The sequence below is a fragment of the Providencia stuartii genome, assembly GCF_029277985.1.
GTDB lineage: Bacteria > Pseudomonadota > Gammaproteobacteria > Enterobacterales > Enterobacteriaceae > Providencia > Providencia zhejiangensis.
Map to the genome: position 1 here is coordinate 2,537,547 of NZ_CP119546.1, position 57,671 is coordinate 2,595,217.

The following is a 57,671-nucleotide window of genomic DNA, read 5'->3' on the forward strand; positions in this document are numbered from 1 at the left end:
AAAATCATCTGAGAAAAAGATAAATGGTTCATCGACAACCTCTGCAAATTTTACCGAGCTGTGCAGCGCTAATGGATGCTGTTCACTCACCAGTAACATTAGTCGGTCTGACGAAAAAACATGTAAATCAAATTGTTCATTTTCGAATGGGAGCATGACTGCGGCGGTTTCGACTTCGCCCTTCAGCATCGCCTCCATCATTTTACGAGAGCCAAGCTCAATAATTTTTAATTCTATCTGCGGATAACGTTGACTGAACACCATGATAATGTCAGCAAAATACGTCGATGCAATCACAGGGGGAAGTCCGACATTTAAAACGCCAGATAACGGCCCTGCTCTTTCTTTGAGTGCTTTATTCATACTATGGAATTGCATCAATATTTGTTTTGCATGACTGAATAAAATCTCGCCTTCATCTGTCAGTCTGACCCCATCAAATTCTCTGACTAATAATGTATAACCAAGCTCTTGCTCCAGTTTTTTTATACTACGACTAATGGCGGGCTGGGTGACAAATAAGTGTTCTGCCGCTCGGCTAAACCCATTCAGTTGTACGACCTCAACAAAATAGCGTAATGAACGTATATCCATTGCTCCCCCTATGACTTTTAGTTATAGATAGAATAATTATAAATAATTTCCGTTAAAGAAAAATCCACGCTAAAACTAATAAAAAGCAGAATTATCGACCATATTAAGTATTAGGAGATAATATAATGAATAAAACCGTCATCGAATATGTTTTAGCTCGTCTAAATGAGATCGGCATCAATGATATTTTTGGTGTTGCAGGTGATTATGCCTTTCCAATAGAGGATGCCGTCTGTGAAAGCACGAATATGCGCTGGATAGGTAACTGCAATGAACTGAATGCAGCATATGCAGCAGATGGCTATGCGCGTATTAAAGGCGTTGCCGCCCTTTCTACAACATTTGGCGTCGGTGAATTAAGTGCATTAAACGGTATTGCTGGATCTTATGCCGAACATCTTCCTATTTTTCATTTAGTTGGTATGCCTACCAGTGGTGTACAAAAAAACCATCGCTTAGTCCACCATACACTTGGTAATGGTGATTTCGACGTGTTCTATCAGATGAGCCAACATTTAAGTTGTGCTCATGCGATTTTGACACCTGAAAACTGCATTGCCGAAACAGAACGTTTGATAGCGACGGCTCTTCATGAGCGTCGACCTGTTTACATAGGATTACCATCAGACTATGCAGTAATGCCCGTTATAGCAGATAAAAACACTGAAGAAACCATTATTCATAAAAGTAATAGTGAGTCATTATCATCCGCCGTTACTGCTATTTTGGAAAAACTCAACTCAAGCCAAAAAGCCTGTATTATTCCTGGTATCTTAAGTGCTCGTTTAGGCTATGCCGATGATGTTCAAGCAATTATTGATAAAACAGGATTACCTTATGCCACGATGTTTATGGATAAAAGTATTGTCAGCGAGTCCAATCCATCTTATATGGGCATTTACAATGGTAAATTGATGAACACACAAGTTGGCAACTTTGTTGAAAGTTGTGATTGTGTGATGGGAATTGGCGCTGTGTTGACAGATTTTAACTCCGGAAGCTTTACCGCGACCATCCGCCCAGAAAACCGCATTAATATTCTTGCGGATCATGTTAAGGTTGGCTCAGCCATTTATCCGCAAGTCTATATGCATGACGTGCTCGCTCAACTTAAGCAACTGGCTCCAGCATTAAATCACTCAGGTATCAAAGCTCAAGATCTTGGGGCGCCTATCCAAGGTGAAAATGGGCAAATTACGGCGGGTTATTTGTACCCTCGCCTCGAAAAAATGTTTAAAAAAGATGATATTATTATCGCGGAAACAGGAACTGCCTCAATGGGATTAGGGTTTGCCTTGCTTCCTGAAAATGCACAGTTCCACAATCAAACCTTATGGGGTTCGATCGGTTGGGCGACACCTGCTGCTTTTGGAGCTGCAATCGCCGAACCACACCGCCGAGTAATTTTAGTCACCGGTGAAGGCTCCCATCAACTTACAGCGCAAGAAGTCAGTCAATTCGCTCGCTTTGGCCTAAAACCCATTATTTTTGTACTTAATAATGATGGTTATCTTATTGAACGTTTACTCTGTAAAGATCCTGAAGCGTATTACAACGACCTGCCACAGTGGAATTATGCTCAATTACCTGCCGCGCTTGGCTGCAATGATTGGTATTGTCAAAAAGTCACCACCTGTGATGAATTAGATAAGGCAATTCAACATGCAGAATCTCAAGACAGTGCGGCTTATATCGAGATTGTGATGGATAGATATGCATCCTCAGAACTTGCCGAAAAACTGGGGCAATCCATTGCGTCTTTATATTCGTTCTAAATGATTTTGATTGATGTTATTGCTGGCAGCTTTGACGATGGATATCAAGGTTGCCAGCGATGCCCTGAGTCACTGATACAGTCAGGAAAAAGAAATATCCACATCATTTCTTGATTTATGGAGTATTTTTGAAACCGTCAGCGCTAATTCGAGCAGTTCATAACATAGCGTCAACTTTTGCGATGCGATTTGATCTCGAAAGAAAGCGAATTCAAATATCATATGATTAGTTGATGCTTCATGCGCAACTGAGGTCACCTGACCTTCAATACAAGCTTCCACAGATTGGCAAAGACTCGGTGCACCTTCGACCCGGATGTATCCTTTAGTCCCTTGAATAATAAAGTAACCTGGACTAGCAGAATCTTTTGCACCTGAGCACACGGCAATGGCTGAACCAAATTGTAGTGTTAATATCCCTGAGGTATCGATGCCGTTATAACCTTTATTACACACATAATGGCTATTATCAGGAGCGCCCATTAGTGCAGATAACACATAAATATTATAAAGGTTAATATCGTATAGAGCACCGCCGGCTTGCTGTGGATCAAATGCTGCATGCACGCTACCACGTAAATAGTCATCATATCGGCTTGAGTATTGTGAATAGTTGCCTTGTATAACCTTTATTTCCCCTATTTTATTGATATTTTGTTGGATGAAATGAAAGCCCGGGGTGTGTATTGCCGTAATCGCCTCAAATAAATACAGTCTCTTTTTTTTCGCTAACAGCACAAGCTCCTGTAACTGCTGCCATTCTGGCGTAAATGGCTTCTCGCATATGACATGCTTGTCTGCCATTAATGCCTGAAACGTATAGCTATAATGCAAATGATTTGGCAAACCAATATAAACAACGTCAATTTCTGTATCTTGTAATAGCGCCTCGTAATCTGTGTAAAGTTTATTGATAGCAAATTGCTGACAGATCGCTTCACCCTTTGCAATACTTGATGCTCGAACACATAAAGCCATCACCTCAATGCCCGAAACCTCTGTTAAAGCATCTAAAGCTGACATGATTATTTTTCCAGAACCAATAAGTGCTATCTTCATATGTTATCGACCCATCTAATAGGCTTATACAAAAACGGCGAGCATATTGCCCGCCGTTATAATTTATTTTAGCAATTTCACTTTCACTGATTTGCCTTTAATTTTACCTTGTTGCAATTGTTTCCATGCTTGATGAGCAATAGAGCGTTTTATCGCAACGTAAGCGTGTGTCGGATGAAGAGTGATTTTACCAATATCCGCGCCCTCAAAGCCCAGATCACCAGTCAAAGCACCTAAAATATCCCCCGGACGCATTTTCGCTTTTTTACCACCATCAATACACAAGGTTGCCATTGTCGCTTCAAGCGGTGTGATACTTAACCCTGTTGGCAGTTGTTTCCAGTTAAGCTTCATCTGCAACATCTCTTCTAGCACGTTTGCACGTTGAGCTTCTTCGGGAGCACACAGGCTGATCGCTAGCCCCGTTTCCCCAGCTCGCGCGGTACGACCGATACGATGAACATGCACTTCAGGATCCCATGACAGCTCATAGTTAATCACCATTTCGAGTGATTTTATATCAAGGCCACGTGCTGCTACATCCGTTGCCACTAATACACGGCTACTACCGTTAGCAAAGCGAACCAATGTTTGATCTCGTTCACGCTGTTCCATATCACCATGAAGAACTAATACACTTTGACGACTTTCATTCAAGGCATCATAGACTGCTTGGCAATCTTTTTTGGTATTACAAAAGACAACGCAAGAAGCGGGTTGTTGTTGACTCAGTAACTTCTGTAATAAATCCATTTTTTCATGGCGAGCAACTTCATAAAATTGCTGTTCAATCGCGGGTAATTCATCGACAGTATTTATTTCAATCGTTACTGGGTTACGCTGAATACGTTGACTCATCGCAGGAAGAGTTTCCGGCCATGTTGCTGAGAACAATAGTGTTTGGCGATCGACAGGGGCATAACTCATCACCTCATCAATATCATCAGCAAATCCCATATCTAACATGCGGTCAGCTTCATCCAATACTAAAGTTTGCAGCGCATCCAGTTTGACTGTTTCTTTACTTAAGTGATCAAGGAGTCGACCTGGCGTCGCCACAATAATATGCGCGGCATGAATCAAAGAATCACGTTGCACACTAAATGGCACCCCACCACACAGGGTTAAAATTTTAATATTGGCCATATAACGTGCTAAACGACGTAGTTCACTCGCGACTTGATCTGCCAATTCACGGGTTGGACATAGAACGAGAGATTGCGTATTAAACTGTTTCGCATCAATATGTTGTAAAATACCTAATCCAAAAGCGGCTGTTTTACCGCTCCCTGTTTTTGCCTGTGCACGAACATCTTTGCCCGCCAGGATAGCGGGTAACGCCGCTTCCTGAATGGGCGTCATCGTTAAGTAACCTAGTTCAGTGAGGTTGGTAAGTTGTTCTTCAGGGAGCGTGTTAAGTTCAGCAAATGAGGTCACAATAAAAATTCCGAGTATAATAAAAAGCTAATGGATAGCCATGATACTATCCCTTTCCTAGCATGTCGTGAGGAATTTACATAAATGGCACCTCAGCAAGTCGCTTTATCGCTTTTTTCAATGTTCATACCCGTATTTACCTATATAGAGCCTATTAGCAATTTTTATTATTGCTATTAATGACTCAATTTCATGCTTTAAATACGGCAAACTCCACAACATATCGAATATATAAATTTCGTAAAATAAAAGGTTAGAGACTATTTTATCTCAACATCTCATCACTGATTATTGCGCTGCTTTTGCGATTTTCCTGTATCCCTATCCTTTATCTCTTAGTCTCACTGTAGAACCGCTATCCAGCAAATAAAAAATGTTCGGTTTAGTCACTCTTTCTTGATAGATTAACTTAAATAAAACTCAATCTTTTATGTTTTATTTATCTATTACGCCACTCTTGACCATCAGAAACTAATAAGATCGATTCGTTTTTTTTCAAAAAACGCGGATTATCACTAAAATTCAAATACACTTCGGAGGTATATTGAGAATTATTGTTGATATAAATTCTTTTCGTTTTATTAAGTAAAGATGCTGTTGGAATAAAAATGGATTCACTCCATTCACTATCGCTAAGATTGATGATAACGACTTCATGTTCTTGCAGGTATCCTTTAATATCATTCGCATAAATATCCTCATCATTTTTAATATCAAAATAAATGATGACCCTTTTGAGTTTTTCTATGGCATTTCTAATATTTGGCAACGCACCGATATGACCACGAACTTCATTCCCTTGAGCAAGCCCCGTTTCAATCAGCAAATTTCGCATTTCCAACGGATATAAAACATGGTTTGTTGCTCTTTTATACCAAGATTGAATCGCTACAACCGCAGAAGTCACTATAGCGCCAGCAGATGAGGTACCCGCAAAAGTATGCGTATAATCATTATCACCGGCCGGCACACCATCGTATAGATCGCCAATCCCCGTTGTTACAACAGTCCAGTCACCCCATCCTTGTACATGAACCCTTGTTCCATAATTAGAAAAACTGCATTTATTACGGCCTATTTTGGTTCCCGCCCCCACCATAATCACGCCATTGTCTCCCCAACTTCGATACTCGGCAAACTGCTCGCTATCTAAATCCCAATTACCATTACCTGCTGTCGCGACCACGATAATACCGGCATCGGTCGCCGCTTTAATCATATCCCAAATAGCTTTATTGTAATCTGCGGGCTCTCCATAATATTCCTGCATTTCGAATAAAAAAACATCGCCAGCCCTTAATTGTTCTAATCCAATCGCAATATTGGTCGGCCGGGTGCTGTAACCCTCTGTAAATTCAGTAACACCGTACACAACATCGGCATCATAGACCATGCCTGTAATTCCAGACTCATTGTTTTTTGCATATAATACGCCGACTACATTCGTGCCATGGTAATCAAACTCATGCTTTGATAATGGAATTAACTCAACAAAACGCGCGCTTTTTAAATCAATATGGTTAAAGTTAAAACCCCAATCGATAACAGCGATCCTAACACCTTGGCCCGCAATACCAAGAGACCACGCATACATCATATCGATACCATAATAATGCCCCCTATTCCCATATTTATAATCTTGGTAATGCGTAAAATTAGGAGAATCACAAAAAGTATTATTTATTGAAACTGCTGGAGGCAACGGGGACGTTTCCGGTATCTTTTGGATATAGTCAAAATAAGGTAACATTGACAACGCGTTTATTGTGGCATTGAGTTGCTCTTCATTCATTTCTTTTTTAATGCAAGCATAGTAAATACCGACTAAACTTTTTGTATTAACTTTATTATTTTTATTATTATTTCTAATAAAAGAATCTGGCATAGCAGGAATAAAATATAAATTCTTTAATGGATTATCTTCTCTAATACAATCCTTAATATTAATGCTCAATCCATCATTGATTAATAAATAGCGAGATTTCACCTTAACAATTAATCTTTGTAGCTTTTTCACAACTGACTTCCTTTTTTGCAAAATTGAAAACCATTAATGATTTTCAAACCTTCAATTAAAGACAAATGCTTTTATTTTCGTATTTTGATGTTCCAGCGTAAGGCAGTCATAACTCCACTATATGGAGACCTATCCTATCAATAACTACATTTACACTTCATAACATAATGCAGTATAAAAATATCAGAATATCTCCTTAATTTAACACCCGAATCACCTCATAAGATGAGCGTTGAAAATAGAGTTTAATATATAACATTATCAAATATTGACATACTCATTAGTCAATAAATAAGTTAAAGAATACCAACTCAATACCCTCCGTGTTGGTAAGTATTGAGATAGGTATTCATCACAATTAAATGCTTAATAGTATTTATTAAAATAGAAAGCGATAATAAATTATCTTTTTTTACATGAATTATTATCTGACATTCCACTCTTCACCATCAGAAACCAACGAAATAGATTCATTCGTTTCTAAAACAACAGGAGTTGAACTAAAGTTAAAATAGACTTCTGCATCAAGTGTCGCATAATTATTAATATAGATTCGTTTACCCATATTAAATCCCGATACCGCAGGAATATAAGTTGTATTACTCCAATTGCCATTGCCAAAATTAATAATAACTACTTGATAATTATTAAGATAAGAATTAATTTCATTTGCGTAAATATTTTCATTATTGATAACGTTAAAATAAGTAATAGATTTTTCTAGCTTTTCAATTGCATTCCTAATATTAGGCAAAGGCCCGATATGACCATGGACTTCATTACCTTGGGCAAGACCCGTTTCAATCAGTAAATTTCGCATTTCCTCTGGATATAAAACATTGTTTGTTTCTCTTTTATACCAAGATTGAATCGCTACAACTGCGGAAGTCACGATTGGCCCAGCGGCAGATGTACCAGAAAAAGTATTTGTATAATCATTATCGCCATCAGGGAGGCCATTATATAAGTTCCCGCCCCCTGTTGTGACAACAGACCAATCGCCCCATCCTTGTACATGAACCATTGTTCCATAATTAGAAAAATTGCATCTATTACGGCCTATTGCGGTTCCCGCACCGACCATAATCACGCCATTGTCACCCCAACTTCGATACTCGGCAAACTGCTCGCTATCTAAATCCCAGTTACCATTACCTGCTGTCGCGACAATAATGATACCCGCATCGGTCGCCACTTTAATCATATCCCAAACGGCTTTATTATAATCCGCAGGTTCTCCATGATATTCCTGCATTTCGAATAAAAAAACATCCCCCGCCCTTAATTGTTCTAATCCAATCGCGATGCAGGTTGGGCGAGCGCCATCACCATTAATGTATTCAGTAACACCATATAGAACATCGGCATCATGGACCATACCTGTAACACCAAAACCATTATCTTTTGCATACAATACTCCCGCAACACCCGTTCCATGATAATCATGCTCATGTCTTGTCAGTGGGATTAATTGAATAAAACTCTCTCTTTTTAAATCAATATGGTCAAAATTAAAACCCCACTCTATATCTGCAATTCTAATACCTTGACCTGCAATACCGAGAGACCATGCATATTCCATATCGATACCGCTATAATTACCCATAAATCCATTTTTGTAAGTTTGGCGATAGGTAAAATCAGGCGTATCATATGAAGAGGTTTGTAATGATACTGTTGGAGGCGGTACTTCTGATATTTTCTGAACATATTCAAAATAAGGAAGCAATGATAGCTTTTTGATTATTTTATTCAATTGTTCATCAGTAACCTCTTTTTTTAAGTCAACATAATAGATACCTAAAAGATTTTCTGTATTCAATTTGTTATTATTATTACTAAGCTTCATAACAAACGAATCTGGCATAGCTGGGATGAAATGATAATTCTTTAGCTGATAATCGTTTATCATATCCTCTTTAACTCTAAATCTTAAGACATTATCAATTAAAATATGTTTCAATTTTATTTTAACAATCAACCTAACTGTTTTTTTCATAATTTTATCCTTTTTTGGTTTTATCAATCAATTTAATATTAGAATGCTTTTTCTTATTTTCATTGCTTACCAACAAATAAAAATAAAAAATCGAATAGAAGTGCTATTTTCTTATATTAAATTACACCTTTTCATTTTCAGATATCATTTACAGTATGTAAAACCAAGAATAGCATCATCACACGAATATCTTTATAGTCACGTTATAATATATATAGTTTATAGTAATACACATTAATATAAAAAATCTTCATATAATGAATCAAGAGATCACCTGAATAATAAAATAGCCTTAAAACATTAATTAAAGATATCCTTTATAAGATTGATTTATAGTTAATACAATTATTATGAATAATTTTTTATTTTAATTCGATTCATCCTTTTATAATGGTTTTATATCATTCTTATAAAACATCCTTAAATTGGCAGGATAACAACTATTTCTAGAATAATGGTAATCGAGCAATTCATCCTCGTTAAGACGTTTAAAAAAATGTTAGTCAGCCCTAAAAAGACAAATGAAACACAACTATCAACTTAGCATCATTAAAAAATAGTCAATTACTTGTCATGTTGTATAGTTTTTATTTAAAACTATGCAGTTTTATTAAACATTGCCTTATTCGCAAAACTTCGCATCCATATCGCCATATGGATAACTATAAGCATGATATGCTGTATCCATACCATTTCATTTTTATAAAAATCAAACAGCATGACATCGTTAATAACAACAAAAAAAGTTCAACACAAGATAACGAAATTGAAAAATCATCTTTATTTTCATTAATATACCAAAAACAAAACCAACTAATAACAAAATAACCGTCATTTTTTCAAATAAATATCCAACTTGTAAATACTTTGATCCAAATTATCAAAAAAAACAATTATTTAGTTTAATACACCAAAATCACTTTACATAACAATACAAAAATCCACTATTGATCACATTATCAACATAAAATATCAAATAATATGACCACCGTTAAATAGGAAGTGGTATGAGCATAAACCACTTATCCGTTTATTTAACATTCAAACATTAATTTATTTAAAAGTAAGGGGTATTAAAATGAGTACAACATTTATTGAAAATAACAGCATTGCATTTGCAAGTAATAATAATGGCGAGTCTTGGCAAATCTCACAAAAGAAAGGTATGCTGACGGGGATTACTGGTGCGGTATCAGGCCTAGGTGCAACAGTTAAACTTAAAGGTGATATGACTTTTGATATTATAAGTCTAGAGTCTTCGTCAACCTACAATAAATTACTCAATGAGTATAAGTTTGGTGGAGGCGTTTCAGGCTTCTTTACATGGATTGGGCTTAGCGTTAATGCTGAAGTTCATAAGGAAGAAATTCATGAGGTGCTCGAACAATTACAGAACTCTCAGAAAGTGACTGGTCGAGTGACTATTGATATGAACGTGACAGGTTTATATCCTAATGTCGAAGTCACTGCTATGGCTTATGTTAATGTTCTCCAAATTGAAAACTCAACAGGTAATACATTTAGAATTGCGAGTGCAGGTAACCCTATTGATGATACGGGTGCGACAGATGAGAATGGTAATGACCTACCAACAAAAGACAATAACTCAGTAATTTATTTATAATGTACAGGTTAATTTTTATTTATGCTTTAATAAATAACTAATATGACCTCATACATATTTAATTATGAGTTTATTATATTAATCTATCTACTGTCATATTGCTCAATGAGCAATTACCATTTGCTCATTGAGCTTTATATTTCATTGATTTTCGCGCCAACACAGATTTATTTTATAGATAAAATTCGTCATCAAAAACAGAAGGAGAAATAAAACGAACATATGATTAACTTTAAAAATCGAATGTACTTTATTCAATGGCAGCGAGCTAATTGAACCCAAAAGTCAAATAAAACACTACATAAGACTCGTGTGTTTCGACATTTAAGCGGCCTCTATTATTAAGACAATATCTTTTTAAATATTGTCAATCATTACTTTAATGAAAATTTAATTCTAAATCTAACTGTATTAATTTTTTCGCAATTTGGAGTAAGTTAAAAATGAAAAAAATGTCTCGAGGTGTACGAAATAATAACCCTGGTAATATCAATTACAATGAGGCTCATTATTGGAAAGGACAGCTACCACATGATAGTTCTATTGAAGATAAATTTTGTCGTTTTGAATCTCCGGAATATGGTGTTCGGGCATTATTCGCCTTACTTCGTACCTATCAACGTAGATACTCACTACAAACCGTATCGCAATTAATCACACGATTGGCACCACCCGATGAAAATAATACAGATGATTATGTTCATTATGTTGCTCAAAGTTTAAATGTGTCCCCTGATACGTTTATTAACCTTGAAAACAAAACCATTTTAATCAATCTTTCGACGTCAATCATTAAGTATGAAAACAACTCACAACCTTATGATGAATTAATTTTTGAAAAGGCATGGGGTTTACTGTAATGAATGTCTTAAATCATCTAACGATGTGTATTTTAAACTGATGATTTAGTATTCCAAGTGGAGAGCTTTCAGCTGTTTTTGAGTTTAAGTGATTTTTAGAAAATTTATTTATGACATTTTAAACTATTGGCAGTTTTACTTATCTGAACCTGTTGATATATATCTCAGTTTACAGAATATAATGGAGAGAGTGGATAAATTAATTAATAGACAATCGATTGATTATCTGTAATTGTTTTTCCACTGCTCAACAAGTTAAAAAACGAATATCGCCATCAATCAGGGTTCGGAACATAATAACACAAACCGTATAGTGATTTTTGAAAAAACATGATTAACCTAAAATTATAACTACTTATTCATTTTTCAAAAAACCATTAATTTGTTTTTTATTTAAAACAATATTGCTATTTATATTGCTACTTGAATCAAGACCAATATAAGTAATGATATTTTACTATTTTAAAATAGTAAAAAACCATAGAGAGGCGCTGACCTCATCGTTCTTAATCACTTTTAAAATATTTTTTGATAAATATATAATATAAGGGCACTTCTGATGAAAAAGACATTTATCACTCTATCGGTGTTATCTATCTCAACAACCACATTAGCTTATGATACGACCTCCCGCCACGGTTATATTGATAATCCACCCAGCCGAGCATATCTCTGTTCATCAATGGGGAATAATCTCAATAAAATGTGTGGCGCCGTCCAGTATGAACCTCAGTCGGTTGAAGGAGCAAAAGGGTTTCCAGATAGTGGCCCTAGAGATGGGGAAATCGCCAGTGGTGGCAATGCGAATTTTTCTACATTAAATGAACAAACTGCTCAGCGTTGGCATAAAGTCGATATCCGTAGTGGAAGAAATATATTTTCTTGGTCATTAACCGCGCCACACAGAACCACGTCATGGCAATTTTTTATCACTAAGCCAGATTGGCAACAAAATAAACCTTTAACGCGTGCTGATTTTGATCTAAAACCATTTTGTGAACAATATGATAATGGGAATATCCCAATAAATAGAGTGAAAATAGACTGTAATATTCCAGAACGCACGGGGTATCAGGTTATTCTCGGTGTTTGGACTATTGCTGATACCTCTAATGCATTCTATCAGGTTATCGATGCCAATATGTCAGCTAAATAATGCGTATTTATAGAGTATTATTTAAATAACGCGTTGTTTAAATAATCCGCTAAACAATGCGTTATTTGAAAACTAACTTAAGAGCATAAAAACGTTTTAATATGATGAGAAAACCATTATTGGAAAGTAGATATTTTCCCCTCTACTTATAGCTTATTAACCGAATATGCGGTGATATCAAGCCATATTAATTTGCTACCCGCCTCGCTGGGAGTCAGATGCCCTTCACCAATATCGGGCAACCACCACCCTCCTTGGTTTACTTTCATGCTATTACAATTCGCACCAAACACATCCCATTCACCCGCTAATACATATACCATGCCAGCCTGTCCTATTGGTAAACGATGTTCCTGAGTAATAATTTGACTCGTCACCGACCAGCGTTCAGGATTAAATAAAAGATTGAGTAAGCGAACAGATGAACCTTGTAATTCAAGCTTGGCAAGCTGCTGGGCAGGAGCATAAAAAGTATCGCCAATTTTGGCCATTGAATGCCTCTGTTGTTGACAATCAACAATCGACAAATTGCCGTTATCAAGAGAAACACAAAGACGTTTCCCTTTTGTGTATTGCTTTAAATAATTCGAATCGCTAACCTGCGAAAGACTTGCTCGTAGTGAGAAGTCAGATGCGACAGGCCAACAAAAAATTTCGGCATTAGTACCATAACTCTCTTGCCATTCTTCGATCGGTAACTCAGTCGCATCAAAACATTTAATTTTCATACATTCCCCCGAGCAATCGCTGTCCATTAACTTTCGTTTCTCGTATTAAGAGTGGCAAAGTTAACCGCCCAAGGCAATGTTCCTACATGTAAAGTGTGACTAGCCGCGTTTCTCAGCAATCAACGAATGGCATAAACGACCCAGAGTTTTCATTGCCTGTTCCAACTGCTCATTCCAAGTGAATGACGCATTTAATCTAAATGCATGATTGAACTGATCACTGGTTGAGAACATGCTGCCTGGAGCAATACTGATTCCCTCTTTAAGTGCGAGCTGATAAAGGTGTATCGCATTAAATGGAGGTTCAAATTCTAACCATAAGAAATAGCCACCTTTTGGTGTATTCACTTTGACTGAGGATGGCATATATTGCGCTATAGCGCCTAACATTTGATGTTGGCGTTGCTCCATCGTTTGCCGTAGCTTACGTAAATGATTGTCATATCCACCTTGAGTAAGGTATTCCGCAATGGCAAGCTGGGTTGGCACACTGGCAGATACTGTACTCATCATTTGTAAATGTTGAATCTTGCTCGCATGCTTACCGGCAGCCACCCAACCGACACGGTAGCCTGGTGCTAAACATTTTGAAAATGACGAACAATGAAAAAAATTGCCTTTCACATCGAGGGCTTTAGCGGGTATTGGTTGTTGATTACCAAAATAAAGCTCGCCATACACATCATCTTCAATGAGAACAATTTGATTCTTGTTGAGGATCTCCACCAGCCTTTTTTTATTGGCAGGTGGCATTGTGCCTCCTAACGGGTTCTGATAATGAGTCATGAGCCAACACGCTTTGATTGGATATTTTGCCGCAATATCTTCCAGCGCATCCAAATCAATACCAAACAAAGGATCTGTTTTAATTGCGATTGCTTTTAATTTGAGGCGCTCAATCGCTTGCAATGAACCATAAAAGGCCGGTGATTCAATAACAACCCAATCACCAGGTTGGGTCACTGACTGTAAACTCAGCACTAACGATTCCATCGCTCCTGCGGTGATCACTATCTCATCGGGAGCCACGTGGATCCCTTGGCTAGCGTATCGCTGAGCAATATTTCGTCGTAATTGTTCATTACCCGGCGGTAAATTGGCTGTTGTATTAAATCTTGCTAAACGACGAGCTACTGAGGCTAGTGTTTTTCCTAGTTTAGGCTCATCAAGTAGTGCGGGTTCAGGGAAAGCCGAACCAAATGGAACAATATCAGGATCCTTACAAGCTTGTAGGACACCAAAAATCGACGCATTGATTTCTACATTTTCATTAAGATGTAGTCCTTTACCGCCTTTTGCCGCAGCGAAATTGGTATTTCTGCGGGCAACATAATATCCCGATTGTGGCCGTGCGGCTATCCAACCTTGGCTTTCAAGTAATTGATAAGCTTGCACTACTGTCATCAAGCTCAATCCAGACTGTTTTACACTTTCCCTAAGTGACGGTAACCTATCACCAACTTGCCAGATATTATCTTCAATCTGTTGGCGTATTTGTGCAGCCAGTTGTTCGTATCGCGTCATACCCGCCTCAACTGTTATAGTTAATAACTAAAAAATTGTTACTATTATAGTTTATCGTCTCATGTTCTACTTATCCATACATTTACCTGACTTTTTTCACTATAAGCACAATGCATTTTTCGATAGGTTTGCGATTTGTCACAAACCAACAGTTTTAATCGGTAATTTTGCTATGGATAGCACCGTTATTGTTGGCTGAATATCAAACATGCAGCGTGCGCATTATCAATTCCAATCAGGGGTCAATATGTTTGGACTAACTGCGCTGGAACTGGCTCGTATTCAATTTGCGTTTACAGTCTCGTTCCATATTATTTTCCCAGCGATCACCATTGGGCTCGCGAGTTTCCTTGCGGTACTCGAAGGCTTATGGCTGAAAACTCGGGATAAGGACTATATAAAATTATTTCATTTCTGGTCGAAAGTTTTTGCGGTCAATTTCGGTATGGGAGTGGTGTCTGGTTTGGTAATGGCATACCAATTCGGCACTAACTGGAGCTTTTTTTCCGATTTTGCCGGTAGTGTGACTGGACCTTTATTAACATACGAAGTACTTACTGCCTTTTTTCTTGAGGCAGGATTTCTCGGTGTCATGTTATTCGGCATGAACCGTGTTGGGGAAAAATTACATTTCTTTGCGACCTGTATGGTTGCTCTCGGGACGATTATCTCAACTTTTTGGATCCTTGCATCCAACAGCTTTATGCAAACGCCACAAGGATTTGAAATTGTTGATAACCGTATCGTCCCCGTTGATTGGTTAGCCGTTATTTTCAATCCCTCTTTCCCTTATCGCTTATTGCATATGACAACGGCGGCCTTCCTCGCGGCGGCATTTTTCATAGGGGCGTCAGCGGCATGGCACCTGCTTAAAGGCAATCGCTCTTCCGCCATGAAGAAAATGTTTTCCATGTCACTATGGTTAATCTTAATTTTAGCACCTCTTCAAGCGCTTATTGGTGATGCTCATGGATTAAATACATTGAAACATCAACCCGTTAAAGTCGCCGCGATGGAAGGACATTGGGAGAATAAACCCGGTGAAGCTACCCCATTGATCCTGTTCGGTATTCCTAATATGGAAAAAGAGAAAACTGAATATGCGCTCGAAATTCCCTATCTTGCGAGCATCATTTTGACACACAGCTTGGATAAGCAAGTTCCCGCGTTAAAAGATTATCCCCCCGAAGATAGACCGAATGTGTTTATGGTGTTCTGGTCATTTCGTGTCATGGTTGGGCTGGGTTTATTGATGATCGCCGCTGGCGTTTGGGGATTATGGTTGCGCTACCGTAAAAATCTTTATGAATCAAAAACCTTCTTACGTTTTATGTTTATCATGGCACCCTCTGGTTTGATCGCTATTTTAGCCGGTTGGTTTACCACAGAGATAGGACGTCAGCCTTGGGTCGTCTATGGATTACAAAGGACATCCGATGCCGTCAGTGCTCATGGCGAAATGCATATGAGTATCAGTCTATTAGCATTCTTTATTGTTTACGGTAGTGTTTTTGGTATTGGCTATATGTACATGATGAAATTAATTCGCAAAGGGATCCAGGAGGATACAACTCATGGGCATTGATTTACCACTTATTTGGTTTGTCATCATTGTATTCAGTATTTTGATGTACATTGTTATGGATGGTTTCGATTTAGGGATTGGTATCTTATACCCAGCCCTGAAAGATAGCCAAGATCGCGACTTGATGATGAACAGTGTCGCGCCTGTGTGGGATGGCAATGAAACATGGCTAGTATTAGGTGGTGCGGGTTTATTTGGTGCCTTCCCCCTCGCCTATGCCATTGTACTGGATGCGCTATCGATTCCTCTCACCTTTATGCTATTGGCCTTGATTTTCCGAGGGGTTGCTTTTGAGTTTCGTTTCCGAGCCGATGAATCACACCGCAAGCATTGGGATCATGCCTTTATCTGGGGTTCTATCTTTGCCACTTTTGTACAAGGTGTTGTTGTTGGTGCCTTTATTCAAGGTTTCCATGTCGAAAACCGTGTTTACATGGGAGGCTATTTTGATTGGTTCTCACCATTCCCATTATTCTGTGGTTTCGGCTTAGTTATTGCTTATGCCCTACTCGCTTGTGGCTGGCTGATTATGAAAACCGAAGGACACTTACGACAAACAATGTACCGTTTATTACGCCCATTAACGTTATTAATGCTTGCCGTGATCGCGGTCATTAGTGCATGGACGCCTGTCCTTAATGAGGCTATTTATCAGCGCTGGTTTAGCCTTCCAAACCTATTCTTCTTCCTACCAGTACCGTTATTAGTCCTTGGTTGTGTCTATATCATGTTAATCAGTGCCAAACGCAAACGGTCAGACAGCGTGCCTTTTTTAGCGGCCTTAACATTGATTTTCCTTGGCTTTACTGGTTTAGGCATCAGTATCTGGCCAAACCTGATCCCACCTGCGATTAGCTTCCGTGATGCCGCAGGACCAATGGAAAGTTTAGGCTTCATGCTGGTTGGCGCACTGTTTATTATCCCTATTATTTTGGTTTACACCTATTGGAGTTACTATGTCTTCAGAGGAAAAATTACCCCAGACCAAGGCTACCACTAATCACACTGTTTCATCGCCATGGTGGAAAAAAATAGGTTGGATGGCAATAATTTGGTTTGGGAGTGTCCTAGCGTTATTTGCCTTCTCATCCCTATTTAGGCTGTTAATGACCGCCGCGGGAATGAAAGTGAAATAAATTTCGTTGTTTGGAATGCCGTATTGTGTCAAATACGGCATTTTTTTACTCTAAAAATGTTTGGTTTTCGGTGATTTATATTCAAGAAAAGCATGATATGATAATGATAACAATTCCCAAATAATAATTTTATCATTATCATTAATAAAAGGAGACCGCCTGTGGCAAATGACAAACCAGTCGAAAAAAATATTTACCGCCCGGCGCCACCACAGCTGATTCAGGTCAAATCTGTTACCGATATTAGCCCTTCAATTCGTAGTATCACTTTCACTGGCGAACGGCTTGGTGACTATCCAACCCAATGTGAAGGTGGCCATATTAAAATTTTCCTTGCCCCCGATTTAAAAAGCCAGCCTGCATTACCTATCCTCAGTGAACATGGCCGTAGTTGGCCTACCGATAAGCCGCGTCCGTTTGTTCGTACCTACACGGTGCGTGCGATCCGTCCGGAAGTGAAAGAAATAGATATTGAGTTCGCCATGCATGACGGTAATGAAGGTCCTGCTTACTTGTTCGCTCGTGATGCTGTAGAAGGTAACTGGATGGGAATAACCAACCCAGGTGGCCCAGACCCATTATTACCGCATAGCCAGCATTATTTTATGGCTGGAGACTCTAGCTCCTTGCCCGCCATTGCAGCCTTACTGGAAAAAATGCATGCAAAAGCAACCGGTAAAGTGGTTTTACGTTTAGACCACCCAGACGATATGCGTGAATTAATCAAACCAGCAGGGATTGAGGTGATATGGGTTTGTGGCGGCATCAACAAAACTGAAGAATTAATCAATACCTTCAAATCTTGGGATATTCCCTCTGAAGATGCTTCATTTTGGATCGCTGGCGAAGACCAAATAATTCGCGATTTGCGCCGTTTTGTACGTCGTGATAAAGGCTTTGGTCGTGAAAGCATTTATGCTATTCCTTATTGGCGTTATGGCTATGATGAGGAAGGTTATCATCAAGAAAGACATCACGTCATGGATAACCCTGACGATTAAGAAGTAACAATAGCGAATAACATGAAAGTGATGGTTATTACCATCACTTTTTCTATAGCGCAATGCGTGTCAATATGTGCTTTATTCTGTCACTCACTTTTCAATAATTATCATGTGATCTATTGTATTTGCTTAACTTTAAGAAGGAGTTCTTATGCGTATAGGATTATTAACCGCTTTGATAGTCGTCCTTTCAGGATGCTCAACCCCCTCCCCTGATGATAAAAAAGAGGTTCAAGTAAAGAGCGACCCATATGAAGATAGCGTGCTAAATACGATCAAAAAAAATCAGGACATTTATAAAAAACAACAAGAAAGCAAACCTAGATAATCAATGACTCATTTATCAATTATCAAAGGAAAAGATTTATTGCACTCTTTTCCTTTTATTTCAAATGATTAGACATATTCCCATAAATTCTATTTATTCAAATTTAAAAATAAATTTTTGCACCTAACTAATGTTATGTTATAACATAATGGAATTCATTTATGACTATGGGAACATTTCAATGATTAACAAACCCTTTATTGCTATTGCTCTGAGTTTCAGCTCACTATTGATGAGTGTTAATGCTCTAGCCCACAGCCATGCACATCCTCAGTCAGAAAAAGCCAAACAAGCCAGCAAAGGCTTTTTTGATGATGCAGATGTCAAAGATAGAAAACTCAGTGATTGGGATGGGATATGGGAATCTATTAACCCACTGTTATTGTCAGGGAAATTAGATCCTGTTTTAGAACATAAAGCAAAAACCAATAAAGATAAAACGATTGAAGAATATCGCGATTATTATAAAAAAGGTTATAAAACAGACGTCGATAATATTAGTATTGAAAACAATATCATTGAATTTAGCCAAAATGGTCATGTCAGCCGCTGCGAATATCATTATTCAGGATTTAAGATCTTACAGTATGCATCAGGTAAGAAAGGCGTTCGCTATTTATTTGAATGCCAAGATGCGGCATCGAAAGCCCCTAAATATATTCAATTTAGTGACCATATTATAGAACCGCAACCTTCAGGTCATTTCCATCTTTATATGGGGAATGAATCCCATGAAAAATTATTACAACAAATGGATAACTGGCCGACTTATTACCCATATTCGCTAAATGATGAACAAATTGTTCATGAAATGCTACACCACTAATTGGCATTAATACTTTAAATAGCCCCAGCGAGCTAATTCGCCGCTGGGGCTTAACAAGCTATTAATGGCTATAAGCTAATAATGCACGATGACACAGTGTCGAACGAACACAATCATCAACTGAAAAATTCACCATCGAGACCATTTCATCGCTGCTAAAACGTTGCAATGCATCGGCCAACCCCGATATGACACCTTCAGGTAAATCACACTGAGTCACATCACCATTCACAATTACGGTGACATTTTCCCCCAGCCGCGTCAAAAACATCTTCATTTGGCTAACGGTGACATTTTGCGCTTCATCTAAAATCACAATGGCATTTTCAAACGTACGACCACGCATGTAAGCAAATGGCGCAATTTCAACTTTCGCAATTTCAGGCCGCAAACAGTATTGTAAAAAGGAGCTGCCAAGCCTTTTCACTAATACGTCATAGACAGGACGGAAATATGGCGCAAATTTGTCAGCCATATCTCCGGGCAGAAAGCCTAGGTCTTCCTCTGCTTGTAAAACAGGTCGTGTGACAATAATTTTATTGATATCTTTATTAATTAACGCGTCAGCCGCCAATGCGGTACTAATATAAGTTTTACCGCAGCCAGCTTCACCATTAGCGAAAATTAACTGTTTATGTTTAATGGAATTAATATAGAGCTTTTGAGCATCATTACGTGGGGTAATTGGCGACATATCACGTCGTTCTTTTGCCATGCCGATTGGCTCAATCCCAGTAAAATCAGCAAAAGAGGATACACTTGCCATTTCGTAACGACCAGCGCGTTCTTTACGTAATGAACGTTTCATTTCACGGCGCGTCTTTGTTGCAGCTTTCTGTCTACTCATAGTATTAACCCTTCCAGGTATCGTTAAAGTCAATTCAAATGACGGACTATTCAGAACAGAGAGGAGCTCCCTTCAAGCTCATGTTGGTTGAACATGCAATAAAAAAACCGGTTACTTATCTCACCATGACAACAACATGATGGAGTAGTAACCGGTCTTGTACGCATACAAACAAAGACTTAGTTCCCATTAGTTCCTCCCTGCTAGGTTATACCCGTAAACTAATGAATTTCTATGACACTATTATGACAAAATCGATAAAACTTAAATGCTTTGGCTATTATTGAGTTACGCTTATTCCTATTACCAGACTATAACTCTGCCTTCACGTTGTATGCAACAATAAATTAACATTTTTCTCACTGCGTATTTAATTTGTGTTTTAGTCTAGCTTAAGAAAATTCTGACTGATATCTGGCTTATTATGACTATAGTTTATTGATACTTATTGGAAAAAACATTATTTATCACTACTTAAGTAAAATTTCATACCTCTATCAATAGGGATATTATGCTAAAGCTAAATCTATTAAAACCAACATTATCCTTTTCATTCGCTTTGCTTATTTCGGGTTGTCAGCTACTCACACCAACCTCCTCTCAATCAGATTTGAATGCTCTCAATGAGCTTAAAGGCTACGAATTCCCTTCAACTCAAGTACCTAAAGGTACACCGAATGGCCCTTATGAGTTCCACTATGATAATGGTCAATTAGAGTCAAAAAGCTGGGTGAAGAATGGTTGTTTAGATCGTTATCTTGAATACTTCTATGAAAATGGTAAAACGAAAATGTACACGCCAATTCAAAATTGTCAGGTCAATGGACTGGTGAAAATATATCATGAAGATGGGCGTAAAGATCTCGAAATGACCGCAAGCAATGGGAAATTAACGGGTCCATTTAAAGTTTATCATGATACCAAAAGCAACAAACTTCAGGCTTCTGGTGTATTTAAAAATGGTGAACCTCAAGGTACTATTTCAGAATTTGATGAGAATGGCCAGTTAATCCAAAAATTTAATGTCATCAATGGCAAGATAGTGACTGCACAATAAACGTAAAAATCCCCCAACCAATATAATTGGGGGATCCTTTACTGAGAAGATAAAACTAAAATGCCCTTTACCTGATGACGTTAAGGTTTGCAGTTACCTGCTAATTCATATCCCGCAGCTTGTGCCGCAGATTCATCAACAAACATTACCGCATTTTTATCTGCCGTGGTTTTAAAACCAGAACAATGTGACAAATGGTATTTATGCGAATTACGATTTCCTTTTACCTGCGTCGTGGCTTTAGGCGTTTCCGCTTTTAATGCCTTTGTCATTGGTTGTGATGACGCCTTTTCGGGTGTCTTTATCCCTTGCCCGCTATTTTTATGCCCTAATTCCCATTTCATTTCTCCTGTCACGAATGGATTATGGTGTCCCATCACTGCGGCAATACGTTGGTCACGTTGTTTTTCCCATTGGCTCGGTGGATATTGTTTATCCCAAGCCATCAATAATTGCTGCTGCTGACGAGACATGGAAAGATTATAGCGATCGTGCATATAAAAATAGACACGTGCAACTTGCCCTTTGACTTCATTACGAGGTTCAAAAACGCGCTGTTGAAAATCCACCCGACTACGACACTGTCCATAAACATACGCGGCATTTGCGGGTAGCTGAGCATAACTATAATTACTACGGTCACCATTAACTTCACCTATTGATGGTGCTAAGTTATGCATATCCGCTTCCATTTTGCGAAAAATAGCATCTGTTGACACACAATTTTTACGCCCACCATTTTGCCAACATTGTCTTTGATGACCAAAAACCCATGCTGGAACAATATGCTCCCATTCGATACGTTGCGCTCGATTTTGTTGTTTGCGCACTTGATAACCACATGAGGCTAAATCGACTACCCCCCCACTTTTTCCTGCCCAGTTCCATTCACATCCACAATATAGCGTTCCCTCTCCTTGATGGTTTTGATCCATATACACTTTGGTTTTACTTAAGACTTTTGCTTCATCAAATGTAGCTGGAGCTGCGATAAGTGGGAATGTAAATAACAATAATAAAAATGATAGCACCCATTTTGGGCACCAAAAAACATCTGTTCTACTCAAAATAACACCACTGATGGTTTAAGATTAAACGATTAACATAGATGCTTTACTGCATCCCGTAATATACTGCATATTTTCTGAACGCAGCTTCAGTTAGCTAAATATAAGCTTTTTTGTCGTGAATGAATATTAGAGGCACACTATTTTACAATTAAAAAATACTCCCAATAGGGCATCATATACTGATATTAAAGCAATTTGATAATCGCAATTATCTTAATCGTCGGTAGTGTCTGTCTATTAATTAATCGAATATTTAATAATAAAAGCTAATTAAATAGCTTTAACATCTATTTTATCAATTGCAATATTTTTATAAAAACGAAGATAATAGAATCCTTCAGCAATATTATATTTGCCAAAGGTTTCTATTCAATGTTATACACTCGGGCGCTTACGATATAACCATAAACCAGGAAGGGATAATCCGATTGATAGAGCGCCAACAATAAATGAAGCTCTTAAAAAGTTAGTGACTAATGTTTCAAATAATTCGGGGGTGTAGCCTAAATGAGAAATCTTTACAACAGAGATCATGGCTGTATAAGCACTAATGCCAGGAAACATGGGAATAACTGCTGCCACAGTAAATACTTTAGGGTGTGCAAGCCACGTTCTTGACCATTGGATCCCAATCGCCCCAACAAGAATAGCAGCAATAAAACTTGCCCATTCAATATTGAGACCTAACGTCATCATAGTCATACGGGAACCATGGCCAATAGCTCCGAGCAAGGCACAATATTTTAATGCCTTAACCGGCACATTAAATACCATTGCAAAGCCAACCGCTGGAATTGCCGCAAGCAACATATCTTCTAAAAGTGCGAATAAAAAACTCATGCCCATTCCCTTAAATTCCACACAGCCATTGCAATAACAACACCTATACAGGTCGCAAGCGTCAATAAACTGGCCATCGTCCATCGAGCGAGTCCGGTATTAACATGTCCTTTAAACATATCTGCTACCGCATTAATTAATGGAAAACCAGGTACTAATAACAATACGCTTGCTGCCATAGAAATACTTGCCGTCGGTGCAAAATAAGACATTTTAAGTAATAAGCCTGACACAGAAGTGGCGATAAAAGCAGTAATACAAAAATTAATTAATGGATTCATTTGTCGAGAAGTGAGTACCTGCCGAATATACATGGCGCAGCCACTCGCAATAAAGGTCACTAGTGAACCATCCCATCCCCCACCGTTTAATTTACTAAAACAGGCGCAAGATAGTGCTACCATTAAAACCATTATCCAACGTGGATAGCGTAGCGGTTTTATAGAAGATAACTTTTTCTGTAGATGTTTACGATCGAGTAAATGATGCTCAACTAATATCACGGCATGCTGTACTTCCGTGACGACATGCATATTAATTCCACGGTCAATAATACGTCGAGTAGAAGTTAAACAATGGTCGTTAATGATGGTTGTCAAAACCAATGAATTTGAAGAAATAGCACTATCAACTTGATCTGCGCCTAGAGCGATACCTAAACGAGTTGTTAACTGTTCGACCAACATGCTTTCGGCACCATGCTGAAGCAATAGCAGGCCACACTGCATACACAATCGTGTAATTTCTCTTTGCATCTCAGATACGGCATGATCCCCCTGCCACTCATCACTTGCATATCCTTTCATTCCCCTTCCCCTCGAATACAGTGCCATTATTCAGATAATTATTTAAACATGATAATCTTTGACAATATCATAAAGAGAAATAATAGCCTGAATCATGATCTCTTTCAGGTTAAAGCATGATTAGTCAGCACTAGCTGCGTCTTTCGTGTTAAGAATAGTTAAAATTAATCGTAAAAAATCATAATTCTAGGATAAACATTGCATGAATAGCCCATTTCCTGCCAAAACCCCTAAAGGACAGCGCCGTAATAAAGCATTAATCAGTGCAGCCTCTGATATTTTTATTCAATATGGGTTTGAAGGAACAACGCTTGATATGATAATTGAGCGTGCGGGAGGTTCTCGGTCGACTTTATATAAAAACTTCGGGGATAAAGAAGGATTATTTGCTGCCGTTATTGAGTCTATGATTGATGATATTTTCACCGATGATGATGACAGCACACCGACAAAACAGACTATTGAATCCATTTTATCTTTTTATGGCGCTCGCTTTTTATTAAATGTGATCAAGCCACAATCTATTGGTTTATATCGGTTAATCCTCGGAGAATATAATCGTTTCCCTGAAATTAGCCATGCTTTTTTCGAACAGGGCCCTGTTCGTAGCTATCGGCTATTAACTGAAAAGCTGCTCAGCCTACCTGAAGTCAAAGTCGATGAACAAACATTATTAAGCATCTCATCTCGATTTTTAGAAATGTTAAAAGCCGATGTTTTTATTAAAACTTTCTGTGTCTCTAACTTTAAACCTAGCGATGAATTTATCTCCAAGCAAATTACGCTTTCCGTAGATATCATCGCCAGTTATATTCGAAAAATTAGCCAATAACCTGTCATGATGCGACCAATGCCGTAGCACGTCGTTTTGCTGCGGCGGTGTCATTTTCAATCAATACCTCAGGTCCATATAAAGCAGAAAGTAACGGCGCCATTTGTTCCATATCTTCTTTATCACTTGCATCAGGTTGTAATGTCACAATCATGGCTCGGCAATGTTCTAACATGGGTTCTCTCGCATGCTTTAACCAACGGCGGACATATTTCATCGCGGCGATATGCTCATCTGAAGCTTTCCCTTTTTTCTGTTTAACGGGTGGATAAACTAACGCAAATTGCATTCTTTTTGCTAATAAGAGGTCCATCTCCTCTAGCCATAAACGAGTCTCATCCACTGTTTCAGGGAATGATTTTATGACACAAACAGGCCATTCCGTCGTATCAACCACTATTTTATTCTGCATACCTTATTTCCTTCATGACTAAAAGTGTACTTAACTGTACACTTTTGAAGTCCAATGAGTCAAGAATGATTCTCATTAATATTTATGCAATTTATGCTATCTTGATAATGCCAATATTACAGATTATTCCTAATATGCTTAAAAAACACCTTCTGCTGAAAATATTGATTGATGGAGGAGGTGTCTTTTTGAATATGGGATGCTATTCTCGGCTTATTGTTACATCAAAAAAGCGAATAAATTATGAAAAAATTACTTCCAGTTGTTTTCGGGATATTGACGGCATTAACTGCATTTAGCGCGAATGCAGGAAAAAATTGTGATACTTATTTTCAAGAAATGAATACGCTTGTTAAACAGGCGGAAGAGCAGTACAAAAGTGATCCTAATGTGAAAGAAAGAATTTCTGAAATGAAACAGCAATTAGAAGATGCCAAAAAAGCACTTGCTGATTACCCTGAAGAAGCTCAAGAACAAGCTTGTCAACAAGGTATTGAAGCAATCAAAAAAGCGAAAGAAGCCGTAGAAGGTAAATAATCGTTTTATTTTTATACCCATAGCACTTCACTTATATGGGGATAAATGCCCTTCGAGTTAACGTAACAATATATTATCTCTCAATATGCCATTACATTAACTTAACTTGGGTAAGACCAGTATCATACTGGTCTTACCCTTAATAATATTATCTCACGACTAACACAGAGATTGTCGCATAAGAAACAATACCTGAAGCATTTGAGCCTAATAAATGTGTTGAAATACTAGGGTTACGTGAGCCAATAACAATTAAGTCAGCGCCAATTTCTTCCGCTTCCGCGAGTACTTTATCGCGCGGCGATCCAAAAGCCACTTTATAAGAGATATCTTCATGCGGATAATCGATCTTAGCGATAATTTCTTTTAACTGCTCTTCTGAGCGTTCAACCGCTTTTTTGGCGAATGAAGATAAAAGATCATAATGATAGCTATAGCTCATCGAAAATCTTGATACATCGGGAACTGAGTGAAAAAGATGTATTTTTGCTCCTGACACTTTTGCCAAATAAATTGCATGTTTTAATGCCTTATCTGTCAGAATATCCTCAGAAATATCTACAGGAACCAAAATTTTACTATACATGCGATACCCCCATTAATTATTTATATTTTTGTTATCAGTCACTTAAACCATTTATGACTAAGTTCTGATAACAAGGAGACACTGTTGGATGCTTATCATTTTTGTTCACTAAAAGTATAGTATTAATAAAATCAAACTGCCGTGAGCTACCAGACTATTTGTAAAATCGAGTTCACAATTTTATCAAGACACTAGTTATCTTCTAAATGCCATTTATGCAAAATACGGTGTAAAAAAGGCGTGACAATTAAACCAATACTGATAATGAACACACTCTGTAAAAATAAGCCATAAATAGCAATAAAAAATCGTCCACCTTGAGTTATTGGCGCTGGTTCTATTGATTGACCACTTAACATCGATAATGCGTTAAGCATCGACTCCATTAACGAATGTCCTTCAATAACATAAAAACCAAGAATACCCGGTAATAGCCCAAGGAAAAAAACCAGTAATGATATAAAATAGAATCGTAATACCCTTAATACGAAATGCTCAATTCTCAGCACTTCTTGAGAAAACTTTTCCATAAATACGTTTACCATCCCGATAGAAATAACAATAATCAGGTTGAACTATAACATTCAATGCATTAGGTGAATAACAGTAAAATACGAATCTAATCGTAAATCATCATTTAACGATGAATAAAATAAAAAGAAAGCCTAGTGAACAATTCCATGAGCCTAAGCATTAGCATAGGCTCACGGTCAATATTAACGGACAACCAATACAGAAGTTTCTGCGTAACGAACAATTCCTGCGGCTGTTGAACCTAAGAGGTGAGTGGATATATTAGGACGGCGCGAACCGATGACAATAATATCTGCATTAATATCTTTCGCTGTATTAATGACTTCATCACGAGGTGAGCCAAACGTAATGGTATAGCTGACATCGGCAATAGGTAAATCAATGGAGTCCATTAACATTTTCATATCTTCTTCTGCTTTAACCGTTGCTCGGTCTTTTATTTCCATATAACCCAGCGCGTATGCATTAATAATCGCAGAAGAAATTGGCAATACATGAATCAAGTGAATTTTTGCACCTGATTGTTTGGCTAAATTAACCGCATGACGAACAGCTTTACTTGTTAGTTCATCTTCGGTGAGATCTATAGGAACCAGAATCGTTTTATACATATACCCCTCCTGATAGAAAATAAAATTTAAGTTAACGGTAAAATTATAATCGAATACTCAAGAATGTCTCTAAAACAACAAGATAAATGAGATCTACCGCTACAAATGATTAACGATTATTCTTTTAGCCATCGTGTGATTGTTAATCCAACGAATGTATTTTTAGGATCCAAGAATTGAGTAATAACGTCCTTCTCCAACATCATGCGCTGAAAAACCTAAACGGAATAATTTTTATAGCGCAATTATCATATAACTGTTTGCGGTTAATCCCTTCCGCTTATCTCAAACGCGACTCAGCCATAGACCACATTTTTTCAATCATTTGTTGCGCATATATGGCTTGCTCTCCACTAATATCCGGTGGCGTATTATGGCTTACTGCCTCAATAAAGTGACGGATCGCGCCATCAAAGCCACGCTGTACTAATATCGAGTCCCAATTAGAAGGCTGTTTTTGTATCACACCTTGTTGATTTTCGCTGACCCAATGATTCATATTTGTCACTTGATAAACACTACCATCACAGATGGCCGAGACTTGCTCTTGTTGACTTCCTGCACGACGATGCATTGATGTCGTTATCCAGCATTGATTAGCATTAAGATGATGCTCAGCGTAAAATAACTCTCGATTCGCTGTCGTACTAATACTACCGCTTACTAACGACGCATGGCCTCCCGCCAGCCAAATAGCGGTGTCCACTACATGCAAATAATCATCAAGCAAAGTAAAACACACATCGTTAGGGCCAACACTATCACTACGGTGCTTTTCCATCCGTATCGAAGAGACCTGATTAATTTGTTGTTTTAGCTGCTGATAAAAAGGTGAAAAACGTCGATTGAAGCCAACCATCAGCGAGCGTTTTTGTTTATATGCTAAATGAATAAGCTGTTCTGATTGAGTCAGGGTTTCGGCGAGTGGTTTATCGACATAAACATGCACACCCGCCGATAGCAAACTGTGGATCACACTAAAATGACTTGAGGTACTACTATGAACAAAAACCGCATCACAGTCTGCTGCTAGTGATTTTATGCCTGAATACAACGGAATACGATAACTGTCACAAACGATTTTCGCTTTCGCTTGGTTAGGCGAAAAAGCCCCCATAAGTTGCCAATTCTCAGTTTTACTGAGCACAGGTAAATAGGCTTTCTGTGCAATAGCCCCCAAACCAACAATGCCGACACGTAGTTTTCTCATTAAACCATAACCTGTATATGAGGTTTCACAAATGCATTCCGCTGAGTATAACGAATAATTTCTTTATAAACCCATTGTTTTCTTAGAATTTAAAACCTATCGCATAAAAACGTCAAAAGGTAACAACTTGAAATTTCAGTTTTTTTTAAGACTGATTAATGCGTAAGAAAATAAAATCATGTTAACACATAAAAAAGGGGTTGATTTATTAAATGAGAATGGTTATCTTTTACCTAACGAATACCTGAGTAATTTACTCAAGCTTTCGTAAACGACATTGCTCACATTGCTTCCAGTTTTAGCAGGCCAACTTCTCTGAGTTGGCCTTTTTTTTCAATAAATATCGCCAATACTCCGTTTGGCGTCCTGCATTATTTCCGACTAATTGCGCTGGAAAAGCTCCATGATTTTAAATGTCCAACGTAACTTAAGCGCTGAGTTGGCACAAAGGTTGGAACATCTCCTGTTCGCATATGCAGAATATCTGCTGGCGTTATCCATGCAGAATTACCTTCAAACAAAGGCAGCCCCGCATATTTATATGCGTCTAGGACAAACTGCGAACAAAAGAAACCATTCGCTTGATCAACATCATCACCTAGTTGTACTGTCGCAAGCGTTTTTAAACAAAAATTACGTATTGTTTGGCCAATAAAGGGAAGTTCACAAACACGTTTAGTGAGCATCCAAGGGGCGATCATCACAATACCTTTATAGTTATACTTGCTACCATCATTTTGCATTGAGAATTCGCGAAGTTTATCCGCATGAATAGAGGTTAAACCTGCTTGCCGTAAAACGACCATATTATTTGAATCCGCAATTGCTTGGTCGAGAGAGATAATCCTCACCCCACTCCCTACTGATTCAGCGACTTCACCAGCGCCTAAATAGATTGATGCATGGCTAACACCGCTAATACTGAATAGTCGGATCCCCCATGAATTCAGTCCTGTTGCTGAAGATAATAAAATATCACCAGGTAACATATCAGAGACGGCCAGCACTTCTACCGACTCTTTAATCGGTATGGTGTTCGGCTGCTGAATGCTAAACTTTAGCCGATTACTTTCTTCATCTTTTTTAAATCCGGTTGAACAGCCTGTCACAATAATAAGACAAAAATAGCAGAATAAATATTTGAAGTTTATCAATAGAGATACCTAGTTAATTTTTATATTTATGAGCTAATTTAATGTAACCAAGTTCTGCTATTTTTTCATCGGAAATATCTTAATATTCGATGTTATTCGTGATGTAGAAACGCTTACCACATCACATGTTGACTCGTTAAATCACGTTAAAACTGAATATTTATCTCACAATCAATATGTTGGGGGAAATAAGACAGGTATGCTATTAGTAAATCAGCATATCAAAATGATTATTTTTTTGTTCTTTAACCCCCTAGCAATGCCAGAGGGTTAACATCCATTCAATTAACTAATAACATATTCTGGATAGAATACTGTCGTTGAATGATATGTTTTTTTCTCTGTCGCTTTATTATTTAATGCAGCAACTACTGATTTATTTTGTAACTCAGTAGGCAGTTGTTGAGTTGCATTTTCTTTTGCAATGATGGAAACACGCATATTTTTTTTAGAACGACTCAATTTATAAGGCATTCCTAATAAGCGACGTGCTGTATTATTACTTACCATTATCGACTCCTTAACTACAACATTTAAATTCAGCGATATGCTGAATATCAAAAACATAGTCAGTGTTGACCACATGGTGTTATTTTTTTCTTTCCATAGGGAAGCTAAAATAACGATAGTATTATAGCAGCAATAAAACATAAGTGAATGAAATTAAACTAATTAGTTTCATGGCGTAATTATGTGAGAGAGAAAAAATATATACTTAAAACCTCACTAAGTGCTAATCATAAAATAAAATATAACGACATCCACAAATTAAAAATAAACTAATTTATAAGGTTAACTTTATTTTATGATAAAAAAACACCTTTTTATTCATTTAAAAAGGTGTTTGTACTATCATCATTGGTTAATTATTTAACTCGCCCCTCGGCGATTTTTCGCATAAGTATCAAAAGCAACAGCTAAAATAATAATTAAACCTGTAATGATCTGCTGGTAATACGCTGAGACATTCATTAAAACTAGACCATTAATTAATATTCCCATGATGATTGAGCCAATTATTGTCCCGCCTATACGCCCATATCCTCCCATTAATGATGTCCCTCCAATCACGACCGAGGCGATCACACGCAGCTCAAACGTCATACCTGCCACAGCTTCAGCACTCCCTAAACGAGCACTTAATACAAAACCCGCCAGACCAGCTAAACAACCAATGACCACGTAAACACTCACGAGAACGCGTTTTACATTCACTCCAGCCAATCGTGCGGCTTCTTGGTTGCTACCCACGGCATAAACAAAACGTCCCCAACGACTTTTATGCAGAGCCAAATAACCGATTAATGCCACTAACGCAAAAATCCAAATAGGCACCGATATCCCTAATAATTCTCCTCTTCCCCACCAACGATAGCCGGCATCAAAACCTGATATTGGTGCGCCATCATTAATCACTAACGTTAAACCACGCCAAATTGTCATTCCGCCTAATGTCACGATAAAAGGGGGGATATTTAATCGAGTGATACCGAGACCGTGTAAAAAACCAATGCCCGTTCCTACTGCTAGGCAGATAGCTAATCCCACCAACCAACTCATTCCCCCCCATGCATTCGGATCTAAACCAACTAAATTGTCACCTTTAATCACGAATGCCGCTGTCATTGCACAAACAGCCAATATCGATCCCACCGATAAATCAATACCTGCTGTCAGAATGACGAGTGTCATACCAACAGCCATAATTCCATAAATAGAGACTTCAGTGAGTATGTTAGTAATATTACGTTCAGTGAGAAAATTACTGTTTTGTGTTTGAAAAAAGAGCACCAGCAGTACCATGAAAATCAATACGCCAAAACGTTCGAAAAATGCAATAAAATCTATTTTTTTACGGCTAACTGCCGTAGAAGATTGTTGTTGCAACATATTAACCTCTCTTATACGGCAGCTTCTGCTGATAAATTTTGATGACAAATCGCCATCATCGTCATTAATTTTTCTTCTGTCGCATCATCACCCGTCATTTCTCCAGTTAATCGCCCTTCACTTAATGTGATGATCCTATCTGAAATAGCCATAACTTCAGGTAAATCAGACGAAATAACGATAACTGCAACCCCCTTTTTAGCCATTTCAAAAATGACCTGATGCACTTCTGATTTGGTACCAACATCGATTCCCCGGGTTGGCTCATCCACAATTAATACTTTTGGATCCATTGCCATACAACGTGCAAGAATCACTTTTTGTTGATTTCCGCCCGATAATTTACGCACTTCTTGCTCTTTACTGGCCATTTTTATTTGTAGTGCTTGCTGATAACTGTCTATCAAGGCGTTTTCTTTATTGGTATCCACTATCCATCCCATTTTTAATAGATGGGATAAGGCGGAAAGCGAAAGGTTATAGCGAATCGACAGCCCCAATGCCGCACCTTCTTTTTTGCGGTCTTCAGGAACCAGGGCAATTCCCTTGTCTAACGCATTCATTGGCGTTGTTGGGTGATATGGTTCTCCATCGAGAAAAAACGTCCCAGTGGTGTATTTATCCGCCCCAAACAAACAACGTGCAATCTCAGTTCTGCCAGCTCCCATTAATCCTGCAATGCCAAGAATCTCACCTTCATGCACATCAAAACTAATATCATGAAGCGCAATACCGTGCGGGTCGAGTGGAGGCTTAGCTTTAGATAAGTGCCTTATCGATAGACGAATAGGCTTATCACGATGATAGGTTTCACTCGCTGGTCGACGTTCAAAAATAACGTTACGGCCTACCATCATACGGATAATTTCTTGGACGGTTGTTTCTGCCACATTACCTGAACCCGTATAGCGACCATCTTGAAACACGGTAAATTTATCGCAGATTTGAAACACCTCATGTAGGCGGTGTGTAACATAGATGACACTTACGCCTCGATTCTTCAATTCTCTGACAACACGATGTAAACTTTCGACTTCTGTATCACTTAATGCAGCAGACGGCTCATCCATCACGATAAGCTTAGCGTTAAGGGTTAACGCTCGAGCAATTTCAATCATCTGCTGTTGAGCCACACTTAACCGTGCGACTTGAGTCGTTGGCGAAATCGCTAATTGAAGGTAATCAAGAATCGCTTTAGCTTCTTGATTCAACACCTTTTCATTCACCATCCAATGCATTTTAAGCGCTTCACGTCCGAGAAACATGTTTTCAGCTACTGTCATATTGGGAAGGAGATTAAACTCCTGATAAATCGTGATAATGCCCTTTTGTTGACGATCTATTGGAGAGTCTACGGCTGACAACATTTCACCATTAAACCAAATATCGCCACTGGTTTGCGGTTGAGCCCCTGCTAATGCTTTGAGGAAGGTCGATTTACCTGCGCCATTTTCACCCAATAAAGCATGTACCTCTCCTGGCATCACAGTCATCTGTGCTTGGCTTAATGCCCAGATCCCTGAAAAGCTTTTGGCAAGATTAGTAATTTTAAGTAATGGCTCTGACATAAAAACTCCTTTTCAGGAAAACAGGGCTCGTAGAGCCCCGAATAATGCTAAGTAACTATTTCAATTCACCAATACGTTCAGCTTGTTCAAGGTTATCTTTGCTAATAATAGTCGGTTGGTAATCCGCCCCCGTGATTTCTTGCTTATCGCGAATATTATTCACCAATTGTTCCATCGCCATTTTCACTGCATACCCTGCCCGCTGATCGGCCGTTACTGCCATCCAACCCTCTTTGATACGGCTAAGCGCTTCTGGACTTGCATCAAAACCTGTCACTAGCACTTCACCCGGTTTAAATCCTTGTGCACTTAATGCTTCAATCGCGCCGAGTGCCATATCATCATTAGCAGAGAGAATGACATCCGGTTTTTTGGGTAAGGATGGTAATAAGCTCTCTGTGATCCTCATACCTTCTGCTCTCATCCAATTACCATTTTGATCTGCAACTAAATGGTATTTACTCCCCCCTGCCTTTAAGCTGTCGCGGATACCTTTTGTCCGTTCAATGTTAGAAGAGGAGCCTGGTTGGCCTGTAATTAAGATTAAATCAGCACCATTAGGAAACTGCTGCTTAACATACTCTGCGATGGCATAACCGCCTTTATAATTATTGGCACCAAAATGCGGTACAGGTTTTTCAGCATTAATATTTCGGTCCAGAGTCACAACGGGTAGGCCTGCATTTTGAATTTCAACGACGGCATCAGCGATAGCATTAACATCATTGGGTGAAACAATGAAACCTTGTGCGCCACGCGTGATGGCGTTTTCGATGTCCGCAACTTGTTTAGGTGAGCTACCTTGTCCATCCAAGACTTGAATATTCACATCCAGTTCCTTGGCCACTTTCACCGCCGATTTTTGCATATGCACTTCAAATGGGCTTGCCAGTGTTGGTGGACTAAATACGATTTGTTCATTTTTTGCCATCGCATGCGATGACAAGCCAAGTACAGCAACCAGCGCGGTTAATTTCATGATATTTTTCATTTTGCCCTTCCACTGATTATGAATAGAGATGTGTTTAAATTTCACCAATTATTAACATGGTGATAACATAGGTATACATCAATGAAATATACATTCCAATTTTTATTATATGAAAATTTTATTTTTGTAGCGTTGATAACGAAATTAAGCCAAAAGTCATAAAATAGTGTTAAGAGGATCACAGATTATTCCCGCTATGGCAGCAATAGTTGACAGTATATCGCTGAATTTTTCATGACATTTCACCTATATTTCCTTACAATAAAAATGAAATGTTTGTTTCATTTGATGTGTTTGTTGATTATTTTTAATCTAATCAATAGGTAAGCAGTCACTGATAATCCCTATTTTATTGCTACTTATTTAATGAATAATTAAGTAGCAGTTTAAGATTAACTATAAAATTATTCTCTTATCATTTTTATTTTTTTATATATGATTAACGTTAGTTAATAGGATGGACTCATTAGTAAAGTATTAATCACTTAAAAGGAACTTATATGTTAATTTGCACGATATGCGTATGTCAGAACCAGCAAAACAATATTATTCCGGTCACAAATTCATTTAATGAAAATATAAATAATTCAACTATCACTGGAGCCTCTGATCCATTACACAGTAACACCCTATCACTCTATGATATATGGCAATTCCTGAATGAAAACACCTCAATTTCTCATCACTTAGAGGTGGCCTTGCATAATAGAAAATTAGCCCTTGAAAATAAAAATGAAGATAGACGCTATAATGCATTACTATCTGATTATAGAGAAAAATTAGGTAAGGTTTTTTATTTTAATCAAAATAATTACCCGAGTGATACCGTCGGCGACCTTAAAGGGAACGTATTTTATGCTCAAAATAGTATTATTCCCGCTGTTAACCGGATAGACGGTGATATACACCCTCACCTTGTTCCTGATCGTAAAACGCTTATTATTTTCAAACCTCATGAAACCATTAAGCAGAATGAAAATATTGAAGTAAAAGTCTACAATGATAAAAAAGAAGAAATATATTCAACTCATTTATTATCACCGTCTCAACTCCCCAGTATTGCAGGGAAAAAATACAGCTTTACCCATTTAACACCTAGTGATTTTAACATACCCGAGGCAAGTGATTTATACATTAATTCATCCGACATGCTTGAAAAAGTCATGACAGATAAAAGTTACTTTAATCAAATTATAAGTGAAAACAATATCATACAACTAGATATTGGCAATTCAACATCAAACATTAATTTGAATGCATTAAAAAATCATGTTAATAAAAAAATTATATTTAAATTAGATGATAATGCTAAACTTAATATAAAATACAAAAATAAATCAATTTCACGAGAACACCAACAATCCTTTGTTATGGTAAGTGATGCTTCTGGGAATTGGTATAGCCGCGATGAGGCTAGACTCAATCAACATTTAAAACAAGCGTTACATCAACATAAAAATCAAATCCCAGACTCTTTTGACACTGAGTTTAGTACTAATGCCGATATTAACAAAATATCCAATGATACAAAGCTATTTCATCAAATTATCAGTGAAAATGATGCTATCAAAATAGCGACCAAAAATTGCCATTGGGCAAAAGACTTTATTATTCCTAATGGTCGTCAATATGCCAATAAAAAAATACTGTTCACGTCTAAGGCACATTATAATAGTGATGTTGTTTACGGGGATAAGAAAGTCAGCATCGTCACTAATGATAGTCTCCTTTTTGTCAGTGATCAAAATGGTATTTGGTCCATCGCAAAGACTCAATCTAATACCCAAGAAAACAGCTATTATGATATTCCCAATTCATTTACTTTAAAGATTAACACCAATAAAGAATTACTAACCCTATCCAGAGATATTGATTATTTTAATAAAATCATCGAAAATAATGATACAATTCATATCGCAACACGCAATGCAAATTGGGCAAGACATTTTACATTAGAAAACAACGTTAAATTTAAAAATAAAAAAATCTATTTCTCTTCTGAGGCGGATTATAGTAGTCATGTTTTTTATGGCGATAAAAAATTAACCATAAAAACGAATGAAAATCAGTTGTTTGTTTGTGATGAAAACGGCTTTTGGCGCACTTCTAAAGATGAGCCACTGATCAATGAGTTAACTGAAGAGATAAAATATATCGAAAATGGTTGGTCTATTTCTCTCCCTAAACACATTATTAAACCCGGCATTGAGCTTGAATTTAATTACAAAAACCAGAAAGGTACTTTATCGGATATTAAAGTTGGAGCTGCTAGTGAGCTCTTATTGCATACAATTGATATTGGAATGTTAACGCCAAACAAAAATCAATTCGCGTTTCAAACAGACCCTGAGCTTCAGCGTCAATACTATCAACAAATTCCTGTCAATCGTATGATTGTATCTAGTTATGCCCCTGTCTATTTAAAAGAAATTGTTTTTCCTAATGGGCAATATTTAATTGAACGTTCAACGGATGAAGGTGGAGGCCATAAAGGTGATATGAGGGAAATAATCGGTAAAGGCCTGATTTCCGATGGTATTAACTTGGCAAATTATGGGGTTAACTCTTCCTCACTAGAAGAAAACCGTTTTTTACCTACCTCACAAATCACTCTCCATCATTCACGTGGTAGGTATAAAAATGGCCTACAAGTACACGGCTGGTCTGGCGGTGCAGGAAAAGCCACATTGTCGAAATCAGTAGATAATGAATTTAGCCATGAACTTGGTCATAACTACCACATAAGCCACTATTTTAAAGGATTCCATGGTGGCGTTCATGCGACAGCCGATAAACCTAATTCAACTTGGGGCTGGGATGCAGACAATAACTTCTTTATTCCAAATTTTGAAAAGGCACAACGAAACCAAACAACCTATTTAAAAGAGAAGAAAGAAGGTGAAATGGCGGCAGAACCCTTTATGCAACACTCTATGGCGAAAGATGCGATGTCTGGCGGAGAAATCTATGATGTAGATTATAACGCCTATACATTACACACGCCTGCAAGTTCAGAAGCTATTCAACAGTATTTCGAAAATAATGCGGTCTTTAGTAAAGAATCATCAACAGGTTATAAAAAATGGAATTCAGATACACAAACAATGGAAGATTTTTTACTTCCTCATAGCCTAAAGAATATATTCATTGAGGCAAAAATCCAAAACGGTCATGATGTAACCGAAACTCAACTAATAGACTTACTTAACGTCAATGACCACATAAAAATCAATAGCTATAACGCGCATTACCCACCAAATGTTTATATACCAAAAGCAGATGTAACAAATATCAATAAAGTCATAGAAATCGATTGTACTTCTCAGCTCAGTATAGCGCTACACGTTAATGATCAGGTTGAAACAATCAAAGAAAATACAAAAATTTACTATATTTCAAATGGAAACACATGGGAGACTCATTCTGAATATACTTACAGTAAGACACCTTATAAACAAGGTGTTCCCGTTGTCACCTTGGTAGGTTTTTATGATACCAACAATCAATTAAAGAGTTACATTTACCCCGCTTTAGAAGGATCTTATGGCATGGTGTATGACACTCATACGATTAATAAAACTAAACCTTATATTGCAGTGACATTAGCAGATGGAACTAAAAAGAAATATCAGCTTGATGAAAAACAAACGAATAAAGATTTAATGAATAAATTCCACATCAATATTGAGCGTGATTTAAACCCAATAAAAGCGGAGTTATTTATTGATGATCAGCTTATTTCATCAAGAGATATAGCACTTAGCAATCTCTCTCTTAATACGATGGTAAACGGTATTATTCAATAAATTGATGCCTTCTAGCCCTTTTTATTATTGATAAAGGGCTAGAACATTTCTTGCATTAGCAATAATGGCTATTTTTCCCTCGATAACGACTTTCAAATTGCAGTTTTTACGAGGCTATGCTATTTCCAGTATCTCTATTGATGCTTTTTGAGGCCACTATGCTAAAAATTTTAGGTCGTACTACATCCATCAATGTTAGAAAAGTGCTTTGGACTGTAAGTGAAACTCAGCTACCTTTTATTCATGAACCTGAGTGGGGAAAAGAATTAAGTTTAAAATCAGCTGATTATCTTAAACTCAATCCTAATGGGCTGGTTCCCGTACTTATTCATGACAGTGGCGTGTTATGGGAAAGTAATACGATTTGTCGCTATCTTGCCACAAAGGCACAACGTGTCGATCTTTTACCTGAAAATCCTGAAGCAAGAGCAGATGTTGAAAAGTGGATGGATTGGCAAGCAACAGAACTCAATAGTGCATGGAGAGCCGCTTTTTTAACTCTCGTTCGCAACAGTGACAGTTTTAGTCAATACCCTGAATTAATTGCTAAGAGTACCCATGATTGGAATAGTAAAATGTTACTTCTTGAAAAGGCGCTGGAAAAAAACGGTGACTTTATTAGTGGTCAGCAATTTACTGTCGCAGATATTACAATTGCGTTATCGATTCATCGCTGGTTACTCACGCCTATTACTCGGCCAGAAGCTCCCGCGATCGCTCATTATTATCAAAAAATGTTAGCTCGCCCTACTGCAAAATTATATTTAGACCCGAATATTGCTTAAACCCGTTATAGCAGCAGAATAACCTATATAAAGTGGTAGCAGAGATAACTGCCCCACTTTATTTTATAGAATCAATAATAAATATTTAAATTTATTAATAAAAAATAGACAACTCGTTGAGAGTAATTGCCTACTTCACTAATTTACAGATACGGCCTTTGTCATCAGAAACGCGTTTATTGACGACATCATCTTCAGAAATTGAGGCTAGATTAAACTCATTTTTTCCTTGAGCCCATAACTGCATATTTTCCCCAACATAACGAGCACCACTTGCTGATGGAGCACTTTTTAATACGATAAGTTCATCGCTATAAAGCATCACAGCCGTATCTTCGTCTGGGAATGAAACTCTAATTTTTTGATCTTCGCACTTATAGGTATCTGTCTTTGCTGCAAAAGCAGAAGATGCTGTTAATGCAGATAAAAGCGCTATTGCCGAAACTGTAATAACTTTACGCATAAATTCTCCTTGAAACACTTAGAACCATTATGACTCTACGCCTATATCATTACAAAAATCGTTATTTGATACATAAGATTCATCCGTAATTACTCTTTTTTTGACCTGTAAATTTCGCCCATTAAATTAAAATAAGAATTTATACTTATTAAATTAGTATCATTATAGACTACTATGCTAATGCTGTTCATTTAATGACATTATTGTTATAACGAGAATATGTTTTTAAACGGAATAGGCGAAAAAATAAAAATGAAAACCATTGGTTTAATCGGGGGAATGAGCTGGGAATCAACTTTACTTTATTATCAGCAACTCAATGAGGGTGTCAAACGGCAACTGGGTGGCCTTCATTCAGCAAAAATTGTTTTATACAGTGTCGACTTTGCTGAAATAGAACATATGCAAGCGACAGGTCAATGGGCGCTGGCTGGTCAACATTTGGCGCAAGCGGGAAAAAGTATTGAAAGCGCTGGAGCCGATTTTATTGTGTTATGTACTAACACGATGCATAAAGTCGCCGAATATATTGAAGAGAGCACTAATATCCCACTACTTCATATTGCAGATGCAACTGGAGAAAATATTATCGAGTCTGGAATAAAGACCATCGGTTTATTAGGAACCGCTTTTACAATGGAGCAACCTTTCTATAAACAGCGACTTCAAGATAAATATGGCCTTACCGTGATCACGCCAATGCCTGAAGAACGAAAAATTATCCATGACATTATTTATCAAGAACTTTGTATGGGTGAAGTGAAAGATGCATCAAAGAAACAGTATCAACAAATCATGGCTTCATTAGTAGAAAGAGGTGCTGAGGGGATCATTTTAGGCTGTACTGAAATAACCCTTTTAGTCAATCAAGACGATACTTCCGTGCCTATTTTTGATACAACCGCCCTACACGCACAAAAAGCCATTGAATTGGCCTTAAGCTAAATATTGCGTTAAGTCATATTTGGACTCACTATGATTACATGTCTGCTATTTATTAAAATGGCAGACACTTTTTTCATCAGACTAAGTAACTAATTGATATTAAATTTCATTTTTAATCTTAGTTTATATTTACAATGAAAAATAAATGAATAAGCATATTTTATATGGTTAATCTAGCGATAGTATCTCCATAATCGTAAATTAGTTTTATTTTCTTCAAATTCACCAATTAGCTATTTTTTTACTTAATTTATGGGTAAATCCAATATTTAATAAAGCGACATTTTATCGCTTTTATTTTTATTTAACATAGGAATTAGACTATTGAATTATCCATTTTATTTCTGATAATAGTATTACTCTTTTATGCTAGGGATAATAGAATCATGAGGCACTCAAATTCTAGAGGGATCGCTTTAGGTAAATATATTAGAGAATTACGTATATCCCGTCGTATTTCAACATTAACAATGGCAACGGCACTGGAGATATCAGAGAGTCACTATATTCAATATGAAACAGGAACTTCTTCTATTTATGTTGAGCATCTTGTGATTATCTCAAGTATTCTTGATATTGATATTAAGCATCTACTTAATGCTTTCGAAGGCGCAGAAAAAAACATATGGATATAAAAAGTCCATCATTCGTTGAATATTATAGAGTGAGCAGTGAGGCCCCCCCTTACTGTTCAAGCATCATCATATTTATTATCTTTTATAAATCCTCTCCGTACTATTATTAGTCGACATTTTAAAAATTGATGATTCATATATCTTTATATTATCGCTTCACAGAGAATAATAATCATATTTTGAGTAATCGATATAACCCTATGCTATTTTAAAAATAATAATTTTATAAAGCTGTTTTTACTTTAATGACGGCAGATTTTGATAAATACTTGTATTTTATAATAGTATTAACGCTATACTTATTCCGTTATTACACTTCAGAATGGAATACTCAAAAATTTTTTTAAATTAATATAAATCAGTTAGATACAAAATGATCACCCCCACAATAATCATAATACTGGTCTGATAATATTCATTTTTTCATTTGGCTTCTGCTTGTATTGCCCCCCGATAGAGGCGCAGTGACCCACTACAGCCCCAAAAAAATTGTTCTGTCTAGACTTATCCATACCAAAACCCCCCCTGTATCTGTTATTATGGCCTCCTTTTTGATAATTTAATGGATCGTTTGTCACATGTAACAGCCTATTCTTTCTGTTTGTGAGAGAAAATATTCATAGGTTGTGCAAATTGTTATATCAACTTAGCATCCAAAAAGAACACATAAGCCATTAATTATCATTAAGTTAACGTATAATCAGCAACGGTACAGAACAGCAAAACATGAACGCACAGAAAGAACAATATAACTTCAATAAGCTACAAAAAAAATTACGCCGTGACGTAGGACAAGCTATTGCCGATTTCAATATGATTGAAGAGGGTGATCGCATTATGGTATGCCTATCTGGTGGTAAAGATAGTTATACTTTGCTATCTATTTTGCAAAGCTTACAAAAAAGTGCGCCAATCTCTTTCACGCTGATTGCCGTTAACTTAGATCAAAAACAACCCGGCTTCCCCGAGCATATTTTGCCTGAATATCTCGATAATTTAGGGGTTGAATATAAAATTGTTGAAGAAAATACTTACGGCATCGTCAAGGAAAAAATCCCTGAAGGAAAAACGACCTGTTCATTATGTTCACGCTTACGTAGAGGTATTCTATATCGTACAGCGACAGAATTAGGCGCAACTAAAATTGCGCTAGGACACCACCGCGATGACATATTACAAACACTTTTTCTGAATATGTTTTACGGTGGTAAATTGAAAGGGATGCCCCCTAAACTAATGAGTGATGATGGAAAACATATTGTTATCCGCCCTCTTGCTTACTGTCGTGAAAAAGATATTGAACGTTATTCGCAGGCAAAAGAATTTCCAATTATTCCGTGTAACCTGTGTGGTTCACAACCTAACTTACAACGTCAAGTGATCAAAGATCTGCTTCGTGATTGGGATAAACGTTACCCAGGGCGTATTGAAACGATGTTTAGAGCAACACAAAATGTTGTTCCATCTCACTTGTGTGATACTGAGCTATTTGATTTTAAAAATATTTCTCATGGTGATGAAGTCGTTAATGGCGGTGATCTTGCCTTTGATCGAGAAGAGATGCCTGCTCAAACTCAGCTCGACGACGATGAGCGACCGGCATTCACGGCACAACGTCTGGATGTGATTGAAGTTAAATAACCAGCCCACCACCCTTGATAGAGGGTGGTTGTTTTGCCCATTTGAGCATTTATTTCCTTACTCACAGAATCTATTCACTCCCGATAAGCTATCTGTAAAGTGAACGTTTGCAGCGCTAATGCTTCAAACACCGCTAATGGCTGTGGATTGCGTAAATTTAGAATAAAAAAAAGCCGATGTAACATACATCGGCATTACAGTGGTCAATTATTCTGTATAAGAACTCAATATGAGAAAAACTACAATTATGGAGCACAACGTTCATCGCTCAACGTTGCATTCACCTGCGGGATTAATAGTGCCCCAAAACCATAGGTCTTTTATTGATTTACCTCAAACTAGGGTCGGTTTATGCCAATAACTTGCAGACTACAGCCAGCGACTTTTTCTCAACCACCAAAAAACGGTTCCGATTAATGCAGCAAGTAAAAGACAAAATACACTAAAAGCGAATCTGGATTCACTACCAGGAATACCGGTTAAATTGACGCCAAATAGCCCCGTTAAAAAGGTAGTTGGCAAAAAAATCATCGCTAACATAGACATCGTATAAATACGACGATTCATCATCTCGGTGATCATGTTCGTTATTTCATCGGACATAATCGCGGTACGTGCTACAAATCCGTCTAAATCTTCAATACAACGACCTAAACGATCTGAAATTTCTTGTAATCGTCTTCTATCAGTATCGTCAATCCACAATAGTTTTTCCGTCGCTAAACGTGCCAGCATATCACGCTGTGGCGCCATATAACGGCGTATGACAATAATCTGTTTACGCAATAATGCGAGCTCACCACGTTCAGGGATATCACCATTGAGAATGGTATCTTCCATTTCTATCAAACGTTCATGTAGGGTATCTGTAAAATCGCTGATTTCATCGGTAATGGCATCAGCAACTTCCACCAGCCAATCTCCGGTACTTTGTGCACCCACGCCTTCTTTCAGGTCTGTTATCACAGAATCTAATGAATTGACTTTTCGATGGCGACTGGAAATGATGAGGCGGCTGTTAATAAATACTCGAAAGGCAACGAGTTGTTCGGGACGTTGGCCAGCATTCGTATTTAATGTTTGTAACGTTAATAAAACACCATCCCCTACTCGTAAGATCCGCCAACGGCCAGCATGACCGCAAAGTGCCGCTTTGACTTGTTCGCCAAGTAGCTCTGACCGTTGGATCCATTTCTCACTCTCACGATTTTTATAGTCATAATGCAACCAAAAAGGAGATTGCTGAGTTGCACTCGCATTAACATCAATGGGAAGAAACCCACCGTCTCCATTTAATTGAAATGCATGTACGGGGTTTGAGCTCTGAAATAATGAACCATAAATCAGCGCCATGCGGCATTCTCCTTCCATTTAAGCGATTTATTAGTTATAGCATAGAGGGAATACAGCAGGAATATCAAGCAAAGGTTATAAAACAAGCGCATATTGAGAATAACACTGAGACCTAATGTTAAAAAACCTGCAATTAAGGAGAGGTCATGAAATAACGACAAACACCGAACCGCCATAATTGCTAAATAACAACGGCTTTTTGCCACAAAAGAACAATAAATTAACATCGGACTACACTAGTATTCTCTGTGTAGTGTTTATTCCTTTTTTGGTCCTCCTTCTGACTCTCCAGCAGAAGGAGTTTTTTCTTTTTTAGCCGTACAAAGAGACAGCCCATATCACCTATATAGGCTGAATGTACGATTAATGTGCAATAATATAAAAACTATGACTGTAAGCCACATCTTCTGGGTTTTCTATCGGGTATCCTTTTAGCCAAGGTTTAATCAATCGCCCATTAGTATATTGATAAATTGGCGCTATTGGTGCTTCTTGTGCAATTATCGCTTCCGCCTGATTATAATAACGATTACGTAAATCTTCGTTAGTTTCTATACTTGCTGAAGCCATCACCGCATCGTAATTTTTATTATTAAATTTTGGAATATTGCCATTATGCTGTGAGGTTAATAGCGACAAAAAGGTTGATGGCTCATTAAAATCACCTATCCAAGATGCCCTAATCACATCAAAGTTACCTGTATTGCGGCTATCAATATAAGTTTTCCATTCTTGGTTAACTAATTTAACCTCAACGCCCAATTTTTTCTTCCACATTGAGGCAACGGCAATCGCAATTTTTTGGTGATTTTCCGAGCTATTGTATAAAAGCACTAATTCAAGTGGTTTTTTGGGCCCATAACCAGCCGCTTGCAATAAGACTTTGGCTTGCTCATCCAATTCTTTTTGAGTGTAATTTTCATAAATACTTTTTTGTGGTTTAAAACCAGCGGTTACATCTGGTGTAAAACGGTTTGCAGGCTTCTCTCCAGTACCTAATACCTTTTTGGCTATCACTTGCCTATCTATCGTCATCGCTAACGCTTTGCGTACACGAATATCGTTAGTCGGTGCTCGCTGCGTGTTGAAGGCATAATAATAGGTGCCAAGTTGATCAGGGGTAAACACCTCATTCGGTATTTCGGCAAGTAATTTTTGATAACGTTGTTTAGGGAATGATTCAGTAATATCTAAATCTCCCGCTAAATAACGATTAGTCGCACTGGACTCTTGGTTTATTGGCACAAACGTCACTTTGGTGATCACCGTATTCGCATTGTCCCAATAGAATGGATTTTGGGTTAAAACGATTTTTTCATTAACCACTCTATCGGTAAGTTTAAATGCGCCATTTCCAACTAAGTGGTTCACTTTTATCCAGTCTGCGCCATATTTTTTAACCGTATTCGCATGAACCGGAAATAAACTAAAGTTAGCCGTTAATGAAGGGAAATAAGGAACTGGTTTATCTAAAACGACTTTAAGCGTCTGTTTATCAACGGCCTCAACGCCTAATTGCTCAGCAGGTAGTTTTCCATCAATAATTTGTTGTGCATTATTGATCCCAGCTAATGCCGCAAACCATGCAAATGGAGAGGTATTTTCTGGCGTCACTAAACGTTGCCAACTATAGACAAAATCTTCCGCTGTTACAGGTTCGCCATTCGACCAGCGCGCTTCTGGACGTAATTTAAAAAGCCATGTTTTATTATCCGTCGTACTCCAACTTTGAGCCACGCCAGGAATCGGTTTGCCATGCTTATCTTGATTCACTAATCCTTCGAATAAGTCACGCATAACTTGTGCTTCGGTCAACCCAACCGATTTTATTGGATCTAATGATGCCGGTTCATCTTTAAGATGACGGGTTAACTCTTGCTTTGTTGCCAGTACTGTTCCGGCAGGAACCTCTGCCGAAATAACAGGAGCTGCTGTAAACATCGCGGTGAAAACAATCGCTAAAGATGAAAGTGTGCGTTTATGCATGTTGGGAATTCTGTCGTATTAGCAAAAGTGAACTAGCAACTCTCTCTTATGGATATAAGTCAATGGACAAACAGAAAGAATTAACTAAGCAAATAAGAAGGTACTTTAAATACCATTAATCAATAAAATACCTCGGTTAAAGGTTGCTGACGTTATAAAACGGCCAAAAAAACCTTTCCAGCATCATATTCTTTCAGCGATTAAAAATCTATACACGATGACTTAATCTGTAAGCATTTCATACTTTTAAAATTTATCCTAATCTCTTCAAGGTATTATGAACAATTTTTTATCAATTCATATGATTGTTCATCGACTTAGCTGACTTTTTTCGCGCAATAATGCGTAAACGCAGTTATCCGCAACGGCATCCCCCCCGAAGCCAAAATCACTGTGCTATGTTGATATTGAATGCATCTAGTGCTAGCTTGGTCGTTAACAAATTGATCAATAATAATATCCACGCTTTCACGCACTGACTCATTAATGGGAGAAATCGATATGTCACAGTCAGTTAAATTAAAAGGTAATGATGTCACTGTTAGCGGTGAGTTTTTACAAGCTGGCCAACAAGCAAAAGCATTCACTCTAGTGGCTAAAGACCTGTCTGAAGTCACTTTAGAAAACTACAAAGGTAAACGTAAGGTACTGAATATTTTCCCAAGCGTCGATACCGGCGTCTGTGCGGCATCTGTGCGCAAATTTAATCAATTAGCAAATGACCTTAACAACACTGTTGTACTGTGCATTTCAGCTGATTTACCGTTTGCACAAGCACGTTTCTGTGGTGCAGAAGGTTTAGATAACGTCGTTACCCTCTCCGCTTTCCGCAATCCTGAGTTTGCTCAAAACTACGGCGTTGCAATGACCAGTGGCCCACTGAAAGGCTTAACTGCGCGTTCCGTTGTTGTCTTAGATGAAAATGATAAAGTGATTTATAGCCAATTGGTTCCAGAAATTACAGAAGAGCCTGATTACGATAAAGCACTTGATGCATTAAAATAAGTCTATTATGCAGCCAGTTTCAAACTGGCTGCTCATCCCTAATCAATCACTCTACGTAAAGCCAATTGAGGGTTTTATGCTGTTTTGCGTTAACCACATTCGCAAATAACTTATTTTCACTCATCATATTCACGAGTGAGTGAGAACAACAGCTGAGAATTTTCAGTGCCTGCTCTTTATTGGCAGGGCATGATGAGGTGAGAATATCAATAATCAGATCACGGGGTTTGTTACCATTTTTGACCAACGCTTCCCAAGTGAAACGATTTCTTTTTTCTAGGTAACGCACTGCCGCTCTATTCATTAAATATAACTCTGCTGCTGAAGCGGCGGACTCAAACATATCATTTTGATAATGACGTTGATTGAGATATTCTCGCAGTTTGGTATTCACAATAAAGTTAAGAGCAAATTGATCCATAGCAACTCCTTGCAGGCACACGGGCGGCCTTGCTGTTTTCGTTATCATCAATCAAAATATCGCTTTAACACTTCAAATGAATATTCAGTTAATTTAAGTATAGTTTGCTTTCTGTGCTAAAAGATATCACTGTGGTCGAAAAAATCGCCAACGATCACATATTTTCAAAAAATGATGAGTTACTTGCATAGGGTGCAGCCTGATTAATCAGGAAACATCCTTATTTCTAGCTTAGTTCCCTTTGCCTCTTCAGTATATTTGTAAGTTGTTTCTCCACCTTCAAATAGTAAACTGATATCTAGCTGTTTATCATTCGGCCAATAATACTCTGCTTCAACGCAACCACCTTGACTGCATGTCACCTTCATATTTTTATTTCTAACCAGTTTGTTAATAAAGTTAGCGTTGTTTTCAATATCCAGCTGTTTATAGCGTTCAAATGCCGAAGGAATATCTGCCCCATCAAAATGACATTCGATTAAATAACCATTCTCATAAATCTCTTCAGGTGTTTGTTGTTGATTGCGGCACAGATCCTCTAATACTTGTGAATGTGTTGACTCCTGCCCATAGCTCGGCCCAATGAAGCAGACGAATAAAAAGCCTAATATGAGGGACTTATTCATTATCCGGCTCTTTTTTCTGGTTTAGCCCATATTCACGTAATTTATTGGCAATCGCGGTATGAGACACTTCAAGACGTTTTGCGAGTTTACGCGTGCTTGGGTAATCGCGATATAAACGTGATAACACTGAGGCTTCATAGCGTTTGGTTATTTCATCTAATGAGCCATTTAATGAATCAACAGCTACTGCGGGCAAATTATCTGTTTCTGGTAAATCAATATCATGTGAATTTAGCACTTCCCCTTCTAGCTGTATCAATCCTTGATAAATCGCATTTCGTAGTTGTCTGACATTACCAGGCCAATAATAACGGCTTAAATAATCAATTAGAGACGGTGCTAGTCGTGGTTTTGTAATATTCAGTTCTTTAGAAAAGTTAGCTACAAAAGCTTCTGTGAGGGGTAATATATCTTCTTGTCTTTCACGTAGTGGCGGAATAGTTAACGTCAAAACATTTAAGCGATAATAAAGGTCTTCTCGGAATTTCTTCTGAGCGACGAGTTCTGGCAGGTTTTTTTGTGTTGCACAAATAACCCGCACATCCACTTTCACTTCTCGCTCCTCACCCACCCGTCTAAATGTGCCATCATTTAAAAAACGCAGTAACTTGATTTGCATTTGTGGCGACATTTCGGCGATTTCATCTAATAAGACGGTTCCACCATTGGCTTGTTCAAAGAAACCTTTTTTACCATCTACTGCATTTGGATATGCACCAGCCGCATAGCCAAATAATTCACTTTCAACCACATCATCAGGCATTGATGCGCAATTTAAACCTAAGAAAGGCGCATTACCACGCGGACTGTGCAAATGGCATGCTTTCGCTAAAATATCTTTTCCTGTGCCAGTTTCCCCAACCAATAATAATGGTTCATCTAACATGGCAATGCGTTTTGCACGTTCAACCACATGTGACATTGCGGGACTATTGGCGATAATTAAATCGAATCCTTCCGTATCCACACCAACGATTTGTTTTCGTTGCTTTTCGAGTAACGCGACAGATTTTAATAATAAAACGGCACCGGTACAGTGCAACTTACCATTCTCATCCGCCAAAACAATCGGCGTAACTTGCATCAGATAATCATTGCCTTTAACGGTGACTCTTTCTGTGTAAGGTTCGGGATCTTCGCGTTCAAACCAACGTTGTAAACCATGATTGCCAACGAGCTGTGAAAAGGTTTTTTGTTTTATCTTGTTTTCATCAACCCCAAAAATCTGTAATGACATCGGGTTAACTAATTCAATATTCAACTTATTATCAATGGATAGGACAGGCTCAGGGAATGAGTTTAACAGTGCCCATACCGCCTTATGCTCTCGCTCTGACGGCATGAAATAGATGCGACGTACATCAATCACACCATTAATACGACGTATCTCCGCCATTAGTGTGCTGAATACCTGAAAATCAACAGGTGTGAAATTAAGGTAAATCCGTCTCTGTGCTGATATCTCAATACCCTTAAGATCAATATTCTGTAAGACTAATAAGTCAAGCAATTCACGTGTTAGACCGATCCGATCTTGGCAAGTTACTTCGAGACGCATGGATAAAAACCTTTAGCAGAAATGATATAGGCTTATTATTTTAGCTTGATTTACGGTAAGAATACAGCACATGTGTCACATATTGTTGACACCCGTGATTTACAATAAGGAAAAACAGAGAAAATCACTATTAGAACAAGGAATAATAAACGCATTTAATCGGACAAATAACAATTAGGCGTTTTTTTGCTGGAAAGTGTACTTTACTATTCAGTCCACCTACCAGCAATATCGTGATTTATTGGGGTGCTTTTTTACTGGGCATTGCCCTTTTGATTTGGCTCAGTAATTGTCCACGAAAATCGGCTAACCTTGGCTTATCCTCAATCCATGGCAATGGTCGACACAATTCCATCGCCTTGATGCCTAACCGAGCGGTTAATAGTCCTGCACCAATACCTTGTGCCGCACGTGTAGATAAACGAGCCGTAATATCTTGAGATAGCCAATCCATGCCTACTTCACGAATTAATTCCGAAGCTCCCGCAAAAGCGATATTGATCAGTACCATTCTGAATAATCGAATGCGACTGTAATAGCCCAACTCAATACCATAAATGGCTGCAATTCTATTTATTAAGCGAATATTGCGCCAAGCAATAAATGCCATATCAACAATTGCAAGTGGGCTGACTGCAATCATCAAAGCAGACTCTGCCGATGAACGACTAATTTCTTTACGTGCTTGTTCGTCAAGAACGGGTTGAACTAACTGGCTATATAACTCAACAACTTCACGGTCGTTATGCGAGTCATGAAGCGTGGCCTGCCAATGCTGTACTGCTGGGTGTTGAGCAGAAAGGGCGGATTGTTTGGCCAGTTTTTCACAGAATGCTTTCCCTTGCCCCATGCCATGGCTATGGAGTAACTCACGCGCAATATCACGTTCCTGAGCGCGCTCTTTTAAACGATACAAACGACGCCACTCTGTGACCACAGAACCAACACCAGCAACAACAATTAATCCGCCAGCTGCCGCAGTACCTAGTGCTGTCCAATCTTGAGTTACCCATGAGGTATGGATCCAGATCCCCAATTGCGCGATCACACTCACCCCAAAGATACCTATCGCTGTCCCGACTAGCTTACGCCAAAAACTACGTTTTGGTCTTAGCGCCTCATTGATGAGACTTTCCACTTCCCCTTCCTGAATATCTTGTTCCGCTTCAGCTTCTACGGGGATAAATTTATGTTGCTCTTGTGAATCAAAATGATGGGCTTTTTTTAATGTTTCAGTCTGTTCAACACGACTATTTTGATTAAAATCGACGCGTTGTTTGATAGGTTCATTCATTTCAATTTATCTCCCAACAAGAACTCAAGCGCACTATCCATTCGAATATGAGGCAGCGGCTGGTCAAACGGTGTTTGTCGAGGACGAAAATTTTCAAACTCAAACCGCTGATTTTGCCAAAATGTTTCACTCGGTAATCTTTTCGGCACCTCGCCAGGATAGAATGTCATTGAGTGACCATCACTCAAACGCTCACCTTTTAATGCGGGTAGCTTTTCCCCTTGATAATCAATAATGCCGCTTTCGGTAGCTTGAATTGAGGCTAGCCCCATACAGTCCATGCTGATCCCTTCAAATGCCGCATTTTGCCATGCTTCTTGTACCAGCTGTTGCAACAGCGATACTAAATTAGCATGTTGATCAGGCGTGACATGGTCTGCTTTGCTTGCCGCAAACAAGAGTTTATCAATACAGGGAGAAAATAGGCGTCTTAGTAAAGTACGCTTACCATAATGGAAGCTACGCATCAATTGCGTCAGCGCCATACGCATATCATTAAAGGCATCAGGCCCACTATTTAATGGCTGTAAGCAATCAACTAACACAATTTGGCGATCAAAACGCTGGAAGTGATCTTTATAAAAACCTTTTACCACGTTTTCGCAATAATACTGGTAGCGACGCTGTAACATGCCAAAGTTGGTATGTTTATCGGCTTGAGCAAGTTGTTTTTCACTATATTTTTCAATGTTAGGCCATGGAAAAAATTGTAATGCCGGCGCACCTGCTAATTCACCGGGCAGAACAAAACGTCCAGGCTGAATAAAATGCTGTCCTTGTGCTTTACACTGCTCTAAATAAGCGGTGTAGGCTGTCGAAATCGCTGCCAATAAATTCTCATCAGCGGGTGCCAATGGGTCACAGGACTCACACAAAGTTAACCATTCTTGCGCTAATTTACCGCGTTCCCCATTTTGCAGTTTTTGCATTTGAAGTGACCAATCTACGTAGTTTTGGTCAAGCATCGGGAGGTCAAGTAACCACTCGCCGGGGTAATCGACGATCTCAAGGTATAACGATGAGTTATCCACAAACCGCCGGAAAAAAGAGTCATTTGAACGATAATGTAATTTTAAACGTATTTCGCTCACGCCGCGCGTCGGTGTTGGCCATTGAGGTGGATTGCCATATAGTTGCGCAATGCCTTCATCATAGGTAAAACGTTGAATTGAAAAATCACGTTGAGGAATGCGCTTTACCCCAAGTAAACGCTTATCCCGCGCAGCAGAAAATAGCGGTAATCGAGCACCACTATTCACATTCAATAGTTGATTCACAAGAGAAGTAATAAATGCCGTTTTTCCACTACGGCTAAGTCCGGTTACTGCGAGTCTGACATGGCGATCGACACTACGATTTACCATATCGGTCAATTCATTTTGCAGCCGTTTCATAGTTCTCCCACTCGCTCAATATTATTAATGCCTAATTTAGCATAAATTCAGCATCTCTAATTTGTTGAGTGCAAATTGTTTTTATATCGTTCAATAAATAAACACAACGTTTAATATGATTATTTCACCATCCTTTTTGTGAAACAGCCTATCACCCATTTACTGCCTACTATTTTTAATATTTTACCAATAATCCCACCGGGCCCATAAGTGATTGCAAGAGTGACAATGATTTTTAACCCTTTACTAATCGCTTGCTTTTTGGCTTGCCGTTTTAATTTACGCTTAATATCCATTTGCATGGTGCTACCACATGAATTTAATGAATCAAGAAAGCCATTTTAGGGAATACAACCCGAGTTCTATTCCCCGAAAATGTGAGGGCATTCATGTATTATAAATGACGGAACTTACTATTCACGGTATAGGTATCAGACGTGACATAACGTTCTATTTGACGTAGACGTTGTTCTCCCGATTTTAACTGCGCATCAACCTCATTAAATAAATTCGTTACTTCCACACTGATATCTTGTTCGCTTTGATAACCACTCGGTGCTTTCGGCACCACAAAACACATCACAATATAGAGGATCAGAGTTATCCCAAAGCTCATAAACAGTGCTAATACAGCTAATGCTCTGACTAATGCAACCGGTAGGTCTAAAAACTGTGCAATACCAGAGCATACCCCACCAAAAACACGGCGGTCAGTTAAACGATATAATTTACGGTTGCGAAAATCAGTCATTATTTTTGCCTCCAATTAGGATGTTCCGCATCCAGAATATCTTCTAGCGTCTTGATACGTTGTTGCATACGCTGTGATTGTTCTGCAAGCTGCACTAAACGCTGAATTTCATTTTCTGTTAGCTGGCTCCCCTGCCTATTATTTTGCTTGTTGTAATGCAACCACAACCAAAATGGCAGAATAAAAATAAGAAAAACAATTAAGACGAGAGACAGAAAAACATAGCCCATCACATTTCCTTATATCAAATGGTTATATCCGTTTCTCCCTAGTGCAATCGTGAACCGCACTAGGGATTAGGATGATAAATTACTGTTCTTTATTAGTGTTAATTTTAGCCTTAAGAGCAGCTAACTGTGCACTGATTTCATCATCCGCTTTTAATTCAGCGAATTGTTGATCCAACGATTTTTGCTTACCGATACCGTAGCTTTGCGCTTCGCCTTCCATATGGTCAATACGACGCTCAAACTGTTCGAAACGCGCCATCGCTTCATCAAGTTTACCGCTATCAAGTTGGCGACGTACATTGCGGCTTGATTGCGCGGCTTCTAAACGAACCACCATTGATTGCTGTTTCGCGCGAGTTTCTTGCAGTTTGTTTTCGAGCTCAGTAATTTCACCTTTTAAGCGAGCCAGCGTTTCTTCAACAATAATAAGCTCATGTTTCAAGGTATCAACCATTGAATTAACTTTCTGTTTTTCAATCAGTGCGGCACGCGCTAAGTCTTCTTTGTCTTTAACTAAGGCTAACTCAGCTTTTTCCTGCCAATCCGCAATCTGTTTTTCGCCCATTTCGATTCGGCGCTCTAAACCTTTTTTCTCTGCCAAAGTTCGAGCCGATGTAGAACGAATTTCAACCAACATATCTTCCATTTCCTGAATCATCAGGCGGATCATTTTTTGTGGATCTTCTGCTTTATCGAGTAAAGATGCGATATTTGCATTAATGATGTCGGCAAAACGTGAAAAAATACCCATTATTTATATCCTCTTGATGGATTTATCATTCAGTAGAGCCTCAACCCACTTTGGCTTCCAACCAATACGTGACGCTCCATAGTAAAACTGACTTAGCCAAATGATGGCAGTGATATCTTGCTTATTACAATCAGTATATTGCAACCACTGTGCCAACTTATAAAAATAAAACACAACACGCTGATTTATAATGAATTAATTATTTTAGTATCAATAATTATCGTTCTAGACTATAGTCTTGGACTGGTCAATAAAACCAACTATTGGTGAAAATAACCATGAAAAATACGAACGATATCATTATTGGTAATTCTTCCAACTTTTTAGATGTACTTGAGCGAACTTCAGAACTGGCCAAACTTAATAAACCTATATTAGTTATTGGTGAACGAGGAACCGGAAAAGAGCTCATTGCAGATCGTCTGCATTATCTTTCACCTCGCTGGCAAGAGCCTTTTATCTCTCTCAATTGCAGCGGACTCAATGAGAATTTACTGGATTCTGAATTATTTGGCCACGAAGCGGGATCTTTTACAGGCGCTCAAAAACGACATCAAGGCCGCTTTGAGCGCGCCGATAAAGGCACACTCTTTCTCGATGAGCTGGCTACTGCGCCCATGTCAGTACAAGAAAAGCTCCTGCGCGTTATCGAATATGGTGAATTAGAACGAGTAGGCGGTAGCCAATCATTAAAAGTTGACGTTCGTCTGGTGTGTGCAACTAACGCAAACTTACCGATATTGGCGAAGGAAGGCCGCTTCAGGGCAGATCTACTCGATAGGTTAGCGTTTGAAGTCATCCGCATTCCACCATTACGTGAACGAATATCTGACATTATGTTGCTCGCGGAGCACTTTGCTATCGCCATGAGTGGTGAACTAAAACGCCCTTATTTCACAGGTTTTACCTCTGCGGCCCAACAGGCCTTAGAGCAATATTCATGGCCCGGCAATATCCGTGAATTAAAAAACGTTGTAGAGCGTTCCGTTTATCGTCATGGAAACAAAGAAGCGCCTGTTGATACTATTATTTTTGACCCATTCGGCGAAAAACTCGCTGAACTTTCAGATACAAATACGCCAATAGTGCATAAGTCTATATCCCTTCCTTCTTTACCGTGTAATTTACGCCTTTGGCAGCAACAAAGTGAAAAACAATTAGTCGAGCGAGCTTTACAGCAGAGTCAATTTAATCAACGAAAAGCGGCTCAACGATTATCTCTGAGCTACGATCAAATCAGAGGTTTAATTAAAAAGCATCAGATTGAACTTAATTTAAATTTTGATAACGATGAGTTTTCTAATTGAAATCATATTTAATTTATTCATTATTTTTGTAAAATAACACATGAGTTGAGTAAGTCTAAACAATCGGCTTACTCATCATCAATGCATTATTTTTCTTGTAATGTTTTCGTTCTCATTTCTGTTTGCTCTATTTGACAAGCGAGATAAATATCGCCTGCGCCACTCCCCCCTAAAAGGGTATCTGATTGACGTTGGCATTCGCTATTACGATATACGATAAAATCTTTTTGCGATGTCGCCAACGATTCAAGTGCTGGTTTAGTGGCGCTAGAATCAACGGCAGCTAAGCTTTCTCTGGCTTTTAACAGAGATTCATTCATATTTTTTTCTGCAACAACTAATTTGACTTTTAAACAATCCGCTATTTGTGTCCGTGGATTATCACCTATTTCTTGGTAACATTGCGCTAATGAATTCGCTATATTTCCGTTTGCAGCGAATAACATACTTGAATAAGATAATAATAACGTAGTTAAAATAATAGGCATTGTTTTTTTCATATTGTTAATATTCATATATCACTCTACTATTATCTAATATATTGAGATTTAACCACCTCAACACCAAATGAGTAAAATTACGTACAATCAAATAAATATAAAATAATTCATAACGAAAATATATGACATTTACTTTAATTTAATTTATATCGATAACAATTGAATTTCTAACTTACTCATTATTTGCACTTATAACTGCTTATGACTACTATTTGAGGGTAATAAATGAAAATCATTAAACAAGTGACCTTGTTTTTTTTATTTATGGGTCTTACCTACTCTGTCAATGCCAATAGTATTATCGAATCCCTCTCGTTCTGCGATCATCGGTTTTTTGATAAAGTCAAACACGATTCGCAACTTGATACCCTTCCTCAAAATATCACGCTTTCACAATTATTTAGTGATTCCGGCCTCACCATTCCACTGCAATACACGACCGAAGAAGGCATTGAGTTGACTCGTTTTGTGGCTATCGCGATTGACCTCGAGCGTGACAACAAAATTTCGAATAATAAAATTGATGAAACCTTTTATTATTGGGGGTTTGAAACATCGCTACCTGAACAGGAGGTCATTCAACGTTTATCCACCCAGATCCCACTCACTGAGGGAGGTGAGTTTTATGTCGCTAATTCAATGATAAGAGATGCTATTTCAGCGCCTTGGCAAAAAAATTTAACGCCGATTAGTCGTATCTCCCCAACAAATGACTGGGCAGAAAAACTCTTTTTTATTGAAGCAAACAAGGAAAGTGGGATCGTCAGGATAATGTGTACTTTACAGGGTAATGTGAATGAGAATGATTTGAAAACAGTGGGTTTAATCAATTAACTCTCACACAGACTAGCTAAAAACCACTTTAAATCCATAGTTTTTAGATAAAAAAAAGCCAGCACCCATGCTGGCTATAAAAAAACACTGGAAGCAATGTGAGCAATGTCATGCCAGACCGTAAGCTTTTCACTTAGGTGGCAAAGCGAATGATAATAGTTATCAGTACCATTTGCAAAGCTTTTTAATGAGATTTTTTCTCATTAAAAGGTAATAATATGATTTTAAAAATAATTATATTTTCTTTTTAGATAATTTTTCATCATAATCATTGGTATTAGAACGAAAAATAAGCACGATTTTGCTTATACCCTGTTGAACCATTTTTACGATACAATACGTTTTTTAAGGTTAACGATATCAGTGCTATGCGCCTAATAATTCTTTGGCTTCTATATACTCTTTCACTAACAGCTCAGGCTCTTAGTGGCAATATGTCATACAAAGATACCATGGCAAACGATGTTCCTGAGAACATCCGCCAAAATGGCTTTATCTATTGTGTTAATGGCATTGTCACCACATTTAATCCACAGTTAGCGAGCAGTGGCCTGATCGTCGATCCTTTAGCAGCACAAATCTATGACCGTTTACTGGATGTTGACCCTTTTACCTATCGGCTAATTCCGGAGGTCGCCTCTAAATGGGAGGTTCTTGATAATGGTGCCACTTACCGATTAACACTGCGTAAAGACGTAAAGTTTCAAGAGACGCCGTGGTTTACACCAACACGTAATATGAATGCGGATGATGTCGTTTTTAGTTTTTCCCGCATGTTTGAAGTCAATC

56 protein-coding genes (2 of these 56 cut by a window edge) are annotated in these 57,671 nt (G+C 38.1%); 22 read left to right on the forward strand and 34 right to left on the reverse strand.

Annotation, left to right across the window (positions count from 1 at the left end; translation table 11 throughout):
- On the reverse strand, positions 1 to 594 hold the 5' portion of the coding sequence (locus P2E05_RS11070; protein ID WP_154624116.1) for a LysR family transcriptional regulator. Its footprint begins 285 nt before the window's first position; only the first 594 of its 879 coding nucleotides appear in the window; its start codon is at positions 592 to 594; its stop codon lies off the left edge, out of view.
- A gap of 125 nt (positions 595 to 719) precedes the next feature.
- Here P2E05_RS11070 and P2E05_RS11075 point away from each other — a divergent pair, with 125 nt between their 5' ends.
- The gene (locus P2E05_RS11075) at positions 720 to 2,369 is read left to right on the forward strand and encodes an alpha-keto acid decarboxylase family protein (RefSeq protein WP_272657360.1); all 1,650 of its coding nucleotides are present in this window, start codon (positions 720 to 722) and stop codon (positions 2,367 to 2,369) included.
- Between the two features lie 81 nt (positions 2,370 to 2,450).
- Here P2E05_RS11075 and P2E05_RS11080 read toward each other — a convergent pair whose 3' ends face one another.
- The 4 genes from P2E05_RS11080 to P2E05_RS11095 all read right to left on the reverse strand — a co-directional run bounded on the left by P2E05_RS11080 (position 2,451) and on the right by P2E05_RS11095 (position 8,881).
- Entirely contained in the window at positions 2,451 to 3,392 is a 942-nt protein-coding gene (locus tag P2E05_RS11080; protein WP_247047481.1) for a Gfo/Idh/MocA family protein, read from the reverse strand.
- A gap of 99 nt (positions 3,393 to 3,491) precedes the next feature.
- Positions 3,492 to 4,865 carry an ATP-dependent RNA helicase DbpA gene (dbpA, locus tag P2E05_RS11085; protein ID WP_272657362.1) on the reverse strand — a complete coding sequence of 458 codons (1,374 nt, stop codon included), beginning with the start codon at positions 4,863 to 4,865 and terminating at the stop codon, positions 3,492 to 3,494.
- A 439-nt stretch (positions 4,866 to 5,304) separates the two neighbouring features.
- Positions 5,305 to 6,882, reverse strand: coding sequence for a S8 family serine peptidase (locus tag P2E05_RS11090; RefSeq protein ID WP_154635655.1), 1,578 nt, complete (start codon positions 6,880 to 6,882; stop codon positions 5,305 to 5,307).
- Between the two features lie 424 nt (positions 6,883 to 7,306).
- The gene (locus tag P2E05_RS11095) at positions 7,307 to 8,881 is read right to left on the reverse strand and encodes a S8 family serine peptidase (RefSeq protein ID WP_276122744.1); all 1,575 of its coding nucleotides are present in this window, start codon (positions 8,879 to 8,881) and stop codon (positions 7,307 to 7,309) included.
- Between the two features lie 1,078 nt (positions 8,882 to 9,959).
- Between P2E05_RS11095 and P2E05_RS11100 the strand changes: the two genes are divergently transcribed.
- The 3 genes from P2E05_RS11100 to P2E05_RS11110 all read left to right on the forward strand — a co-directional run bounded on the left by P2E05_RS11100 (position 9,960) and on the right by P2E05_RS11110 (position 12,521).
- The gene (locus P2E05_RS11100) at positions 9,960 to 10,505 is read left to right on the forward strand and encodes a hypothetical protein (protein ID WP_154621834.1); all 546 of its coding nucleotides are present in this window, start codon (positions 9,960 to 9,962) and stop codon (positions 10,503 to 10,505) included.
- 443 nt (positions 10,506 to 10,948) lie between these two features.
- Positions 10,949 to 11,365 carry a structural protein gene (locus P2E05_RS11105; RefSeq protein WP_276122745.1) on the forward strand — a complete coding sequence of 139 codons (417 nt, stop codon included), beginning with the start codon at positions 10,949 to 10,951 and terminating at the stop codon, positions 11,363 to 11,365.
- Between the two features lie 559 nt (positions 11,366 to 11,924).
- Positions 11,925 to 12,521 (forward strand): lytic polysaccharide monooxygenase, encoded by a 597-nt coding sequence (locus tag P2E05_RS11110; protein WP_154623903.1) that lies wholly within the window; start codon positions 11,925 to 11,927, stop codon positions 12,519 to 12,521.
- Between the two features lie 146 nt (positions 12,522 to 12,667).
- On the opposite strand, the gene P2E05_RS11115 is transcribed toward P2E05_RS11110, so the two are convergent.
- Both P2E05_RS11115 and P2E05_RS11120 read right to left on the reverse strand, forming a co-directional pair.
- A complete protein-coding gene (locus P2E05_RS11115; protein ID WP_154623904.1) occupies positions 12,668 to 13,249 on the reverse strand; it encodes a HutD/Ves family protein in 582 nt (193 codons plus the stop codon).
- A gap of 99 nt (positions 13,250 to 13,348) precedes the next feature.
- Entirely contained in the window at positions 13,349 to 14,773 is a 1,425-nt protein-coding gene (locus P2E05_RS11120; RefSeq protein WP_154623905.1) for a PLP-dependent aminotransferase family protein, read from the reverse strand.
- Positions 14,774 to 15,020: 247 nt separating this feature from the next.
- Between P2E05_RS11120 and P2E05_RS11125 the strand changes: the two genes are divergently transcribed.
- From P2E05_RS11125 to zinT, 6 genes are all read left to right on the forward strand, one after another.
- A complete protein-coding gene (locus P2E05_RS11125; protein WP_154623906.1) occupies positions 15,021 to 16,358 on the forward strand; it encodes a cytochrome ubiquinol oxidase subunit I in 1,338 nt (445 codons plus the stop codon).
- Positions 16,348 to 17,358, forward strand: a complete 1,011-nt coding sequence (gene cydB, locus P2E05_RS11130; protein WP_154623907.1) for a cytochrome d ubiquinol oxidase subunit II — start codon at positions 16,348 to 16,350, stop codon at positions 17,356 to 17,358. Before P2E05_RS11125 ends, cydB begins: the two co-directional genes overlap by 11 nt.
- Positions 17,315 to 17,494 carry a DUF2474 domain-containing protein gene (locus tag P2E05_RS11135; RefSeq protein WP_154623908.1) on the forward strand — a complete coding sequence of 60 codons (180 nt, stop codon included), beginning with the start codon at positions 17,315 to 17,317 and terminating at the stop codon, positions 17,492 to 17,494. The genes cydB and P2E05_RS11135 overlap by 44 nt, the downstream gene beginning before the upstream one ends.
- 161 nt (positions 17,495 to 17,655) lie before the next feature.
- Positions 17,656 to 18,495 carry a siderophore-interacting protein gene (locus P2E05_RS11140; RefSeq protein ID WP_163861943.1) on the forward strand — a complete coding sequence of 280 codons (840 nt, stop codon included), beginning with the start codon at positions 17,656 to 17,658 and terminating at the stop codon, positions 18,493 to 18,495.
- Positions 18,496 to 18,649: 154 nt separating this feature from the next.
- Entirely contained in the window at positions 18,650 to 18,826 is a 177-nt protein-coding gene (locus P2E05_RS11145) for a hypothetical protein (RefSeq protein ID WP_163860441.1), read from the forward strand.
- Positions 18,827 to 19,007: 181 nt separating this feature from the next.
- Positions 19,008 to 19,652 carry a metal-binding protein ZinT gene (gene zinT, locus P2E05_RS11150; protein ID WP_272689991.1) on the forward strand — a complete coding sequence of 215 codons (645 nt, stop codon included), beginning with the start codon at positions 19,008 to 19,010 and terminating at the stop codon, positions 19,650 to 19,652.
- A 61-nt stretch (positions 19,653 to 19,713) separates the two neighbouring features.
- On the opposite strand, the gene phoH is transcribed toward zinT, so the two are convergent.
- The gene (gene phoH, locus P2E05_RS11155; protein ID WP_154623910.1) at positions 19,714 to 20,499 is read right to left on the reverse strand and encodes a phosphate starvation-inducible protein PhoH; all 786 of its coding nucleotides are present in this window, start codon (positions 20,497 to 20,499) and stop codon (positions 19,714 to 19,716) included.
- A gap of 511 nt (positions 20,500 to 21,010) precedes the next feature.
- Between phoH and P2E05_RS11160 the strand changes: the two genes are divergently transcribed.
- On the forward strand, positions 21,011 to 21,556 hold the full coding sequence (locus P2E05_RS11160; protein ID WP_163861946.1) for a toxin-antitoxin system YwqK family antitoxin: 546 nt from the start codon (positions 21,011 to 21,013) through the stop codon (positions 21,554 to 21,556).
- Positions 21,557 to 21,636: 80 nt separating this feature from the next.
- Here P2E05_RS11160 and P2E05_RS11165 read toward each other — a convergent pair whose 3' ends face one another.
- The 3 genes from P2E05_RS11165 to P2E05_RS11175 all read right to left on the reverse strand — a co-directional run bounded on the left by P2E05_RS11165 (position 21,637) and on the right by P2E05_RS11175 (position 24,272).
- Positions 21,637 to 22,623: an endonuclease gene (locus P2E05_RS11165; protein ID WP_410241965.1), complete on the reverse strand. Its 987-nt coding sequence runs from the start codon at positions 22,621 to 22,623 to the stop codon at positions 21,637 to 21,639.
- Positions 22,624 to 23,001: 378 nt separating this feature from the next.
- Positions 23,002 to 23,472 carry a threonine/serine exporter gene (locus P2E05_RS11170; RefSeq protein WP_163861948.1) on the reverse strand — a complete coding sequence of 157 codons (471 nt, stop codon included), beginning with the start codon at positions 23,470 to 23,472 and terminating at the stop codon, positions 23,002 to 23,004.
- Positions 23,463 to 24,272 carry a threonine/serine ThrE exporter family protein gene (locus P2E05_RS11175; RefSeq protein WP_247047846.1) on the reverse strand — a complete coding sequence of 270 codons (810 nt, stop codon included), beginning with the start codon at positions 24,270 to 24,272 and terminating at the stop codon, positions 23,463 to 23,465. Before P2E05_RS11175 ends, P2E05_RS11170 begins: the two co-directional genes overlap by 10 nt.
- 202 nt (positions 24,273 to 24,474) lie before the next feature.
- Between P2E05_RS11175 and P2E05_RS11180 the strand changes: the two genes are divergently transcribed.
- Positions 24,475 to 25,104: a TetR/AcrR family transcriptional regulator gene (locus tag P2E05_RS11180; RefSeq protein WP_154622125.1), complete on the forward strand. Its 630-nt coding sequence runs from the start codon at positions 24,475 to 24,477 to the stop codon at positions 25,102 to 25,104.
- A 4-nt stretch (positions 25,105 to 25,108) separates the two neighbouring features.
- Here P2E05_RS11180 and P2E05_RS11185 read toward each other — a convergent pair whose 3' ends face one another.
- A complete protein-coding gene (locus P2E05_RS11185; RefSeq protein ID WP_276122746.1) occupies positions 25,109 to 25,516 on the reverse strand; it encodes a hypothetical protein in 408 nt (135 codons plus the stop codon).
- 243 nt (positions 25,517 to 25,759) lie between these two features.
- Here P2E05_RS11185 and P2E05_RS11190 point away from each other — a divergent pair, with 243 nt between their 5' ends.
- A complete protein-coding gene (locus tag P2E05_RS11190) occupies positions 25,760 to 26,053 on the forward strand; it encodes a DUF5339 domain-containing protein (RefSeq protein WP_154622123.1) in 294 nt (97 codons plus the stop codon).
- A 148-nt stretch (positions 26,054 to 26,201) separates the two neighbouring features.
- Here P2E05_RS11190 and P2E05_RS11195 read toward each other — a convergent pair whose 3' ends face one another.
- From P2E05_RS11195 to P2E05_RS11235, 9 genes are all read right to left on the reverse strand, one after another.
- Complete coding sequence (locus P2E05_RS11195) at positions 26,202 to 26,639, reverse strand: universal stress protein (RefSeq protein WP_154622122.1); 438 nt, start codon at positions 26,637 to 26,639, stop codon at positions 26,202 to 26,204.
- A 191-nt stretch (positions 26,640 to 26,830) separates the two neighbouring features.
- Positions 26,831 to 27,169: a hypothetical protein gene (locus P2E05_RS11200; RefSeq protein ID WP_154622121.1), complete on the reverse strand. Its 339-nt coding sequence runs from the start codon at positions 27,167 to 27,169 to the stop codon at positions 26,831 to 26,833.
- 186 nt (positions 27,170 to 27,355) lie between these two features.
- Positions 27,356 to 27,784: a universal stress protein gene (locus tag P2E05_RS11205; RefSeq protein ID WP_154622120.1), complete on the reverse strand. Its 429-nt coding sequence runs from the start codon at positions 27,782 to 27,784 to the stop codon at positions 27,356 to 27,358.
- A gap of 280 nt (positions 27,785 to 28,064) precedes the next feature.
- Positions 28,065 to 28,994 carry a Gfo/Idh/MocA family protein gene (locus P2E05_RS11210; protein ID WP_272657366.1) on the reverse strand — a complete coding sequence of 310 codons (930 nt, stop codon included), beginning with the start codon at positions 28,992 to 28,994 and terminating at the stop codon, positions 28,065 to 28,067.
- A 371-nt stretch (positions 28,995 to 29,365) separates the two neighbouring features.
- Positions 29,366 to 30,148 (reverse strand): YaeF family permuted papain-like enzyme, encoded by a 783-nt coding sequence (locus P2E05_RS11215; RefSeq protein ID WP_154622118.1) that lies wholly within the window; start codon positions 30,146 to 30,148, stop codon positions 29,366 to 29,368.
- A gap of 285 nt (positions 30,149 to 30,433) precedes the next feature.
- A complete protein-coding gene (gene sra, locus P2E05_RS11220; RefSeq protein WP_154622117.1) occupies positions 30,434 to 30,658 on the reverse strand; it encodes a stationary-phase-induced ribosome-associated protein in 225 nt (74 codons plus the stop codon).
- A 360-nt stretch (positions 30,659 to 31,018) separates the two neighbouring features.
- Positions 31,019 to 32,038 carry an ABC transporter permease gene (locus P2E05_RS11225; RefSeq protein ID WP_154622582.1) on the reverse strand — a complete coding sequence of 340 codons (1,020 nt, stop codon included), beginning with the start codon at positions 32,036 to 32,038 and terminating at the stop codon, positions 31,019 to 31,021.
- 11 nt (positions 32,039 to 32,049) lie between these two features.
- On the reverse strand, positions 32,050 to 33,606 hold the full coding sequence (locus P2E05_RS11230) for a sugar ABC transporter ATP-binding protein (RefSeq protein WP_154622583.1): 1,557 nt from the start codon (positions 33,604 to 33,606) through the stop codon (positions 32,050 to 32,052).
- A 55-nt stretch (positions 33,607 to 33,661) separates the two neighbouring features.
- Positions 33,662 to 34,585 carry a substrate-binding domain-containing protein gene (locus P2E05_RS11235; protein WP_375097497.1) on the reverse strand — a complete coding sequence of 308 codons (924 nt, stop codon included), beginning with the start codon at positions 34,583 to 34,585 and terminating at the stop codon, positions 33,662 to 33,664.
- 512 nt (positions 34,586 to 35,097) lie between these two features.
- Here P2E05_RS11235 and P2E05_RS11240 point away from each other — a divergent pair.
- Entirely contained in the window at positions 35,098 to 38,403 is a 3,306-nt protein-coding gene (locus P2E05_RS11240) for a M66 family metalloprotease (RefSeq protein ID WP_276122747.1), read from the forward strand.
- A gap of 158 nt (positions 38,404 to 38,561) precedes the next feature.
- A complete protein-coding gene (locus P2E05_RS11245; RefSeq protein WP_154623612.1) occupies positions 38,562 to 39,188 on the forward strand; it encodes a glutathione S-transferase family protein in 627 nt (208 codons plus the stop codon).
- 130 nt (positions 39,189 to 39,318) lie between these two features.
- Here P2E05_RS11245 and P2E05_RS11250 read toward each other — a convergent pair whose 3' ends face one another.
- A complete protein-coding gene (locus P2E05_RS11250; protein WP_154635585.1) occupies positions 39,319 to 39,651 on the reverse strand; it encodes an MliC family protein in 333 nt (110 codons plus the stop codon).
- Between the two features lie 252 nt (positions 39,652 to 39,903).
- Here P2E05_RS11250 and P2E05_RS11255 point away from each other — a divergent pair, with 252 nt between their 5' ends.
- From P2E05_RS11255 to ttcA, 3 genes are all read left to right on the forward strand, one after another.
- Complete coding sequence (locus P2E05_RS11255) at positions 39,904 to 40,596, forward strand: aspartate/glutamate racemase family protein (protein ID WP_154635586.1); 693 nt, start codon at positions 39,904 to 39,906, stop codon at positions 40,594 to 40,596.
- Between the two features lie 386 nt (positions 40,597 to 40,982).
- The gene (locus P2E05_RS11260) at positions 40,983 to 41,231 is read left to right on the forward strand and encodes a helix-turn-helix domain-containing protein (RefSeq protein WP_154635587.1); all 249 of its coding nucleotides are present in this window, start codon (positions 40,983 to 40,985) and stop codon (positions 41,229 to 41,231) included.
- A 726-nt stretch (positions 41,232 to 41,957) separates the two neighbouring features.
- Positions 41,958 to 42,872: a tRNA 2-thiocytidine(32) synthetase TtcA gene (gene ttcA, locus P2E05_RS11265; RefSeq protein WP_163861967.1), complete on the forward strand. Its 915-nt coding sequence runs from the start codon at positions 41,958 to 41,960 to the stop codon at positions 42,870 to 42,872.
- Between the two features lie 369 nt (positions 42,873 to 43,241).
- Here the strand turns inward: ttcA and zntB are convergent, their stop codons facing one another.
- Complete coding sequence (gene zntB / locus P2E05_RS11270) at positions 43,242 to 44,225, reverse strand: zinc transporter ZntB (protein ID WP_154623848.1); 984 nt, start codon at positions 44,223 to 44,225, stop codon at positions 43,242 to 43,244.
- Between the two features lie 363 nt (positions 44,226 to 44,588).
- On the reverse strand, positions 44,589 to 46,211 hold the full coding sequence (locus P2E05_RS11275; RefSeq protein ID WP_272657371.1) for a peptide ABC transporter substrate-binding protein: 1,623 nt from the start codon (positions 46,209 to 46,211) through the stop codon (positions 44,589 to 44,591).
- A gap of 501 nt (positions 46,212 to 46,712) precedes the next feature.
- On the opposite strand from P2E05_RS11275, the gene tpx reads away from it, so the two are divergent.
- A complete protein-coding gene (gene tpx, locus P2E05_RS11280) occupies positions 46,713 to 47,216 on the forward strand; it encodes a thiol peroxidase (protein ID WP_163861972.1) in 504 nt (167 codons plus the stop codon).
- Positions 47,217 to 47,262: 46 nt separating this feature from the next.
- Here the strand turns inward: tpx and P2E05_RS11285 are convergent, their stop codons facing one another.
- From P2E05_RS11285 to pspA, 9 genes are all read right to left on the reverse strand, one after another.
- The gene (locus P2E05_RS11285; protein ID WP_154623851.1) at positions 47,263 to 47,637 is read right to left on the reverse strand and encodes an ATP-binding protein; all 375 of its coding nucleotides are present in this window, start codon (positions 47,635 to 47,637) and stop codon (positions 47,263 to 47,265) included.
- Positions 47,638 to 47,840: 203 nt separating this feature from the next.
- Positions 47,841 to 48,263, reverse strand: a complete 423-nt coding sequence (locus P2E05_RS11290) for a hypothetical protein (protein ID WP_154623852.1) — start codon at positions 48,261 to 48,263, stop codon at positions 47,841 to 47,843.
- Positions 48,256 to 49,821 (reverse strand): transcriptional regulator TyrR, encoded by a 1,566-nt coding sequence (gene tyrR, locus P2E05_RS11295; RefSeq protein ID WP_154623853.1) that lies wholly within the window; start codon positions 49,819 to 49,821, stop codon positions 48,256 to 48,258. Before tyrR ends, P2E05_RS11290 begins: the two co-directional genes overlap by 8 nt.
- A gap of 238 nt (positions 49,822 to 50,059) precedes the next feature.
- Complete coding sequence (locus tag P2E05_RS11300; RefSeq protein WP_154623854.1) at positions 50,060 to 51,115, reverse strand: YcjF family protein; 1,056 nt, start codon at positions 51,113 to 51,115, stop codon at positions 50,060 to 50,062.
- On the reverse strand, positions 51,112 to 52,509 hold the full coding sequence (locus P2E05_RS11305; protein WP_163861984.1) for a YcjX family protein: 1,398 nt from the start codon (positions 52,507 to 52,509) through the stop codon (positions 51,112 to 51,114). The genes P2E05_RS11300 and P2E05_RS11305 overlap by 4 nt, the downstream gene beginning before the upstream one ends.
- 119 nt (positions 52,510 to 52,628) lie before the next feature.
- Positions 52,629 to 52,811, reverse strand: coding sequence for a hypothetical protein (locus P2E05_RS11310; protein WP_272657372.1), 183 nt, complete (start codon positions 52,809 to 52,811; stop codon positions 52,629 to 52,631).
- A gap of 92 nt (positions 52,812 to 52,903) precedes the next feature.
- Positions 52,904 to 53,260, reverse strand: coding sequence for an envelope stress response membrane protein PspC (pspC, locus tag P2E05_RS11315; RefSeq protein WP_154623857.1), 357 nt, complete (start codon positions 53,258 to 53,260; stop codon positions 52,904 to 52,906).
- Positions 53,260 to 53,490: an envelope stress response membrane protein PspB gene (pspB, locus tag P2E05_RS11320; protein ID WP_154623858.1), complete on the reverse strand. Its 231-nt coding sequence runs from the start codon at positions 53,488 to 53,490 to the stop codon at positions 53,260 to 53,262. The genes pspC and pspB overlap by 1 nt, the downstream gene beginning before the upstream one ends.
- Positions 53,491 to 53,569: 79 nt before the next feature.
- Positions 53,570 to 54,241, reverse strand: a complete 672-nt coding sequence (pspA, locus tag P2E05_RS11325; RefSeq protein ID WP_154623859.1) for a phage shock protein PspA — start codon at positions 54,239 to 54,241, stop codon at positions 53,570 to 53,572.
- 278 nt (positions 54,242 to 54,519) lie between these two features.
- Between pspA and pspF the strand changes: the two genes are divergently transcribed.
- Positions 54,520 to 55,548 carry a phage shock protein operon transcriptional activator gene (gene pspF / locus P2E05_RS11330; protein ID WP_154623860.1) on the forward strand — a complete coding sequence of 343 codons (1,029 nt, stop codon included), beginning with the start codon at positions 54,520 to 54,522 and terminating at the stop codon, positions 55,546 to 55,548.
- A gap of 86 nt (positions 55,549 to 55,634) precedes the next feature.
- Here the strand turns inward: pspF and umoC are convergent, their stop codons facing one another.
- Entirely contained in the window at positions 55,635 to 56,063 is a 429-nt protein-coding gene (gene umoC / locus P2E05_RS11335) for a lysozyme inhibitor LprI family protein (RefSeq protein WP_154623861.1), read from the reverse strand.
- Between the two features lie 210 nt (positions 56,064 to 56,273).
- Here umoC and P2E05_RS11340 point away from each other — a divergent pair, with 210 nt between their 5' ends.
- Entirely contained in the window at positions 56,274 to 56,882 is a 609-nt protein-coding gene (locus P2E05_RS11340; protein ID WP_163861993.1) for a hypothetical protein, read from the forward strand.
- A 368-nt stretch (positions 56,883 to 57,250) separates the two neighbouring features.
- A protein-coding gene (gene sapA, locus P2E05_RS11345; protein WP_247047472.1) for an ABC transporter substrate-binding protein SapA crosses the window boundary here: on the forward strand, positions 57,251 to 57,671 show its beginning. 1,265 nt of this gene lie beyond the right edge of the window; the window shows 421 of its 1,686 coding nt (coding positions 1–421); it begins with the start codon at positions 57,251 to 57,253; the stop codon falls past the right edge of the window.

Excerpts from the sequence above, each read along its gene's own strand:
- P2E05_RS11075 (WP_272657360.1), top strand. The coding sequence starts at position 720 with ATGAATAAAACCGTCATCGAATATGTTTTAGCTCGTCTAAATGAGATC.
- P2E05_RS11080 (WP_247047481.1), bottom strand. The coding sequence starts at position 3,392 with ATGTCAGCTTTAGATGCTTTAACAGAGGTTTCGGGCATTGAGGTGATG.
- P2E05_RS11095 (WP_276122744.1), bottom strand. The coding sequence starts at position 8,881 with ATGAAAAAAACAGTTAGGTTGATTGTTAAAATAAAATTGAAACATATT.
- P2E05_RS11100 (WP_154621834.1), top strand. The coding sequence starts at position 9,960 with ATGAGTACAACATTTATTGAAAATAACAGCATTGCATTTGCAAGTAAT.
- P2E05_RS11105 (WP_276122745.1), top strand. The coding sequence starts at position 10,949 with ATGAAAAAAATGTCTCGAGGTGTACGAAATAATAACCCTGGTAATATC.
- P2E05_RS11110 (WP_154623903.1), top strand. The coding sequence starts at position 11,925 with ATGAAAAAGACATTTATCACTCTATCGGTGTTATCTATCTCAACAACC.
- P2E05_RS11115 (WP_154623904.1), bottom strand. The coding sequence starts at position 13,249 with ATGAAAATTAAATGTTTTGATGCGACTGAGTTACCGATCGAAGAATGG.
- P2E05_RS11120 (WP_154623905.1), bottom strand. The coding sequence starts at position 14,773 with ATGACGCGATACGAACAACTGGCTGCACAAATACGCCAACAGATTGAA.
- P2E05_RS11125 (WP_154623906.1), top strand. The coding sequence starts at position 15,021 with ATGTTTGGACTAACTGCGCTGGAACTGGCTCGTATTCAATTTGCGTTT.
- cydB (WP_154623907.1), top strand. The coding sequence starts at position 16,348 with ATGGGCATTGATTTACCACTTATTTGGTTTGTCATCATTGTATTCAGT.
- P2E05_RS11135 (WP_154623908.1), top strand. The coding sequence starts at position 17,315 with ATGTCTTCAGAGGAAAAATTACCCCAGACCAAGGCTACCACTAATCAC.
- P2E05_RS11145 (WP_163860441.1), top strand. The coding sequence starts at position 18,650 with ATGCGTATAGGATTATTAACCGCTTTGATAGTCGTCCTTTCAGGATGC.
- zinT (WP_272689991.1), top strand. The coding sequence starts at position 19,008 with ATGATTAACAAACCCTTTATTGCTATTGCTCTGAGTTTCAGCTCACTA.
- phoH (WP_154623910.1), bottom strand. The coding sequence starts at position 20,499 with ATGAGTAGACAGAAAGCTGCAACAAAGACGCGCCGTGAAATGAAACGT.
- P2E05_RS11160 (WP_163861946.1), top strand. The coding sequence starts at position 21,011 with ATGCTAAAGCTAAATCTATTAAAACCAACATTATCCTTTTCATTCGCT.
- P2E05_RS11170 (WP_163861948.1), bottom strand. The coding sequence starts at position 23,472 with ATGGGCATGAGTTTTTTATTCGCACTTTTAGAAGATATGTTGCTTGCG.
- P2E05_RS11175 (WP_247047846.1), bottom strand. The coding sequence starts at position 24,272 with ATGAAAGGATATGCAAGTGATGAGTGGCAGGGGGATCATGCCGTATCT.
- P2E05_RS11180 (WP_154622125.1), top strand. The coding sequence starts at position 24,475 with ATGAATAGCCCATTTCCTGCCAAAACCCCTAAAGGACAGCGCCGTAAT.
- P2E05_RS11185 (WP_276122746.1), bottom strand. The coding sequence starts at position 25,516 with ATGCAGAATAAAATAGTGGTTGATACGACGGAATGGCCTGTTTGTGTC.
- P2E05_RS11190 (WP_154622123.1), top strand. The coding sequence starts at position 25,760 with ATGAAAAAATTACTTCCAGTTGTTTTCGGGATATTGACGGCATTAACT.
- P2E05_RS11195 (WP_154622122.1), bottom strand. The coding sequence starts at position 26,639 with ATGTATAGTAAAATTTTGGTTCCTGTAGATATTTCTGAGGATATTCTG.
- P2E05_RS11200 (WP_154622121.1), bottom strand. The coding sequence starts at position 27,169 with ATGGAAAAGTTTTCTCAAGAAGTGCTGAGAATTGAGCATTTCGTATTA.
- P2E05_RS11205 (WP_154622120.1), bottom strand. The coding sequence starts at position 27,784 with ATGTATAAAACGATTCTGGTTCCTATAGATCTCACCGAAGATGAACTA.
- P2E05_RS11210 (WP_272657366.1), bottom strand. The coding sequence starts at position 28,994 with ATGAGAAAACTACGTGTCGGCATTGTTGGTTTGGGGGCTATTGCACAG.
- sra (WP_154622117.1), bottom strand. The coding sequence starts at position 30,658 with ATGGTAAGTAATAATACAGCACGTCGCTTATTAGGAATGCCTTATAAA.
- P2E05_RS11225 (WP_154622582.1), bottom strand. The coding sequence starts at position 32,038 with ATGTTGCAACAACAATCTTCTACGGCAGTTAGCCGTAAAAAAATAGAT.
- P2E05_RS11230 (WP_154622583.1), bottom strand. The coding sequence starts at position 33,606 with ATGTCAGAGCCATTACTTAAAATTACTAATCTTGCCAAAAGCTTTTCA.
- P2E05_RS11235 (WP_375097497.1), bottom strand. The coding sequence starts at position 34,585 with ATGAAATTAACCGCGCTGGTTGCTGTACTTGGCTTGTCATCGCATGCG.
- P2E05_RS11240 (WP_276122747.1), top strand. The coding sequence starts at position 35,098 with ATGTTAATTTGCACGATATGCGTATGTCAGAACCAGCAAAACAATATT.
- P2E05_RS11245 (WP_154623612.1), top strand. The coding sequence starts at position 38,562 with ATGCTAAAAATTTTAGGTCGTACTACATCCATCAATGTTAGAAAAGTG.
- P2E05_RS11250 (WP_154635585.1), bottom strand. The coding sequence starts at position 39,651 with ATGCGTAAAGTTATTACAGTTTCGGCAATAGCGCTTTTATCTGCATTA.
- P2E05_RS11255 (WP_154635586.1), top strand. The coding sequence starts at position 39,904 with ATGAAAACCATTGGTTTAATCGGGGGAATGAGCTGGGAATCAACTTTA.
- P2E05_RS11260 (WP_154635587.1), top strand. The coding sequence starts at position 40,983 with ATGAGGCACTCAAATTCTAGAGGGATCGCTTTAGGTAAATATATTAGA.
- ttcA (WP_163861967.1), top strand. The coding sequence starts at position 41,958 with ATGAACGCACAGAAAGAACAATATAACTTCAATAAGCTACAAAAAAAA.
- zntB (WP_154623848.1), bottom strand. The coding sequence starts at position 44,225 with ATGGCGCTGATTTATGGTTCATTATTTCAGAGCTCAAACCCCGTACAT.
- P2E05_RS11275 (WP_272657371.1), bottom strand. The coding sequence starts at position 46,211 with ATGCATAAACGCACACTTTCATCTTTAGCGATTGTTTTCACCGCGATG.
- tpx (WP_163861972.1), top strand. The coding sequence starts at position 46,713 with ATGTCACAGTCAGTTAAATTAAAAGGTAATGATGTCACTGTTAGCGGT.
- P2E05_RS11285 (WP_154623851.1), bottom strand. The coding sequence starts at position 47,637 with ATGGATCAATTTGCTCTTAACTTTATTGTGAATACCAAACTGCGAGAA.
- P2E05_RS11290 (WP_154623852.1), bottom strand. The coding sequence starts at position 48,263 with ATGAATAAGTCCCTCATATTAGGCTTTTTATTCGTCTGCTTCATTGGG.
- tyrR (WP_154623853.1), bottom strand. The coding sequence starts at position 49,821 with ATGCGTCTCGAAGTAACTTGCCAAGATCGGATCGGTCTAACACGTGAA.
- P2E05_RS11300 (WP_154623854.1), bottom strand. The coding sequence starts at position 51,115 with ATGAATGAACCTATCAAACAACGCGTCGATTTTAATCAAAATAGTCGT.
- P2E05_RS11305 (WP_163861984.1), bottom strand. The coding sequence starts at position 52,509 with ATGAAACGGCTGCAAAATGAATTGACCGATATGGTAAATCGTAGTGTC.
- P2E05_RS11310 (WP_272657372.1), bottom strand. The coding sequence starts at position 52,811 with ATGCAAATGGATATTAAGCGTAAATTAAAACGGCAAGCCAAAAAGCAA.
- pspC (WP_154623857.1), bottom strand. The coding sequence starts at position 53,260 with ATGACTGATTTTCGCAACCGTAAATTATATCGTTTAACTGACCGCCGT.
- pspB (WP_154623858.1), bottom strand. The coding sequence starts at position 53,490 with ATGGGCTATGTTTTTCTGTCTCTCGTCTTAATTGTTTTTCTTATTTTT.
- pspA (WP_154623859.1), bottom strand. The coding sequence starts at position 54,241 with ATGGGTATTTTTTCACGTTTTGCCGACATCATTAATGCAAATATCGCA.
- pspF (WP_154623860.1), top strand. The coding sequence starts at position 54,520 with ATGAAAAATACGAACGATATCATTATTGGTAATTCTTCCAACTTTTTA.
- umoC (WP_154623861.1), bottom strand. The coding sequence starts at position 56,063 with ATGAATATTAACAATATGAAAAAAACAATGCCTATTATTTTAACTACG.
- P2E05_RS11340 (WP_163861993.1), top strand. The coding sequence starts at position 56,274 with ATGAAAATCATTAAACAAGTGACCTTGTTTTTTTTATTTATGGGTCTT.